Below are 56,492 nucleotides of genomic sequence, written 5' to 3'. Positions count from 1 at the left end.
AGTCGTCAATGTGGCTGGCGCCATACTTCTCTCTGGCCGCCTCGGCGCAGGTGTATGCCTCGTATGGGTTAAATCCACAGGTAACCTTGCCGCAGTCAGGGCAGTTGCCGCGGGTGCGGCCTGTTGTCTGCCGCTTGCGTGGGCGCTTTGGCTTGCGGATCCCGGCAACGGTGATCATGCGGCGCTCGTTGACGTTGCGCGCCTGGAATGTGCGGCGACTGATGGACTTCACGTACTCAAGCGGGTAAAAGGCAACCTCATCGTTCCACAGAGCATGCCTTACCTCCTCTGCCGTCAGGATTAGCGCATCTGACAGGCAGACTGTCGAACCCTTCTGGGCCTTCCAGTAGACATCGTTACCGTCGAAATCACCGATGCAGCAGTGGATTACATACTGATCGCAGCCTGTTGCCAGACCGGCCTTGGTGTCATCCAGATACTGGTGGTCAACCCGCACGGTAGCGAGCTCATCGACCAACGCCTTGCTGAGCGGCACATCGGTGTGGCGCCCATTGAAGTGGCGCTGGGCCTCCTCCAGCGTGTAGACGTGGGCTTTGTCCAAGTTTGAGGTGTAGCCATTGCCATTAAGCGCCCAGAACATGCAGGTGCTGCCTACATTGGTTCTGGTGTCGCGCAGATAGAAGCCTGTCATGCCGCCTCCTTGTGCTGTTCTGGTTGCTGGCTGGCTGCGAACTGCTCTTCCCACAACTTCACCTTGAGCTCGCAGGCGTAGAGGATCTGGCCAACCAGCTTCTCGCCAAGCCCCTTCACCTTGTCCAGCTTGTTGCCCTGGTGGCTCATCACCTTGTAGAGGGTGTCGATCCCGGCATCCTCCAGCGGCTTGATGGTGCGCGGCGGCAGGCCACATTCGTGAATGCTGACCGTCTTGGCCCATTCTGCTCGCGGCTGCAGGTGCGGATGGCTCCGGGCCAGCGCTTCGAACATGAAGTTGAAAATATCCTGCGTCATGGCATCAGGGGCGCCGGCACCGAACGGGGTGGGATAGATGGGGTTCATCCACTGGCTCAACATGACCGAGCAGCCGGAGCCATCGGATTTCATGGCGTGCAGCTTCCAGTTGAGGTCATTGATGAGGTAGGTGAGGTTTGACTGCAGGCCGTGATCCACCAAGTAGACATTCCAGAGCGTGCCGTCCTCGCCCTTATAGGTCTTGGCCAGGTGCTTGAACCAGACCAGCTTGGCATCACGGCAGCTCTCGAGCTCCATGATGACGCCGTGGCGGCTTTCCAGCTCACGATCCTGCTCGTTGATGGCATCCAGCAGGTCTTTGATGCGGCGCTCGAGTTTCAGCACCTCGGCGCGGTAGGCAGCCTCATTGCTCTTGTGCTTGGCGATCGCGGTGCGCTGTTGCTCCAGCAGGTCGTTTTTCTCCTTGATGCGGCGCTTCATGCCTGCCGGATCCATGGCCTTGAGGTCGGCAAGTTGGCGATCGGTCTGGCGTGAGGTGAATTGCAGGGCACTGAATTTGGTTTCGATCTCATTCAGGGCGCGCTGCGCCTTGTAGAGTTCGTCTGCCTTGGCTTCCAGCTCATCTGCGCCTTCTTGCCGCGCTGCTGCGATGCGCTGCTCGGCTTCTGCCACCTGCTGGCGCAGCTGGCTGACCAGTGCGATCTGCTCATTCAGCTCACCATCCCGGGCTTCCAGCTGGTCGATGAGCCCGTTGAACTCGTCGATATGGGCGTTGGCAGCCTCGCTGATCATGGTCAAGTTGGCGGTGAGCAGGGTTTCAAAGCTGCCGATGGCGGCCTTGGCCGGGCCGTCAGGCATCTGGATGATGGCTCGGATCTGGGTTGTGAGGGTGTTCAGGGCAAGGCTGGTTGCCTCGCTGGGGTTCAGCGTGGTCATGGTTGGTCCTCTGGGAGTGCAAAAGCCCCGTTGGCGGCGGGGCGGGTGATCAGTAGTTGATGCTCAGGTGGTCGATCTTGTTGCTGGCGATGTGCTTGACGATGTTCACGGCGACATCCTCAGCGAGACCCAGCCCCATCAAGTCCATCACGATGGAGCTGTTGATCCGGCCGCGGTGCTCACGGTCGGCCAGGCGGCGGGAGTTCTCTTCATCCTTGAGGCGCTGTTCGTCGGCGATGCGTTGGCGCTCCTGCTCGGCGGCGGCCTTCGCTGCAAGCTCTGCTTCCATCTTTGCTTGGGCAGCAGCCTGCAGGCGGCGCTGTTCTGCCTGCTCCGCTTCGGCAATACGGCGGGCTTCTGCCTGCTGGCGGGCCAGCTCTGCGGCTTCTGCGTCGCGGATAGCCTGTTGCTCACGTTCCCGCGCTTCGCGTTCGCGGCGCTCGGCATCGAGGCGGGCCTGCTCTTGGCGCTGGGCTTCGGCTGCTGCAGCCTGCTCTGCGATGCGGCGCTCACGATCTTCCTGATCGCGGGCGGCAGCCTCTTGGCGCAGACGCTCCAGCTCGGCGGCTTGCGCTTCCCGCGCCTTGGCTTTCTCAATGGCGGTGCGCAGGTGGAGCACGGCAGCATCCTTGGCTACGCCTGCCTGGGCGGTCATCTCTTCCCAGCTGTCGTCGATGGCGATCGCTTCAATCTGCTGCAGGTAGTGCTCCAACTCGGTGCTCGGCAGCTCGGCGGAGGTCTGCTTGGCTATGGAGAAGGCCAGCATACGTTCTTGCAGTACGGCTACGCGGGCTGCTTCTTCCGCTTCGTACTGGGTGAGCGGGGCACGCACTTCCTCTTTCAGGGCGTCGAGGGTGTCGCGGATCACCTTGCGGTTGGCGTCAATGCGCTTGGGGATCTCCTTGTACTGGTCGGTCAGCTCCTTGCCGAAGCCTTCCAGATAGGTTTTGGTCTTGGCAACGGCATAGGCGATGCTGGCGATCTCCTTGCGACCTTTGGCGGTGGTCACGTCAGGCACCAGGCTGGATGCCTTCTGGCGGATATCGGCCAACAGCTCAGTCACCCCTTGGCCCTCGGTAAACAGGGCAACGGCGGTGGTCGGTTCGATGACAACCAGCTGAGTTTGGGCGGTGTCGGTCTTGGCTTGTTCGGTCATGTCGGGGTCCTTGTGGCGGTGATCCATAAAAAAGCCCGCTGGTTGGCGGGCTGGACTGGTTAAAGTGGTTGGTTACGCTTGCTGCTGGTCGAGTTGGCGCTTGCGCTCGCCAGCGACCTGCTTGATGCCTTTGACTATCTGCGGGTCGCCGGTGCCGTTGGCCCACTCCCACGCGGCGGTGTAGGCTCTTTGCCACTCCTCGCCGGAGGATGCGCCCTCGATGGCGGCGCTGTGGTCAGCGTAGGCGCTGGCGTGGTCAACCTGCTCGACCGTTTCGATGTGCGGTTCAACATGTTGCTGCGGCTCAGCTTCGAGCGTCACCGGTTGATCCATGCTGCCTTTCATGGCGGCAAGCGTGCGGTTTGGTGCTTTCTGTTGCTGCACTTGGGCGCCCGGGATCTCGTTGATGATGATCTCCTTGCCTTCCATCTCTTCGGCTGTGGGCTCGCTGCCGATCTCAGGCCATGCCTTACGCAGCGCTTGCGCCTCGGTACACTTGGCCAGCTGGGCATATGGGCGCTTGCGCCACATGGCGTTGGGGCACTCAGTCTTGCCGCTCTGGGTGGCGTAGTTCTCCTTCCAGCGCTCAAGGGCATGGAAGGCCACCCGCTGGCCGTCAATCATCTTGTAGACGGTGTATTTGCACCACTGCGGGTAGGTGACCTTGATCTTGTTTTGCTGGTTGTAGGGGTCTTGGAACTCCTCGGTCACATCAGGGCCAAACACAGGCTCATCAGCACCGGCGTAGTTGCCGGAGCGGTCTGCTTGAATGCGGTACATGCCGATACCGGGCATTGGTACATCGCGCCACACCTTATCCTTGGTGCGAGCGTCAGTGACCTGCATGGGCACCAAATGTACCGGCTTGAGCAGGATGTCCAGCCCGCGCGCCTTGCAGTAGTCAATCGCCATCACCACAGAGTCAGGGTTAGCGCCTGGGTAGATGGTGTTACACAGGGCGTTCCAGGTTGGCTCATCGATACCGCGCTGGGCCAAGATGGGGAACTCGGCGGCGAAATTCTCCGCCGCCTGCTGCTTGATGATTGCGATGTTGCTCACGCTGCTCTCCTTGCCCATGCCGGGCGGGTAAGTGGTATCAGGTCGTGCCAGTCGTTATTGACGCGGCACTCGTGGAATTTGCGCAGGTCGCGGCGGTAGAGGTCTTTGCCTTCCTCTTTCCACTCCTGCTCCAGCGGGCGAACCCGCACTGGATAGCGGCCGCACTCAATGGATGAGCTGACCGCGATAAAGATGAAGTCCGGGATCTCGCCGTAGATCTCCCGATAGCCATCGGAGTACATGGCGTCCTGAACGTGGTAGCGGAACTCTTCGACGTGGCGCCGTAAGCGACTCATGTCGTCCACCTTCTTCACGTCGGCCAGAATGGGGTGGCCGGTCAGCATCCTGTCTGGCCGGCAGCGGCATAGTTCCTCGGTCTCGCGGTCAGTCCAGTAGAGCGACCCCTCACAGATTCCGTCCTGCTCCAACAGCCAGCGGGCGTCAGGGTGGGCGAACACGCTTTCGCGCATCAGTTGCAGCTTTCGCCCATCCTCTGCGGTCATGATGGTCTTGCCCAGCTCGGAGCAGTTGGCCAGAAACTCCTTCTCTTCATCCTTGCCAGCGTTGGTACGGCGGTTGAACTCAGGGGCGATGATGAAGCGATCCTTGAACTCTTCCGGCTCCAGCAGCAGGCAGTGCAGGGCGGTACCCATGTCCAGCGCCTTGAGCTTTTCCTCATCGACCGGCGCGCTTTTGCGCCAGATGTAGGTGGCAGGGCTCTCGGCGATGTCGTCGAGCTGGGATTTGCTGATGCCGGGGCCAGAGTGGTACTGCTCGTTGGAGAGGCCCAGCACCAGCCCCTGCGGCAGGGCTAGGCTGGTATCTACGGCGGCGTTCATATGGCCTCCTTTATTGCCTTCATCACGCCATGAAACAGGCCATGGTGTATTCGGTCCATTTGCGGCCTTAGCTCAATAGCAAGATTGGTTTTGCACTCAACCCATGCGTAATGAGCATCGACAGGTGAATCAAACAGACCTAGGTGGATGCTTTTTCTGGTAATTGGGTTTCTGCATCTTGACTCGAATGTATTTGGCTCTTTATGCAGGCGAACACCTATAGGCCACTTACCACGAAGCGCAGCCCTGTCAGTGTTGAAGCTATTTAGCCATGAAGGAACATAGATGCAGTTATCTGGCGAGTAGATTTTCGAGTTACCAAGAAGGTCTTTATCAAGCTGCCAGCCATCTACGTGATGTTTAATCCACCACTCCCTAAATCCCATAAAAGAGTGCCAGACAGAGCCAACTGTAACGCCAATATAAGTTGGGTTTTTGATGTGACTCGTCTCGCTGTACGTCCTATACAGCATGTGGCTCCAAGTCTCATAAGCAGGGCAAGTGACCTGTTTTCCACCAACCCTTGGTTTTGTTAGGTAGTCAGCATCATTGACACCTATCCCATGCAACTTCTTGCGAAAAGCCATTGCGCGACTGTTGATTGGGTAGTTGGATCTAAGCCACTCAGAAAGTTCAACGCCTTTCATGCTGCGCTCCTCTGAAGATACCTTTCAAACTGCTCCTCGCTCATGGCGTTGTGCAGGGCGGCCACATGGTCGCTCCAGGCGGCCTTGGCCAACTCGGCAAGCCCAGTGTCAACTACCTGCTGGATGAACTGCTTCAGTTGCGCATCATCGCCGCCGAGCATGCGACAGATGGCTAGGTTGTATTGGCGGTGCTGGTCGCTGCCGAGCTCGCCCAGCAGGGTTGCTGGGTCTGTTTTAAGCAGGCCGGCCAGCAGCAGGGGGTGGTTGGCGCTACACCACTCGGCGACCCACTCGGCCTTGGCGTTGGCCTCGGCTTCGCGGCTCTCCAGCAGGGCGAGCAGGGTGGTTTCGTTGATCATGGTCGGGGGTCCTTGGTTGGTAAAAACAAAAACCCCAGCGCGAGGGCTGGGGTTGTTGGTTGAAACTGGACGCTGGTTAGCGTGGCTTCATCAGCGATTGGGTGCGCCGAGTGACGGAAGCTAAGGTCAGCTTCATCAGATCGGTCAGGTCGTCATTACTCATCAGGTCGAGCATGCGCTGCATGTCGCGCGGGTCGGTTGGGTCAATGACGTGGGCGCAGTCAGCAACCGGCCAGAGAGTGAGGCAGTCACCGCCGTGGCGGCCGCTCATGCTGCCACTGTCTGGCTCGATACTGAGCATATAACGGGTGGCGCCCAGCTTGTGGCAGAGCGCCTTGGCCAGCTGCTGCCCGCTGCATTTGTACAGTTCGCTGGCTACGGGCGGGAAGGGGATGTCGTTTTCAGTCAGCTCGGCAAGCTGGCGGTGCAGTGCCTCGCTTTCGCTGCGGCGGGCGGCTTGAGCGGCAGCGTACACCTCGACTTCAAAAGCTGGCTCAATCCAGCCTGCATATTTCATGGCGACCAACTCGACCGCCCACACTCCTGGCCTGTTGCCACCCCTCACCGTTTTCAAAGCGGGAAATCCCGCTTTGGCCTCTACCGCTGCGATGTAGGCGCCATTGAAGCGCTTGAACTCGCTGGGCTTGTGCGATGCGGTAGCTTTACCTTGGGCGATGGCAGCTTTATGCAGGTCGTTGAGGTTGTACATACCATCGGCTGCAATGGTGATGGAGTGGTTGGCAATGGTGAGCTGAGTGTTCATGGCGTTTTCCTTTGGGCTAACAAAGTAAGCGTCACCATAGAGGTCTCAATCTCGAACTGGTGACGAGCTGAACAGGGTTGAGACTACCGGCACCCAAAGAAACCGGCCAGCCTTGCGGCTGCCCTGCCCAGCCCGTCATAACACGGGTACAGCTGGGCCGCACAAAAAAACACGCATGGCGCGTGTTGTGCGCTTTGGGTTGATCGGGGTCTCAATCCCGGCAACGGATTTTGCCGTTGCTTTTATAGTATCTAGAAACATTGGCATGGTTGTCAATCCATGAAAAAGCCCAGCGGATGCTGGGCTTGGTTTGGTGGTCGTTGTAGCGACTATTTTGGTTGGTATTTCTCGAAGTAGCTGGCGGCCAGTTCTTGGCCTTTGGCTAGTTGATCTGGGGTGAGTCGCTTCGCGGCATTATCACGCGCATCGTGGGAGCTCCGCTCGCCATTTGCTGCAGCAACAGAATACCAAGCGTATGACTTCACATAATCCTGCGGTACCCCTTCACCTCGCGCATATCCTGCACCTAAGTTGTATTGTGCATCTGGTAAACCTTGCTCTGCGGCTTTTCGATACCAAGAGAAAGCCTTTTTGAAGTCTTGCCGCACACCTCGCCCTTGGTAGTGTATCACCCCAAGATTGTACTGCGCTTCGGCAACACCTTGCTCGGCGGCCTTGCTGTACCATATCAAGGCTTTGCTAAAATCCTGTTTTACTCCCTGGCCCTGATCGTACATTACGCCAATGTTGTATTGCGCTGAAGGAAAACCTTGCTGGGCCGCCTTGTTGTACCAGTCGAACGCCAGTTTTTTATCCTGCACCACAGTGGTGCCGCTGGCATACATCCAACCAAGCTGGTTTTGTGCGGCAATCAAACCAAGGTCGGCTGCTTTTTTGAACCAGAATACGGCGGTTTTGTTATTCTGCGGAACGCCTCGGCCATCTTCATACATGCCGCCTAAAAAGAACTGTGAAGTTGCATGGTTTTGTTCGGCTGCTTTTTGGTACCAAAATACTGCTTGCTTATCATCCTGAGGTACACCGTCACCAATGTCATAGCTAAACCCAAGGCGATATTGGTCGTCCCTGCTGCCAGCCTCGGCCAGCTTCATAATCTTGGCCATGTCAGTATTATCTGGCTCTGCGTGTGCCACTGGTATCACCAGCAATGACAACCCTAGCAACACCGTTCCGATCCAACCCCCTACTCGATTCATATCCCCTCCTTGTTTCGAAGGAAGCATTATGGATCTGTTTGGGGCAACTGTCAGCCTGCAACCCCCTGATGCAAGGGGCTCCAGGCTGGCCACTGTTGCCAGTGGCTAGCTGTCACCTTCCAGCGCCATGTTCCGGTTTGACGGGTTAATGGCGATCTGCCGGGCCAGCAGATTGCGAGCGGTGACTGCCCAATCCGGATTGTTAAAGAGCGGTGCAATCCTGAATTCAGGCTGCAAGAAGCCAAGACACACTCGCGGTGTCTATTAAATGCGTCTTGGCTTGAGCCCTATGCGTGGGAGGGCTCGACCCTGTTATCAAACTGCGGAGCGGTGGAACTGCATGCGCCAGTGGAGGAGGGCGCTGTGCCTAGTGAAACCTGTATTGCGAAGCTGGGCGGCTCGAGCTGCCACAATTCGGTGCTGCTCTGAGGCCAGCATTGCCACATGAAGGCGCTGACGGATGGCGCGGCGGCGGGCGGCGTTGCCGTTCAGGCGGTCGGCGATGGCGGCAACGATCTGGTCTGCGCGATGCGCGGCTCTGGAAAAAAGGCGTCTGGTCATGGTACATTTACTCCTGTTGGCGAGTTGGTCCTCGCTAATTCCCACCGGGTCAACTGGTTGGGGTCCTGATTGCCGGGGTTGGTCCCTCGGCTTTCTCTGACTGGGGGTGGTACCCTAGTCCTTCAAAGCCCGCCCTGTGCGGGCTTTGTCGTTCTTACGCGCTGGTCAGGCGCTTTTCACTTCTGCCCTGGTTAGGGGCTTGGTCCTGATTGCTGGGTGGCACTGAATTCTGTTTTTGCCATCCACCGTCACCGCTTGGTTTTATTTGGTTAGGCAAAACTTACTGAATGCATGATAGGCAGGAATAACTAACAAGGCAATACCTTGGTAAGTTTTTTTTAACTTTGTGTGCGAATGCCGCTCACGCCGCTAGTTTTCTGGTAAGAAAAAACCCGCCGATGGGCGGGTTTGTGGGGGACACTAAACAGTCAGGAGCGGCGCAGCTCTACCATCTTCCCTAGAATCGTGGCTTCGCTGGATTTGAGATAACCGAAGTGGGGATCATCGACAACTAGGTTCATACCATCGATCGCATTTTTGGCTCTCAACAACAGGATCTTGTCTCCGTGTTTAACCAGTGCCACATCGCCATTCTCCAGCTTTAGCTGCTGCAAGCTCATATCAATGACGATCACATCTCCCTTGTGAATGCCGCTACCAACCAGATCATCGTTTTCAGCAACCACGGCACACAGGTGCCCGCCATCCTCTACAACCAAGTGCTTTCCGGTGTCAATCAGCGGGATAGCATCTATCGGCTGACCTACCATATCCATCATCTCCCAGATCGGCACCTTGGATACGGCCGTACTTGATGCGTACTCAGCACTACTCTTGCCGACAAATAGCCATATAGGGTCGCAACCAAGGATCCTGGAGATGCTTAGGACGCTGCTAATTCTGGGGTCACTGGTGTTGCCGTGGATGATGGCGCTCAGCGTTGGCTTGGATAGGCCAGTTTTCCGCGCCAGATCTGCAGCGGTCAAACCTCGCTCATCCATTAGCTGCTGGAGTCTTTCGTTAAAGGAAGACATTGATTTCACCATATCGTTAGATTCAACAAACATCATCCATTATGCCTCGCCCGGTGTAAGGTTTGTTTTATGTTGACCGGTTAGTTTGTTCTTACTAATATTGGCTGGTACACACAAGAGGACCAACCATGCACATCGACGAGCCCATCAAGTTTTTTGGCAGTGCGGCAAAGGCCGCCAACGCCATCGGTTACAACCGAGTTTGTTTCAATGACTGGAGAAAAAAGAACGGAGGAATCGTGTCCCCGAAAGCTGCTGCATTGTTTGTCAGTGCGAGCAACGGTGAGCTCGATTTCGGGTTTGGCGATTACACCAACCCCGAGAAGGATGCAAAAGCTGCCGCCTGACCAGCGGTGAGTGACTGAAACCAAATACCAACAGGACTCCATATGACCAATTTGAGCATCATCACCAGCACCGAGATGACTATGGGCACCCGCGAGATTGCGGAGCTGCTTGGTAAGCAACATAGCAACATTAAAATTTCCGCCCAGCGCCTCGCTGTATCTGGCGTTATCGGAACCCTTGCAACGCAAGAGTTCTCCCACAACGGCAACGTCTACGAGGAATACCGCCTCAATAAGCGCGACTCGCTGATCCTGGTGGCTCAGAACTGCCCAGAGTTTACCGCCCAGATTGTGGACCGGTGGCAGGAGCTGGAATCCCAGCAAAGACCGCAGATCCCGCAGACCTACGCAGCGGCCTTGCTTGAAGCTGGCCGCCTCGCACTGGAAGTGGAGGAGAAAACCAAGCAACTTGAGTACGCCAACAACGTGATCTCCATCAATGCGCCCAAGGCCGATTTCTTCGACCACTACGCCTACTGTGGCGGATCCCTTGGTTTTCGTGAGGTAGCCAAGCTGCTCAAGGCAAAAGAGCATGAGTTTCGCGCCTTCCTGTGTGCCAAGCGTTACATGTACCAACTCAGTGGTCAGTGGATGGCATACGCCCAGCATCTTGACGCCGGTCGCTTTGAGGTGAAAACGGGAACTGCTGAACGAAATAACTACGCATTTGCCAAGACCGTGTTTACCCCGAAAGGTGTGCAGTGGATCGCGGGTGAGTGGGGCAAGTACCAGGCTGAGAAAGCTTTGGCCTCCTGATGGAGTTGACCCGTGAAGAAACGTACCCGTCATGCCACCTCCTTGATGACGATGAAAAGGGTCTGTCTATTGTGCAGACCCTTGGCGGAAGCCAAGAGGGGGTACGCAGATTGTGCGTACCCTTCCCCGTTGAAATGACGGGGAAGGTCAGACTGATTACTGCAAGAACGATTTAACGAGGACCAACACCATGGGAAGACCAGCACTGTCTGATCACGAAAAAATGGACACCCTGTCACCCTTGCGGGTGCGCGGCACTGTCGGCCACCGATCCGTGTGGCAGGAAGTCGGTGCCGAAGTCGGCATGACTGAAACCGCATTTGCCCGCACCTCGCTGCTGATGCTGCTCAATTCCATATCAAAGCATGAGCCCCAGATCCTGGCGAGAGCCGTCAAACGGGCCAATCGGAGCCTGATCGAGCAGGGTTACCCGCCCGTCACTGTCGAGGAGATCCTGAAAGGGGATGGCCTGCCAGAGCGCGGCCTGCTGACATTCTCGCCGCAAGATGAGGCCATCTATGACGAGGAGCGCCCCAAGAAGCCGGTGCAAAAGCTCATCGGCCTGATCAATTTCGTTTTAGGGAGATAACTGCAATGACTATCAACGCCAGACCGCCACGCCCCGCAGCCCAGCACGTCAGTGAACGGGAAAACATCATTCTGAAATCCGTTATCCATGAGTTGTCGCTCGAGCTGGACACCTCGCTGATCCCTACTGCGCATGCGGCCGGCACCGACAAGACAGCCGTTCGACTCTCCCGCGAGCTGATGGCCCGCAAGATCGAGCGCGCCGAGAAGCAGCCAAGCGCATAACCATTATCAATCAGGCCCGCCTCACCACCGGGCTTAATCAGGACCTCAAAAATGACCATGAACCCAACGGCCCCACTGGGCCAACCCCTTTGTGCCGATCTGGATCACTGCCCTATGTGTGGCAGCGAACTGCGCACCGGTACCGATGACCGCTCATTTGAATGCCCGGGGTGTGACTACACCGAGCAGGAGGTGGCGGCATGAAAGCAATCGACCTTTTCGCTGGACTTGGTGGCTGGTCTACCGGCGCCGTGATGGCTGGCTGCGAAGTGCTTTGGGCTGCCAACCACTGGCAGGAAGCTGTGCACTGGCATAGCGAGAACCACCCTGATACCCAGCACATCTGCCAAGACCTGCATCAAGCCGACTGGACGCAGGTGCCGAGTCATGACCTGTTACTCGCCTCACCATGCTGCCAGGGGCACAGTAAAGCTCGTGGCAAGGCAAACGGAAACCCGCAGCACGATGCCAGCCGCTCCACTGCATGGGCCGTGGTGTCTGCTCTCGAGTTTCACCGGCCGCAAGCCGCCATCGTCGAGAACGTTCCTGAGTTCCTTGATTGGTCGCTGTATCCGGCATGGGCGGCAGCCATGCAGGCGCTGGGTTATTCCTTGGCGCCGCATGTGGTCAATTGCGCCGATCTCGGGGTGCCACAAGAGCGGATCCGCATGTTTATCGTCTGCACCCGCTCAGCAAACCCATTAATCCTGAACCTGCCGAAGATGGAGCATGTCCCGGCGTCGCAGTTCATTGACTTCAACGCTGGGCGCTGGTCACCAATAGCCAAGCCGGGGCGGGCGGAAGCAACGCTGGAGCGGGTTGCTAACGGTAGAGCCGTCCACGGCGACCGGTTCGTGATGAGCTACTACGGCAACACCCGCACCGGGCGAAGCATTGAGCGCCCGATCGGCACTATCACCACCCGCGATCGCTGGGCTGTTGTGGACGGCGACAGGATGCGGATGCTCACGGCAGAAGAAAACCTGCTGGCAATGAGCTTCCCGCGCGATATCAAGCGCCCAGACAACCACCGGCTGACCGTTCACATGGCTGGCAATGCAGTTCCGCCACTGGCTGGCAAGCGGATCATTCAGGCACTGGTGGAGGCAGCATGAACACCGTTATCAAATTCCCGGGGGCAGGCGCCCCCATTTCCAAACCTATCAGCAGAGGTAGCAACGTGAGCGAAAATGCCCGCAATGGCTTCCGCCTCGCTTACTCGTCGATGCTGAATGCCCCCTGGTACAAGGATGTAGCCAAGAAGTCCGTGTGGCTGCATTTGCTGCTGGATGCGGCCTACGAGAGCCGTGAAGTCACCTTCAATGGCAACCGCCTCACCATTCATCGTGGTCAGCTGGCTTGCTCTGCTCGTTCGCTCGGGAAAGCGTGTGGCGTATCTGAGGATCAGGCTCGTCGGGCGCTGGACTATTTCGAGGAGGAGGGGGCGATCGGCAGGACGACAAAGCAGGGCAAGAGTGGTTACACCATCGTCAGCCTGCTGAATTTCGACGCTTATCAGCGCGGAGTTTCGCAACACTTTAGCGCGGAGTATGGCGCGGAGTTTGAGGGCGCGCCAGATATGGGGTTAGAGGGTGATCGCCAACTCAGCGGCGCGGAGTTAGGTGCGGAGTATCATGCCGAAGATCTTATCATTAATAACAATATAAACTCTGAAGATAATAAACAGATCTCTTGTTCTGTTTCTGACGAAACAAAACCGGCTAAAAAAACGGCAGAGCCATCAGCCGATTCTCTGGCTGTGCTGAACCACCTCAACGCCGCATGCAATCGCCGCTATCAGGCCAAGCCAACCACCCTGCAAAACATCAACGCCAGACTGGCGGAGGGCTACTCTGTGGCCGATCTGCAACTGGTGATCGACTTCAAGCGCGAGCACTGGTCCGCAAACCTGAAAATGGCCGAATACCTGCGGCCAATGACCCTGTTTGCGCTGCAGAAGTTCGCCGGGTACCTGGCTGGCGCCCAGCGCTGGGTTCAGATCGGTCGCCCGCGCTGCCTGAACGGCGAGTGGGAGGGCTTCGAGGGTAAGCGCAAGCCGATGTCCAACATTGCCGCCGCCCAGCAGCAGGCGCGCAGTCTCATCGAATCGGGAGCTGTCAGCTATGACGACGACACTCCCCTCTAACGTGACCGCTCTGCCAGCCAACCAGGATGCGCCAGCCATGAGCGCCCGCATGGCCGCATTCATCGCTGAGGAGCTGCTGCCGCTGATGGCCGGTAGCTGGCCTGCCAGTGCCAACCAGCTGGATGCCAATGCCCGCGGTGTAGCGCTGGCTTGGGGTGGCGTGCTGCGCGGGTTCACTCCAGCCCAGATCCGGGAGGTGGTGCAGGACATGGCGGCCGATGTGGAGCGCCAGTTCGCCCCGCGTCCGGCAGAAGTGCGGGCAGAGATACTGCGCCGGCAGCCAGCCACGGCCGCACCAACCCGGGCGCCGCGGCTGGAGATCTCCATCAGGGCATGCGAGATGGAGGCGACCGTGATCGTGCTGCAGCGTGACGGCGACGTGACGAGCGAGGCGGTGCAGGTTGAGCTGGACAGGATACTCACCGAACGCCGCCAGCGCGGTTTTACCATCACAGGGAGGATTTAGGGATGTTCAACCAAGACGTGATCGCCGCGGTCAAGGCCGCGAAATTCTGCCGGGTGGTGATCTATCCGCCCGTTCGGGGTTGGTGCGGGGAGCGGGTGCTGCTCGAGGTGGCAGACGAAATCGCCGTGCTTGGACACACAGATTGCCAGCGCGGGGCAGGGCATTGGCTGGTACTCGACACGACGCCTGAGCAAGTGGCAGAGGAGGTCGAACGGCTGAGAGGCGCGCCAGTGCTGGTGTTGAGAGGTGGTGTTGCAAATGGAGCTGTGGATAACTCTGGAGGCGCGGCCCTTGCCAACCAGTGACAAGGGGTATAACGCGCCGTACTATGACTGAGCACGAAAGCCGGACTTAGACCACCCGGCTGATTGACCTAAAGGACCCCTGACCATGACAGCAAAATCGAATACCAGAGATCTATCCGTTGCGACCCAATTGGGCCGAGTGATTGCCATCATGCGCGACGGAAAAGCCCGCACCCTGCGTGACATCGAGCGCGAGTGCTGGAGCCGCTTCGGTCATGCTGACACCCAAGCCGCCATCAGCGCCCGCCTTCGCGAAGTGTGCTGCCATGGCTGGGTAAAACACTCCGGCAACCAGAACATCAACGGCAAGCAGGTGTGGCATTACCGCATCGAGCTGTCTCCCACCACCGAGGCCGTAGCGGCCAAGGCGGTGGCAGCATGATCCCATCAAAAGCCGTAATCCACTCCAATCATATCCGAGAAAAATATCCTGCGAACAGGCGTTCCATTGCCTACCGTAAGCGCGTGCATGGTGTTGGGGTTAATGACGCAGACTACGTAACAAAACCTCTCGTTGATGGAGAAAGGGAGTTCTGCATCGCCTACAGAACATGGGCAAATATGATGGATCGGGCTTATGGTCACAAGCTTCACGCTAGAAAGCCAACCTATGCTGGCGTAATTGTGTGCGATGAATGGCATAGCTTCATGTCATTTCGAGACTGGTTCATACGCCATCACAGTGACGATTGTGAGCTAGACAAGGATCTCTTAGTCCCAGGTGGAAAAATATACGGACCTTCAACCTGTGTGTTCATCCCGATTTGGCTGAATAACTTTTGCAATGACTGCAGTAGCAGTCGTGGCCCGTATATGAGGGGCGTCAGCTTTTCAAAAGAACGGTTGAAGTTTGTTGCTCGTTGCTCTGACGGATCTGGTCGCCCAGTTAACCTGGGTAGATTCGATTCAGAAAGTCACGCCCATGGAGCATGGAAGTCTTACAAGATGCGACTGGCGGAAGACCGCAAAGAAGAAATGGACGCCATAGATGAACGCCTCTTTGCTGGTGTAATCCATCTCATTAAGGGGGCTGCATGAGTTACCCCAAGTATTTCCTCCGCAGCCCCGACATCCGCACCCGGGCCAGCCAACTGGTCGCCAGCCTGCCGGTTGACCAGAACAAGCCGCTGGTCCTCGAAATCAAGGAGATGACCCGCAGCCTGGCCCAGAACGCTCTGTTTTGGGCTGTCATGACCGACATCGCCGAGCAGGTGAACTGGCACGGCCGCAAGCTCTCCAAAGAGGACTGGAAACACGTCCTCTCCGCCGCCCTGTACCAGCAGGACGTAGTTCCGAATATCGACGGTAACGGGTTCGTGGTGCTGGGCAAGTCCACCTCCAAGATGACCGTGCGCGAGATGCGCGATCTCATTGAGCTGGCGCAATCCTTCGGCGCCCAGCAGGGCGTGAAGTTCGGGGATGAATCCCGCCGCGGCTTCGACTGGGTGGCGGCATACGGGAGGGCGGCAGCATGAGCAAGACCAAGGATGACCAGCAGCACCTATCCGACGTTGCCTCCCTGGGTTGCATTGCCTGCCGCAATGCCGGGCATGGCGCCACGCCAGCGGAAATCCATCATGTTCGCTCTGGGTCTGGCATGGCCCAGCGCGCAGCTCACAACCGGGTGCTGCCACTGTGCCCACGGCACCACCGCGCTTGCTACGCCACAGGATTTCACGCTGCACCGCGCACTTGGCAACAGGAGCACGGTAGCGAGGAGGATCTGCTGGAGCAGGTAGCCCGGGAAGTGGCCAAGCTGCGCAAGAACACCATCGGGAGGGCGGCATGATCCACCTTTCCGCTCTCGACGCGGCCCGCCTGCTCGGCAAGCACCCGAAAGCCAAATCGGTAGTGAACCAAGCCAAGAAGGCGAAGCAGGTCGATGAGTTGCACAGCAAGGTGCTGGCCCAGCTTGTCGGCTTCCCTGACCCCACCACCGAGCTGGTATTCCACCCCAAGCGAAAATGGCGACTCGATTTTGCCTGGCCGACCCGCATGATCGCCGTCGAGATCCACGGCGGCATTCACTCCGGTGGCCGCCACACTCGCGGCAAGGGGTTCGTGGAGGACCGCGCCAAGATGAATGAGGCCGCCCTGCTCGGGTGGACCGTGCTGGAAGTCACCCCGGAACACGTCAAATCCGGACAGCTGCGCGCCTGGCTGCTCACCGCTTTCAATCAGGACCAAGACCAAAAGAGGACCAACCCATGAGCAATTCACTGGAAATGGCACTGCGCCTGTTCTCACCAAAGGGGGCGCTACATGAGCCAACCTCCAGCAACTTCAATGCCCTTGGGCGCGACGACTTTATCGGCGCCCTGCAGGTGGCCGCCAAAAACAACCCGCAGGGGCTCCAGTTCCTGATGGCCGATCACCAGCTCGATGCCGCCGCCATCTCTGAGCTGGCAGCGCATTTCGAGGGGGCGATAGGTAATGCCGAGGCCGGTGGCATGGCGCTGGCTATCCTGTTGCGCCGCCCGCTGCCTGAGCAGCTGGACAGACTGGTGCTGTCTCACCCCCATTACGACAAGGAGCGCCGCCGAGCCGCCGTGGTGATGGAGAAGGCAAAACGCGCCCACCGTGCCGGAAATGACCACGAATATCAGCGCCTGCTGGCTGAGCGTAACGGGATCTTGTCTCTCGCCCACGACCACTGTGTCGCCGAGATGCTGCAATCCGGCCGCTGCCCTCACTGCAAGGGCACCGGGATCCGCCCCCGCAAGGGTGACGAGTGCCCCAAGTGTCACGGTACCGGGCGAGTCGTGCCACATGCTGATATGGTGGCACGCCGGTTCGGCCAGGAGATTCGCCAGCGCGTAGAGCAACTGGTTGATGAAGTGATCCACCAGGCTTCAGACCTGTCCAAGATCATGGACCGGCAGGTGCGCCAGATGCGGGCTGCATAAGGGGAGGCGGAGATGGATAATGGCAAGCTGGAGTTTACAAAGGAGCAGGTCGAGCTGTTCAGAGAATGGTTTGATGCAGTCCAAGACCTCAATCCTGCCTATCTCAATAAGGGCGATTATGCCCTCGGCAAGGAGCTGTACGAACGCCTTGGTCTAAGGGTTCCAAATAGCATATCGACCAACGCTGGAGGTAGAGGGAAAAGGATGAACGGCATTATCAAAAAGCTCACCCCCTTGCTCACTGCTGGACTTTTACGATGAGTGCTCTGGATCTTGCACACAAGCCACTGTTTCTTCTCGGGGTGTCGTGTTTGTCGATGGTAAGCACGTTGTTAGCAGTGATGAGATGCGAAAGATACGAGAGCAAGCTCGCCTTTTCGTAATCGCCAGAAAGAGAAGCTGATGGCTGTTGCTTGAATCCCCACCGCCCCAGCGTTAGTATCTATCAAAGATGGCCAGATTCCCCCGGGACTCTGGCCTTTTTCATTTCCGGCCCGCCATCGTGCGGGCTTTGTCGTTTCTGGAGCGCGTATGGACGCAAGCGGTGGTGATCAGTTGCACCAGGCTGGCAGTTGGATCACCCGCATGGTCGGACCTAACGGCGGGTATCTGTGGATGGTTGCCCTTGCCATATGGGGTGGGACCGTCAGCTACCTGTCGAGATTGAAGCAGAGTCCAGCCCTATCGTTCTCTCTGGCTGAGTTGGCGGGTGAATGGGCTATCTCGGGGTTTGCAGGGCTGCTTATGGCCTACCTCTGCACCGAGATGAATATGAGTTGGTACATGACCGCAGTCGCCACCGGTATCACCGGGCATATGGGCGGGCGCGGTCTTTTCATGATCGAGCTGTGGATCAAGCGTCGGCTCGGAATGTCAGATGAGGGGAGACCGCAATGACACAGCGTTGGGTAGAAGAGGCACGCCGACATATCGGGCTGATTGAAATCAAGGGGCCGAAGCACAACCCGGAAATCGTGGCGATGTGGAAAGCAATCAAGCGGGGCGGCATCCGTGATGATGAAACCCCTTGGTGTGCCGCCTTTGTCGGGGCATGCCTGGAGCGGGTCGGCATTCAGTCAACCCGGTTCGAAGGGGCTCGCTCCTATGCCTCTTGGGGGGAGAAGCTGGAAGCGCCGGTTGCAGGCTGTGTGGTTGTGTTCAGCCGTGACGGTGGCGGTCATGTTGGTTTCGTCGTGGGGCAGGACAAGGCTGGCAATCTGCTGGTGCTCGGCGGCAATCAGGATGACGCCGTGAATGTGAAGTCATTCAAGCGCCACCGGGCAACCGCATACCGCTGGCCTGCTGGTGAGCCCCTGCCGGTGGGTGAGCTTCCTGTGATGGCTGCCGCCGAGTTCTCGAAGTCAGAGGCGTAGGCGTCAGCCTTGCCGATATCGCCGGGTAACCGGTAACAGCAGAGGAGAGTGCGATGGAACACATCGTTGAGGTGGTCATCAACTGGATTGTCATCCTGATGGCTGTAGTGGGCGGCGCGTCCATGGTGGTGCAGGGGCTGGCTAAGATCGCGGCCGTCACCCCGTCCACCCGGGACGATGAGGTGATCGGGAAGGTGCAGGCCTTCTTGGTTGGCCTGACCAAGGTGCTGGATAAGCTGGCTATGAACCTGCCGGCTGAGAAAGCCAGGAAGCAATAACATGAACAGCTTGCTCCAACTGCTCGACATTCTAACGGCCCTTCTGGGCCGTTGGCTTAAGCGGGAGAGGGCAAGGGAGGTGCAGGAAAGCCATGACAAGAATCATGCGGACCCACAGGGGCGTTTTGCTGAGCGTTTCGGTGCTGCTTCTGGCCAGTTGTCAGACAGCTCCAAGCCACACAGCGAACTGCCCGCCACCCACACCCAGGCTGACATGGAACCCCGCCGCTAATGGCGGGGTTTGTCTTTCTGGGGAATCCACAGCCGACTTACTGGACTATCTCGATGGACTGGAGCGATGCGGTGGTTAATGGCGTGACCGTGACCGGGGTTGTTACTCACGTGAGGGAGTATGACGGGAGTCAGGCCCTGGTCACCCTGAATACTGGCGTCTCCGTCGTAGTACCGGCTACCCATCAGCCCGTACCCGGCGACACCCTTGTTGAAGGCGAGCTATCTCTCTAAATGGCCAAGACCGACTGGGCACAGCTCAATGCAGAGTTCCTGCAGGAGCATGAAGCGACCGGCATCAGTGCGAAAGACTGGTGTGACAGCCGCGGCCTGAACTACAACTCGGCGCGTCGCTATTTGAAATCTCGGGGGCAATCCCCTGCGCAACCTGACAAATCTCGCGTAGCTGCGCAATCTGCGCATTCCGAAGTGCGCAAAACTGCGCAATCTGCGCAAAGTGCGCAACCCAAGGGGAATGAAGGCAAGGCCAAGAGGAGGGAGGGAAGAGGGGAGAAGTCCTCCGCATCCACTCGCACCCCGGCAGACTCAGCCCAGAACCCGAAAACAAACGGCCGGGATAGCAGCGGCCGCTTCACCGAGGGCAACCCTGGCAACCCCAACCCAGTCACGAAGTGGAAGCCCGGCGACCGCCCGGCGCTGACCCATGGCGGTTATGCCAAGTTCCTCGATGCCGAGGAGCTGTTCGACCAGGCCCGCGAGCTGCAACTGCGCGACGAGCTGGACTTCACCCGGGCTCGCGTCATCTCCGTCACCAAGCTGCTCAAGGGGCTGCAGCAGGACCTGGTCACCGCCAGCGAGATGACCGACCGGATCGGGCTCTACGACAAGATCCTGAAAGCAGAGCAGGCCCTCGACCGCAACATCCAGCGGATTGAGTCCATTGAGCGGACCCTGAGCGCCCTTCGCATCGACGAGGTGAGCGTGCCCAAGATTGAGGAGGATACTCGGCGCATCCGGGCTGCTGCCCGCAAGCTGACGGCCGAAGCCGATCGGCTCGAGAAGGATGGCGGCAGCGAGGCCACTCCGGTCAGCGAGATGGTGACCGAGCTCCAGGGAATGGGGACTGGCGGGTTGATGAACAGGTGAACTAGATATACTGTGTCTTTTTGTCATCGAATGGAGCTTGGTATGAGCGATGATGTAGACGTTAGCAATAGCCAGAATGAGCAAGCTGTTCAACACGATGGTTTTGTAATAGATGGGCACTTAGCAAACTTAGTTGGACTGTTTAACAAGAATCCAGGCGTGGGTTTCGGCATCACGCTCACTGTTGGAGGGACGTTAGTATCTGGGCAGCTCATTTCTGGTAAGGAGTATTTTGACCATCTCGCAGATTTACTGCATCAAGATGATCAAGTAGAGGGCTCCGTCTCAAATACTCTTTCAAGAGAGATGAAGTGGATGTCTGAGAATATCTACAGTGATCCTGATAGCAACAAGACTGTTTACATTCATCTCAAGGATGCTCAGCATTACTCCGGTGTTACACCATTACCGACTAATGGTGGATATTGGCGCGGTAGGCTGTGCGACGTTTCTGGGTTCACGCTTGGGTCAATGTCAGTAAGTCAGAGTTAGCAAGCTTGATAACCTATATCTAAACCCGCTTCGGCGGGTTTTTTATTGCCTGAGGATCCACCAATGACCGAACTCGACACCTCCGCCATGACTGAGCAGGAGCAGATGGCCTACATCCGCTCGAAGCTCAGCGATAAGTGGTGGCGAATGAACAACCTCTACATGATCGAGAACGAGCAGGGCCAGTTGGTGCGCTTCCGGTTGCGCCCGGCGCAGGAGCTTCTGTTCCGGACCATGTGGTGGTTGAACATCATCCTCAAGGCGCGCCAGCTCGGATTCTCCACGGCCATCGACATCTATCTGCTGGACGAGGCGCTGTTCAACAAGAACCTCAAGTGCGGGATCATCGCCCAGGACCTGACGGCCGCCGGCGAGATCTACCGCACCAAGATTGAAGTGCCCTTTGATAACCTGCCGGGCTGGCTCAAGGCTCAGTTCAAAGTGGTGACCCGGCGCGGCGGGGCGAATGGCGGGCACATCCTGTTCCGGCATGGCTCCAGCATCCAGGTGGCCACCTCGTTCCGCTCCGGTACCGTCCAGCGCCTGCATGTATCCGAGCACGGGAAGATCTGCGCCAAATACCCGGAGAAGGCCAAGGAGGTGCGAACCGGGACGCTGCAGGCGATCCACCCGGGCGCTGTGGCCTTCATCGAGAGCACCGCCGAAGGGGTAGGGGGCGACTTCCACGCCATGAGCATGAAATCCCTCGAGCTGGCCAGGGCATCCGGTGAACTCAGTCAGCTCGACTGGAAGTTCCACTTCTTCGCCTGGTGGCAGGATCCCAAGTATCGCGCCGACGTCCCCGCTTCCGGTGTGGTGATGAGCAAGACCCAGGCGGAGTATTTCGCCGCGGTCGAGAAGGCGATGGATTGCACCATTACCGACGAGCAGCGGCAATGGTACGTGCTGAAAGAGTCCACCTTGGGCGCCGAGATGAAGCAGGAGTTCCCCAGCACGCCACTGGAGGCCTTCCTGACCTCTGGGCGCCGGGTGTTCGACCCCATCCATACCATGGATGCCGAGGGCGATTGCATGGCCCCGCTCATCGTCTACGACATCGACCCGGTGACCGGCAAGCGGGAGAAGGCTCGCAAGCCTGAGAAGCTGGACGAGCGTGGCCAGCGCTCCCTCGAGAACATGCTGCTGGTCTGGGAGCTGCCAGACCCCGACGAGGATTACGCCATCGGCGCCGACGTGGCGGAAGGGCTGGAGCACGGCGACCGCTCAAGCCTCGACGTGACAGCCAAGAGTGACGGCCGGCAGGTGGCACACTGGTTCGGGCATCTGGATCCCGGGCTGTTTGCCCAACTGCTGGCCCACGTTGGAAGGTTCTACGGCAGCGCAGAGCATGGCCCGGCCTACATCGGGCCAGAGCGCAACAACCACGGCCACGCCGTGCTGCTCAAGCTCCGTGAAATCTACCCGACCCGACGCATCTACACCCAGGAGCACATCGACCGGGACCGCGACGACGAGACGCCACGCCTTGGCTGGCTCACCACCCGGCAGTCCAAGCCGATCCTGGTTGATGGCCTCAAGGCCCTGCTGCGTGCCGGGCAGTCCGGGATCCGCTGGATAGGCACCATTTCCGAAGCCACCACCTACGTCTACGACAAATCCGGCAGCATGAACGCCCAGGACGGCTGCTACGACGACCAGCTGATGAGCTACATGATTGCCCAAGAGATGCGCGCTCGCATGCCTGCCCGCATCGTCAAACCCGAATCCACCCGTAAACCCAAGCATTGGATGGCCAACTGATGATCAACTCACAACCCAAAGCCCCCGAGAAGGGCGGCCTCGATACGCAGAAGCTGCTCGCGCTGATGAGCGATATCAATGGCCAGCCGGATTGGCGAAGCCTTGCCAACCGATCCTGTGCCTACTACGACGGCGACCAGTTGCCGCCAGAGGTGGTTAAGGTGCTCAAAGAGCGGGGGCAGCCCATCACCATCCACAACCTTATTGCCCCGCCTATCGACGGCGTGCTGGGGATGGAGGCCAAGAGTCGTACCGACCTGATGGTTATCGCTGACGACCACGATGATGAGCTCGAGCAGCTGGCCGAAGCTGTAAACGCCGAATATTCAGACATGTGCCGCCTTGGCGGGCTGGATCGCGCCCGGGGCGAGGCATATGGCGGCCAGATCAAGACCGGCTTGGGCTGGGTTGAGGTGAGCCGTCGTGGCGATCCGTTCGGCCCGCGCTACAAGTTCAGCAACGTACACCGGGACGAAGTGTATTGGGATTGGCACAGCCGGGAGCCCGACTTGAGCGATTGCCGCTGGCTGATGCGCCGCCGCTGGGTTGATCTGGATGAAGCCAAGACCATGTTCCCGAGCAAGGCCACGGCGCTGGAATGGGGCGTCAACGATTGGGAGGGAATGGTTAGTCTCACTTCTATCGAGGGGCTTGATCCCAACCTTGTCAGCGCATACGACGAATGGAGCCAGTTCAGCGGAAAAGAAGTGGAATGGTGCAGCCGGGAGCGGGATCGCGTCCTGCTGCAGGTGGTCTACTACCGCACATACACCATGCGCCAGGTATTGATGCTCGACTCTGGCCGAGCGCTGGAGTTTGACAAGAGCAACCAGCTGCACCGCGCCGCCATTGCCAGCGGTCGCGCCAGGCTGGAACGCTGTCCGGTAGCCGTGATCCGCGAGTCGTGGTTCGTCGGCCCCCATCATCTGGTCGATCGCCCCTGCACCGCCCCGCACAACATGTATCCGCTGGTGCCGTTCTGGGGATACCGCAAAGACAGCTCTGGTGAACCTTATGGCCTGATTGCCCGCGCCATGCCAGCACAGGATGAGGTGAACCTGCGCCGCATCAAGCTCACCTTCTTGCTGCAGGCCAAGCGCGTCATCATGGATAAGGACGCCACCAACATGAGCCGGGATCAGGTGCTGGAGCAGGTAGAGCGCCCGGATGGCTATATTGAGCTCAATCCTGACCGCGCCAACAAGACCAGCGTGAGTGACGCCTTCAAGGTGGAGCAGGATTTCAACGTGGCGGCCCAGCAGTTCCAGGTGATGCAGGACTCGGTGAAGCTCATCCAGGACACCATGGGCGTCTACGCAGCATTCCTGGGGCAGGGCTCGACCGGCCAATCTGGTGTTGCCATCAGCAACCTGGTGGAGCAGGGTGCGACCACCCTCTCTGAGATCAACGACAACTACCGGATGGGCTGCCAGCAGGTTGGGCAACTGGCACTGGCCTATCTGCTTGAGGATATGGCCAGCAAGCGCAACTACAAGGTGACCGTGAACCGGGATGACCCCCGCCGCCGCAAGGCCGTAGTGGTCAACGTGGAGCAGGAGGATGGCAAACTCACCAATGATGTGACCCGGCTGCGGGCACATATCGCACTGGCGCCGATCCAGCAGACTGCCGCCTACAAGCAACAACTGGCCGAGCGGATGACCCAGGCTATGTCCCAACTTCCGCCCGCGGCGGCAGGTGCTTGCTTTGACCTGCTGGTCGAGCTGATGGACGTACCGCGCAAGGCCGAGTTTGTGGAGCGGATCCGCAATGCCCTGAACATCCCGAAAGACCCGGACGAGATGAACGAGGAGGAGCGCGCAGCCGCCGAGCAGCAAGCCCAGCAGGCCCAGATGCAGCAGGAGCTTGCCATGCGCGAGATGCAGGCCAAGCTGGCAGAGTTGGAGGGCAAGGCCGCCAAGTGGCAGGCAGAGGCTCAGCGCATCGCCAAGCTGACCGACTCTATCCGGTTCGAGGATGCCCTCAAGCAGGCCCAGACCGGCAAGACGCTGCAGGAGATGGAGCAGTTGGCAGCCCAGCAGCAGGCGATGCAGACCGAGCAGGCAGCCCTGCAGGCGCAGCTGCTGGACAGCATCCAACAGCAGATCGACGCCATCGCGCTCTGATAGTTGCTTTCCTGACCTGCCAGCGTTACGATTTCTCCAACATGGCCCAGTCTCTCGAGATTGGGCCTTTTTCATTTCCAGACCCGGCCATTGTGCCGGGTTTTTTATTTGGAACGAGTCATGACCGACCAGCAACACCTTGATGCCGAGATGGAGCGAGATATTCAGACGCTCGAACTGACCGCCCCACGCGTCACCCCTGAGCAGATCGATGCTCTGATGCGTGGCGTTCGCTATGAGGTGCAGGTTGTGCCTGGCACCACAACCACGCTGGCCACCGCCATTGCTGCCAACGGCTTCACCCTTGCCATCGGCATGACCGCCTGCGCCGACCCGGCCAACTTCAATGCAGATCTTGGCGCCAAGTACGCCATCAAGGATGCCGAAGCCAAGGCCCGCCAAGAGCTGTGGAAGCTGGAAGGCTGGCGGCTCAAGTGCCACCTTGAAGAAATGAGCGGGCCGCGAGTCGGTGGCGCAACACCACCGATTATCTCAACAAGGATTGCAGTTGCAGAGGGCGAGATAGTGGTTTGCTCTGTTGGCGAGAATGAACAGCAGCACCAGGTCGCTGTCGAGAGCGCAAAGAAACAGTACCTCTCTAGACGAGAGGCGCGACCCTCCGAGAGATTTTGAGTTGAAGTGAATCCCTAGCGATAGACGACAGACCTTGCCCGCCTTGTGCGGGCTTTTTTGTGCCCAGCTCCGGCCGGGGAGGGCTTTCACCGAGAGCCTTCCCCCGCTTGGGCAGCGATACCACCCACTGAAAACCCACGAGGACAACCATGGATAAGAACATCGACAACCTGACCGGGACTGAGAGCCTGGACGAACTGGAAGCCATGCTGGAGGCGATCGAGCGTGAGCCCGATGCCGAGCTGGATGATGGCACTGCTACCGAGCAAACGGACGTAGACCCCGCGCCGTCGGCGGGTGAGGTGGCAGCCGGTAACGAACAAGCCAACACCGAGCAGGGCGATGAAGGGGCCACGGAGCCTGAGAAGGTGATCCTGGCCAAGAGCGGTCAACACACCATCCCGTATGAAGTGCTGGAGCAGTCGCGCAATGAGGTCAAGGTGCTGCGTGAGCAGTTGGCCGCATCGCAGCAGGCCCAAGCCGAGCGGGACAAGCTGCAGGCGCTGATGGAGAAGCACGGGATCAACCCCGACGTGGACCCCGACGACATCAGCCAGGAGGAGCTCGAGCAGTTGGCGCAGGACTACCCGGATCTCGGCAAGTCCATCGCCGCCATTGCCCGCAAGCTCCAAAAGCTGGAGCCCCAGGTCGCCCCGCAGCAGGTTCAACCCACCCTCAACCCGGTACAGGCCGCACTGCAGGCGGTACCTGATCTGGTGAGCTGGCGGGAAAAGGACCAGGACCGTTTCGACTTCGCCATCATCGTCGATGAGAAGCTCCAGGCTGATCCCGCGTGGAAAGGCAAGTCGCTGGATGAGCGATTCGCAGAGGCGGCGCGCCGCACCAAGCTGGCCTTTGGTGATGAGGTCATCCCTCCCGCCAAGGTACCCGGCAAGGAGGCGGATAAGCCTGCCGATTTCATCCCGTCCAGCCCTTCGGCACTCGGCCAGACCCATCATGCCGCCCCCACTGGAGTGGAGCGCTTTGGCGCCATGTCTCAGACCGAGCTTATCGGCGAGATGGGCGCCATGACGGACGCCCAAATGGAGGCGCTGCTGGAGCAGGCCGGGTACTAACCCACCACCCATTTCAATAAGCCAACCCCGACCACTGTGTCGGGGTTTTTGTTTTCATGTAGGAGAGGACCATGACCCAAGTCACCTCGGCGCAAGCCAACAAGATTTTGCAGGCCGCACTGTTCACGGCGGCCAACCGTTCCCAATCGCTGGTGAACATGCTGACCGAAGAGGCGCCGAAGGGCGTGAAAATTAATGACGGTAAGCAGACCCACCATGGCGCCCCCGTTGTCCGCATTACCGATCTCGCCAAGGGGGCTGGCGATGAAGTGGATATGCAGCTGTTCCACCAACTGTCTGGCCGTCCGACTATGGGCGACAAGAAGCTGGCAGGGCGCCTCGAGAGCATGTCCTTCGCGGACTTCTCTCTCAAGATCAGCCAGATTCGCCACGGCGTGGATGCGGGCGGCAAGATGAGCCAGAAGCGCACCAAACACGACCTGATCAAGACCGCTCGTGCCCTGCTGGCAGACGGCTACTACGGTCGTCTGGTAGATCAGCGAGGCTTTGCTCAGTTGGCCGGTGCTCGCGGTGATTACTCGGCCACCGATATCATCTTGCCGCTGGCGGATGATCCCGAGTTTGCTGAGATCATGATCAACCCGCTGACGGCACCAACCTACGAGCGCCACTTCTTCGGCGGGGATGCGACCTCCTTCGAAGCCATCGACGCTGCAGATCGCTTCAACCTCGGCTGCGTGGACAACATGTCGTTGTTCCTGGCCGAGATGGCCAACCCCATCCAGCCGATCCGCATGGTGGCGGACCCGTCCGGTGGTGAGCCGCTCTATGTGCTCTACGTGACCCCGCGCCAGTGGCACGACTTCTACACCTCCAGCTCCGGCAAGGACTGGCAGGCAATGTTGGCTTCCGCGATGGAGCGTAGCAAGGGCTGGAATCACCCCATCTTCCGCGGGGAAGGTGCAATGTGGCGCGGCATCCTGGTCAAGCAATACAAGGGCATGCCGATTCGCTTCAACCAGGGCAGCACCGTCAAAGTGTGTGCCGCCAACTCCACGACCGGGGCGGAAGTGGACAAGGTTGCCGGTACCTTGATCGACCGCGCCGTGCTGCTGGGTGGCCAGGCGCTGGCCAACGCCTTCGGTTCCGGTGAGCAGGGGGGCTCCTTTGGCATGCACCAAGAGCCGGCCGACCATGGCAACTCGAACGAGATCTCGATCCGTTGGGTCTCCGGCCTGCAAAAGATCCGCTTCAAGCAGCGCAACGGCAACATTCAGGACCATGGTTGCATGGTGCTGGATACCGCGGTGAGTGCCATCGGCCGCTAAGCCGCTGACCCATGGGGCTTCACGGCCCCATTCCAACACTATCTGACCAGACAAGGAGCCATATCATGGCCAAGACTACTCTGATTGCCAAAGCGTACCGCTGGTTTGTCGGCGCGTTCGGCAACCTCTCTATCTCCCCGACCCTGGTGGCCAAGCTGGCTGCCGTACCCGCTGGCGATGTTGTCGCATACGGCGACAAGGTGGAGCCCAACCTGAAAGTGGTGGGTGTGACGATGTTCAGCACTGGGCTGGGCGCGAGTACCACCATCACGGCCAAGATCGGCACGACCACCATCATCAACGCCGAGAGCACGGTGGGGGCGGTGGCAAAGTATTACCCGGTTGATGACCTGATGACCGAGCCTGACCAGGAGATCACCCTCACGGTTGGCGGCGGCGCTGCGACGGGCACAGTCAAGCTCAAGCTGCATTACGAGGTAGTCGGCAACCTGTAAGGCTGCCGATCACTGTCCGCCCGGCCCTGTGCCGGGCTTTTTCGTTTCTGAATAGGAGTCATCGCCATGAGCGACAAGATTGCCGTGGTTTATATCGGCGACAAGCCGAGCAAGAAAGACACCGTCACCGGCTCCCGCCTGGTGTTCCCGCGCCACACCGCTGTTGATGTGGAGAGCCACATCGCCATGCAGCTGCTGGAGTTCCCCTCTGTCTGGATCCGCCATGAGGCACTGGCAGGTGAGCTGGAGCGGCAGGAGTCTATTTCCCAGGCGGCAGCCGAGGAGCTGGAGCGCCTTGCTGCAGAGCAGGCCCGCCTGGCGGAAGAGCAGAGCATGGTGGTCGGTGATCGCGATCTGGCCAAGATGACCTCTGCCCAACTGGCCACCCTGGTGGAAGGGGAAGATCTGGATATCGAGCCGCAGGGCCCGCAAGAGAAGGTGCCCGAATACCGGGTGCGCGTGCGTGATGCCCTGAAGGCCAAGCTGGCAGAGCAGGGGGAATAGCATGCAGATGGTGTCGCGTGAGCAGTTCCTGCCCACCATCAGGCTGCACATCACCGGCCCGCTCGAAGTCATGCTGGGTGAGGCCGTCACCGAGGCGGCCATCACGTTCTGCCGGGAGTCGGCCTTGCTGACCCTTGACCGACTATTGCCAAGCGCGTCAGCCGGCAGCCTGGTGGAGGTCTGCAACATCAGCGGGATGACATCGTGCAATGTGCTGCACCTGACCGGTGAAGGGGGCGCGCCATTTGTCAGTGGGCGTGACTACTTCGCCATGTCGGCCAATGAGCTGAGCATCCTGACTGATCTCAGCGATGCGCGGATCTGGTATGTGGCTGCCCCGGTCAAAGGTGCCACCGACCTCCCAGCCCAGCTCTACCACGATCATGCCGATGCCATTGCCCATGGCGTCGCAGCCTTGCTCTATGCCCAGCCAGACCGCCCTTGGTCTGACCCTAAGCGGGCAGGATACCACCGGACTGAGTTTGTCGAAGGTTGGCGCCGAGCTGGCCGGTTCCGCAAAGAGCACAGCGCCCCGACCCAGGTCGAATTCCACAACCCGCCCCGCAAACACACTTTTTTCTAAAGGACTCCACACATGGCAACCGTTACCGTTGACTCGATCTTGAAGCGGGTAAATACCCTGCTCAACGATCGCACCTGGGTTCGCTGGCCCAAGCAGGAGCTGTTGGACTACTACAACGATGCCGCTAAGGCGATCGTGTTGATGCGTCCTGACGCCCACACCAAGAACGTTCAGTTCAACTGCGTCTCTGGTACCAAGCAGACTCTGCCAGCAGATGCTTTGCGGCTGATCGAGGTGCTGCGCAACGCCGACGGCAAAGTGATTCGCTTCGTGCCGCGGCGCGCCCTCGATGACAGTTACCCTGACTGGCATGCAGGTAAGGATGGCACCAGTGTGGCCGCCTACACCTATGACGATCGGGACCCCAAGAACTTCTATCTCTACCCGGGCCCCGCCGCCGCAGTGAAGGTGGATGTGATCTACTCCGTAGCGCCGCAATCCAAGGTGCTGACGGACGTGGAAAACGTGGGCACGCCGGCGCTGGCCGATCTGGATGATATCTACATCAATCCGTTGATAGATTTCATCATGTACCGGGCCTTCTCGAAGGACTCTGAGTACAGCGCCAACTCCAATCGGGCTGTCGGCCACTACAACGCCTACCTGCAGCAGCTGGGTGAAAAGACCCAGGTTGATACCAATATGGAGCAGCGCAAGACCGAAGGCTTCTCCCGCGTGACCGGGCAGTAAGGGGGCAGCATGGCTGGAGTGTGGAAGCGTGACGGCACGGTGGCCGTCACCAATGGTAACAAGAAGGTGACCGGTACCGGGACAACCTTCGCAGACACCAAGAACGGGGTGGCCAAGGGCCACCTTTTTTGTATCACCAGTGGCACCTCGGTGGATTTCTACGAGGTGGACTACGTGGTGTCCAACACGGAGCTGTATCTGGTGCAGTCATACCGTGGCACCACTGCCACGGGCAAAGCCTACGAGATCATCACGACCTTTTCGGATTCCATCCCGGAGTTTGCCCGCCGACTGAACGCCACTCTGGGGGCATATCAGCAGCAGAGTGATGCTTTCCAAGCACTGTTGACCAGTGATGCGGCAACCATCGAGGTAACTGCACCGGATGGAACCAAGCACACCATGATCCCGTGGAAGCGTGTGACCAGCGAGGGCGAGGGGCAGACGGCCCGCGCCAAGGTCGAAGCCAACCGGGCAAAGACCGAAGCGGATCGCGCCGCTGCGGCCGCCAATGCCACGGCCGAAGCCGGGACCGGCTCGCTGATGCGCGTGGGCGGCCCCGCAATCCTTGACTCGGAGCGTTACTCTCTGGAGCGGGCAACCGGCGGCAGCCAGACCATCATTCGCGACAGCGCTGGCAACGCCAATGCTATGTTCGTGCTGCCGCGCTTCAGCTACGCCGACCTGGGCATGACTGCCGATATGGGCACTGGCGATGCGACGGCGTTCGATTTTGGCAGCGGCAGCATCAAGAGCGAGATATTCATCGGCGCCTATCTTGCGTCCGGCTCCGGCTCTGTCAGCGCGCCGCGGCAAGACCCGCGAGCATCACTAGATCATACCGCAGCCCGCGCCGCTTGTGCAGCGAAGGGGGCGGGGTGGCACTTGATGACCGCTCACGAGTGGGCGGCCATTGCACTCTGGTGCATGGCCAACGGCTACGAGCCAATCGGAAACACCAACTGGGGGCGCAGTCATGCCAAAACCTGGATTGTTGGCGACCGGGCCGACAACCGGGCACCTGGCGATGGCGCCGGTACGGGGCGGACGCAAACGGGCTCGATGGGCGCGGAGGCGACACATAACCGCACGCCCATCGGCATCGCCGATCTGGTAGGCAACATATGGGAGTGGCAGGACGGGTTCCTGCTGCAAGACGGCCGCTTCAAGCTGTCTGCCTTTAACGCCCAGGCAGAGGCCGACTGGGCCTTTACCGATGCCTACCTCGATGCCTCATCCCCCACGGGGGGTAGCCCAATCCTCTCCAATGCCATCACCAATCGGCTCGGCGCCATCGGCGATAATGCCAACGCGGGCAACTCCGCAAACAGCGACTGGCGGATCATGGCCAAGGCGGGGGGCTATGTGTCCAATCAGGCGATGAAGCTGCTGCTGCTGGAGCCAGCCAATGCATTGCCACAGGGCCGCATTTATATGCGTAACTTCGGCGAGCGGCTCCCGTATCGCGGCGGCGGTTGGAACAACGGTGCCAGTGCCGGCCTCGCCGCTGTGGCTCTGAGCGATTCCCGCGCGTACGCGGACGCGCGCATTGGGTTTCGCCCCGCCTTTGCTTGAGCTTTGGGCCTTGAGTTTTGACGGCGCCGCGATAGCGGCGCTTAGGTAAATCAGGATTGATATGGATAAACAGCCTCTCGTTATTGAGCAGCGCATCCGCGACATGATGCAGTACGGGCACATCGCCCTGCGCCAGTTTCCGAAGTCAGAGAAGCATGTGTTGGCGGCCGAGATCAGGACCAGCATGTTGACACTGCTGCGGTTGGTCATCACGGCGGCCAAGCGTTACCACAAAAAGACCACACTCACGGATCTCGATGTTGAGTTAGCCGTGTTGCAAAATCAGGTCAGGCTCGCGAAAGACTTGGCCTACCTGCCAATTAACAAATACCAACACTGGAGCGGTCTCAATCTCGAGATCGGCAGAATGATCGGCGGCTGGCTCAAATACGAGCGAGCCGCCTAATCATGGGCTCCGACATCAAGCGACTCCCGTATCGCGGCGGCAATTGGAACAACGGTGCCAATGCCGGCCTCGCCGCTGTGAATCTGAACAATTCCCGCGCGAACACGAACACGAACATTGGGTTTCGCCCCGCCTTTGGCAGCAGCCAGAAGGCAACACCTCACGGGGCGTTGTCCAGTGCATTATCAAAGGGATTTCGATGCCTCGGCTATCGCCGAAAAACTGAACAGGCGGCACCGGTGCGCCGGGCCGCCGACTTTAAGGCCCTCATGTACGACCAAATCATATCGTTTGACAATCTGCACCAGGCTGCCCTGCGCTGCCTGTGCGGAAAACGCACCTCGCCCGCCGCCCTGCGCTACATGCAGCGCCTGGAAGAGCACCTGCACGACACCCACAATCATCTGCTGCACGACAGCTATCAGCCCGGCGGATACGAGGAGTTTTATGTTTTTGAGCCGAAACAGCGCCTGATCTCGGCACCCCGCTTCGTGGATCGAGTTGTCCACCGGGCGATCATGAATGTACTGGAGCCAACGCTTGCCCCGCGCTTTATATTCGATAGCTACGCCTGCCGCAAAGGCAAGGGGGTACATGCCGGGGCAAACAGGGCACAGTGCTGGATGCGGGCGATCAGGCAAGCTCACGGCCCACTATTCTGCCTGAAGGCGGACATCAGCAAGTATTTCGCCAGCGTCGATCACGCCCGCCTCAAGGCGATCTTGCGCCGCCACATCCACTGCGATCGCACGCTCAGGCTGCTCGATGCCATTATCGACTCGAGCCCAGGGCGGCCGGGTGTCGGGATCCCGCTCGGCAACCTGACAAGTCAGCTGTTTGCCAATCTCTATCTCAACGAGTTGGATCGCTACGCAAAGCACGATCTCGGCATCCGGTACTACATCCGCTACATGGATGATTTTGTGGTGTTGCATCACGACAAGGCGCAGCTGCACACATGGCGCGCGCGGATCGAGGCGTATCTGTGGAACAGCCTGCGCCTGACAACCAACAGCAAGACCCAGGTATTCCCTGTCGGCCCGGAGGGGCGAGCGCTCGACTTCCTGGGCTACCGCATCTACCCCACCCACCGCCTGTTGCGCAAAAACAGCATCAAGCGTATCCGCTACAAGCTGCGCCGCTTCAAACGGGCGATAGCGGCAGGCAGGCTAACGGCAGGCGACTGCCGACCATGCATCCAATCGTGGTGTGCGCACGCCGCGCATGCAAACACCTGGCGGCTGCGCTGCAGCCTGTTTAACATTTCGAGCGGGGCAAATAGATGAGCTACTTATATGACGGCGAAACACACGACAACTACGATCCGGCCTTTATGGCGGAGCTGGGCATGAGTGAGGAGGTCATAGCCTCCGTGCTCGACCAGCACAACTATGAGCTGACAGAGGGGCAACTGGCGCGCCGCCAGCGCGCCTACGTGGCGGAGCCCGACCCCCTTTTCTTGGAGTGGCAATACGACAAGACAGCAGCGGCCGAGCAGGCATGGCGCGACAAGGTGGCGGAGATCAAGCTGCGCTACCCGGTGGCCCGTGGGGCGGAAGAGTGATCGTCCGTCTCGAGCCCATCACGGCGAGCGTGGTCGCCGTGATGGGCTGGGCGTGGAATACCGCCACGGCCGCGCCCCTGCGCCGAGGTGCTGCAGCCAGCCAAGTGAGCCTTGCCTCCTGGCGCTGTCAGCGTTAGGATTTACCCATCATGGCCCTGCTCTCCCGAGCGGGGCTTTTTCGTTTCTGCCTCTCTGAGATCCCCATGCCTGTACTCGATATCGTCACCATGCGAGGGACTATGCCGCGCGTGGAGCCCCATCTTTTGTCTGATGAGGTCGCGGTGATTGCTCGCGACTGCCATTTTGACCATGGCGTCATCTCGCCTCTTGAGGATGACTCCAGCACAGGTATGGAATTGCCCACCGTACCTATCACCCTTTTTCGCTATGGCCAGCACTGGTTTGCCTGGAACAAGGTGGTGGAGGCCATTCGCTCCCCGATTGCCCAAGACCAGTATGGCCGGGTTTACTACACGGATGGTGAGTATCCCAAGGTGACCCATGCCCAGATAGCCACAGGCGGCAGCAACAGGCCGACGGCATGGTATCGACTAGGTATTCCAGCCCCAGGTGTTCCGGTCGGGGTTGGCACCATCACCCCACCTGTTGGTGGTGTGGATGATGACCTGACAGATGACGAAACCCGCTTCTACGTGGATACCTTCGTTACTGCGATGGGTGAGGAGGGGTCCCCGGGCCCTGTCAGCGGAAAGGTGAATATCGGGATCCCGGGATCATCTGTTGCTTTGATGCTCAGCCCGCCGAACGCCCAGAACAGCAACATCACCAAGCGGCGGATTTACCGGTCGGTGTCCGGTGGTGGCCTTGCTGATTACCTGTTGGTCGTTGAGCTGCCCATTGCTCAGGCATCGTTTGTCGATACCCGGGCAGATGGGGAGCTGGGCGCCGTGCTGGAGACCTACGACTACACCATGCCGCCCGATGGCATGCGGGGTATTTGCCAAATGGCAAACGGCATGTGCGCTGGCTTTGCTGGAAACTCCCTCTACCTGTGCGAACCCTACCTGCCCTACGCCTGGCCGGAGAAATACCGGCTGACCACAGAGCACGACATCGTTGCGATTGCCGCCATCGACACCACATTGGTGATCGGGACCAAAGGCTACCCCTATCTGGCGCAGGGTGTAAGCCCGGCATCCGTGACCACCCAGAAGCTGAGCCAACTGCCGCAAGCCTGCATCAGCGGGCGCTCCATGGTCGCCATGGATGGGGTGGTGCTCTATGCCTCACCAGATGGGCTGGTCGGCATTGGCGCCAGCGGCGGGCAGGTGGTGACCGAGGGGATCATCACCCGAAGCCAGTGGCGGGCAATGCAACCTGACACCATGCGGGCATGGCACCACGAGGGCAAATATGTGGCCATTACGGACACCCACGGTTTCATCTTCGACCCCAAGAGTGGCGACCTTCGCGAACTGACGAACCGCTGGGATGCGGCCGTCTCTGACATGGAAAGCGATTCGCTGTTCGTGGCCAAGGGCCGCAGCTTGCAGGTATGGCGGGGCGGGAGCGCTAGCAATGGCCAATTCATCTGGCGGTCGAAGCTCTTCATGGTGCCAGAGGGAACGTCTTTCAATTGCTGCCGGGTGTTGGCTCAGGATGTTGGCTTGGTCGGGATCAAGTTGTTCGTTGACGGGGAGCAGGTGATGGAGCTGTCCCCTGGCAACCTGGTGCCCGGGGCGTTCAGGTTGCCCCCTGTGCGTGGCCGGTTCTGGCAGATAGAGGTCTTCGGTACCTCGGTGGTGAGCCGCATCACTCTGGCGAGCAGCATGGCGGAGATGGTGATCTGATGGCCAAGAAACCCGCATATCGAGCAGGCCGAGACCAGGCGGCTACAGTAGAAAACGTAGAGCTGCTCACTGGGCAGCGTGGCGATCGCCTTGATAAGGCCGTCACGTTCAGGGAGCTGGCGGCGTTGGGGTTGTCTACGCTGCGCCCTGGTGCTGGCGGCGTTTATGTCCCCGGCAAAAACCCAGACCTTTTCCCTCCGGGCCAGATGGAGTTTCCCCACGCCCCGGTCAATGTGATCGCCAATGGCGCATTTCACACGGTCCTGGTGGAGTGGGATCCGCCGCAGTACCGGGGGCATGCTCACGCCGAGATATGGCGAGCTGAGAGTGACAACCAAGCCGAGGCCACCCTGGTGGGCACTTCGTCTGCAAACCTCTTCTCTGACGCCATAGGCAAGGGCGCCAAATTTTACTACTGGGTGCGCTTTGTCAACGGCAAGGATGACAAGGGGCCCTTCCAGGGCGTGCAGGGCGTTGAGGCTGAAACCAGTCGGGATGTGCAGGACATTCTGGACGAGTTGCAGGGCAAGATTGAGAAGAGCCATCTTGTGCAGGAGCTGCTCAGACCAATAGAGGATGTCTCACAGCTTCAGATGGAAGTCTCGCTCCTGATACCGAAAATCGATGAAATCGAGATCAGGATCCCCGGCATCGAAGAGGAACTGGCCGGGCTGGATGAGCGACAGAAGGCTGCGCAAGATCTGTTGGATGATGCCCAGCAGCAGTTGGGGATGTCGAGCATCGAGATCGGGCTGGTTCAAGATCGCCTCAATGCCAAACTCGACAAGTACAAAGGGGATTTCGACTCGTTCCGGGATGCAGTGTTTGTCGTCGATCCTGAAAACGGCAGCATCACGATGGATGCCGTCAATGCGGTACGAGATGAGCTTCATACCTCCATTACCGAAGTGCACCAGGAGCTCGATGCCGTAGCCGGCCAGATCGACAGCAAGGCTGACAATGTCACAGTGGACAGTCAGGGATCGCGGATTACTGAGGCTGAGCAACGCATCAACGGCTTGGACGCCAGCCTGAGCCAGACCGTCACCCGAGGGGAGTTCTCTGGCGAACAGCAGCGGGTCACCCAGATCGGGCAGGAACTCGACGCAACAAAAGGGGAGCTGACCCAGAAAGCCACCAAGCAGGAGGTTGATGCCCAGGGCGAACGGTTGGCCAATGCTGAAAGCAAGCTGACGGCGCATACCGATGAGCTGAGTTCGCAGGCGCAGCGCCTTGATGGGCTGGCGGCCCAGGTCACCCAGGGTGATGAGACTCTTCAGGCCAACATCACTGAGCTGGCGCGGGTCTCGGCGGAAAGCGATCAGGTGACAGCACAGCGGGTCAGCGGGCTCGAAGTGAGGGCGAGTACTTCCGAAGCCAAAATCCAGGCGCTTGAGGAAATCATCGAAGATGACGGTGGCATCACTGCTGGCCGCTTCGACGCGATCACCGCGGAGCTGGATCTGCAGCGGGAGCAGGATGATGACAACGCATCGGCTGCTATCGATGGCGCCCTGGCCGTGGATGAGCGCGACCAGGAGACGCGTAAGGCATTCGGGGCGATTCGTACAGAGCAGAGGGTGATCCTGACGGAGCAGCAGGCACAGGCTCAGCGCACAACAGACATGGAAGTGAAGTTTGAGGCGAAGGATGCTGCTACCCAGGCTAGGATCTCGTCGGTTGAGAAGGTGACTTCTGATGCTGATTCGGCACTGGCACAACGCATTGATAACGTCACTGCGGAGTTCAAGGCGGTGGATACTGCATTGGCCGTATCGCTCGCCGAGTCAAGCAAGGCCTTGGCCGATGCAGACCAAGCACTTGGTGAGCGGATCAGCACAATTGATGTGACGGTCGGAGAGAACACGGCCAGCATCACCGAGCTCCGGCAGGCCGTGGTGAGCAATGAGGAGTCGCTCAGCCAACGGCAGGACAAGATGGAGTCGGAGATCGGTATCGGTGCCGTCAGCCAGGTTGAAGGTGCCCTGGCCAGGGATGAGCGTGACCGAGAGAACCGGAAAGCTCGCGGTGTCATTCTCCAGCAGCAGAGCACGCTTGCGAACCAGCAGGAGGCGCAGGCCAGGACAGTCGAGCAACTGACAGCTGAGTTTGATGCTGAGAATGCGGAGATCAGGGCGCAGATCACCAATGAGCAGTTGGTTCGATCAACGGCAGATGAAGCCCTGGCACAGAAGACATCTGTGCTTGAGGCGCAAATCGAGGGGGTGGATCAGTCCCTCTCAGCCAGTATTGCCGAGGTGGCCAGGGTCAGCGCTGATGCGATGCAAGCCCTTGGCAGCCAGATAAATACTGTGTCTGCCGTCGCTGGCAGCAAGAATAAAACGTTCTTCCAAGCCACTGCCCCCGGGTCTGGTATGGGCTCCGGCGACCTGTGGTTTGATACCGCCAGCAATAACCGGCCATACCGTTACAGCGGGACTGCCTGGATAGCCACCGACGACCCACGGATCGCCGCCAATGCAGCAGCCGTGCAGCTCCAGAGTCAGGCTATTGCCGACCTGCAAAGTGGGGCCCAGGCAATGTGGGCGGCTAAAGCCAGCGCGGGCCAGATCACCGCCGGGATCGGCCTGGTTGCCAATTCGGACGGCACCAGCCAGGTGGCAATCTCTGCAAGTCAGGTTTTTGTATTCGACCCGAACAGCTCAACACCGATGGCACCACTATTCGCTATCGACAATGGCCAGGCCGTGATTGCAGAGGCCATCATCCGCAAGGCCACCATCCAGATCCTGAACGCTGAGAAGATCACTGCTGACTATGTGAAGGCCGGGGTCAGCATCAGCTCACCGTTGATCAACGGCGGCCAGATCGATATGGGCAATGCCTTTATGGCTGGCGGAGCAGCAGGATTTGGCAAGGGCGGGCCATACGGAGGGTGGGGGTGGGGGTGGCACACCATCATCTATGCAGATGGCGGGATCTATACCAACCGACTCCATGCCGAGGGCGGCTACGTCAGAAACATGACTATCGGCAACTGCACCATTGAGCAGGACTGTGTGGTCAGAGGGACTATCTACGCCGAGAGGATCGTGGGCGATATTGTAAGAACATACGCCTTGAATCTTGCTTCTCCAGTCTGGTTACCCGCTATGCCATTCACGAGAAAATGCACATTCATGCTTACGGTGTCTAGTGGGTCTTCAACTACAACAGCCACTGTCTATGTCAATGGGGTGGCGATTGGTTCGCTAACCGCACGTGATTATGCGATGGGTCAGGGTACAACCATGAATCACAATTTCGAGTTCTTACTTGCTGCTAACCAGGGGTACACGATTAGCTATGACAGGGACAACAAGGGCTATCCGTATGCATCAAGCTCTTGCCTTTCAATCGTGTGCCTAGCGTGAGCGATATGAGGTGTCCACATCTATACCGTATCGCCAGCGATACCGGCAACCCAAGGCTATCCGCCGAACTGCAAGACGCCATCCGAAACCGGGTGGCGTTTTTGTTTGTGCGTGGCGATGACGGCTTCGTGCTGAAGCCGGTCAGCGAGCAGGGCGAAACCGGCGTGCTGGTATGGGTCGGCTGGGGTGATGGCGGGGCGCCAGAGCGCCACCTGCCGGAGGTGAAGCGGCTGGCTCGCATGATAGGTGCCCGCTGGTTGCGCTTTCACTCTGCGCGCAGAGGGTGGCTCAGGGTAGCGCCAAGAATGGGGTGGGTGCGTCAGCCAGATGATGCTGACGGGCTCTTTGTGTTTCAGATCAACTTGTGAGGTGAGCGATGGGGAAGGGCGGTTCGAACGAAATCAAGGAGACCGAGGCTCAGAAGGCTGCGGCCGGTGTAGCGATGGAGCAGTGGAACCTCTACAACTCCGACCTGAAGCGGTATGAGGACATCTTTATGGATAAGGTTGATGACCTCAACAGCGAGCGCGAGTACGACAAGCTGGCAGGCACTGCTGCACTTGGGACGGCCAAGACGTTTGGCGATGCGCGCGCCGGGATGGCAGACTCAATGGCGGCTGGCGGCATTGACCCTACCAGCGGCAAGTATCAAACAGCCATGTCCAATCTGGAGACAGATCAGGCATTGAGTCAGACAGACACCACCAACCGAGCGCAGTCCAGCCAGCAAGATAGGCATGTGGCTGGCCTCAAGGATGTGGTGAGCATTGGCGCTGGGCAGAAAGCGGAGTCCCTGGCTGGCATGGGGGATGTGGCCACGACCAGCCTGCGCAAGGCCACCAGTGACGCCCAGAGTTCATTCCAGAGCCAGCAGGCAACCGCTGGTCTGGTTGGTACGGTGGCAGGGGCAGGCTCGGCCTATGGCCTTCAATCACTAAGGGATGCCAAGGTGAAGATGGAGAAGGACTTCAATACCCAGGCTGATGGATATGAGAAGCGTGGAGCATTCACCGGCTCATCCACGCTCGGCATGCTAGGGAGATAATCAATGGGATACGCCGCAGATACATTTGCACAGATCACTCGCGAGAGCTACCAGGACTGGAAAAATCGCTTCTACCCGAAGCAGAAGGAGCTGATGGAACTGGCCACCAACGGCAAGTTGCTGCAGGAGCAGCTCGGCCGGGTGGATGAGAACAACGCCAACGCCCTGCGTTCGGCCCAGCAGGCTACGGCAAACCGCAATGCCCGCATGGGGGTGAGCAGCAACGCCAACGACAACAGCCAGGGGTTGCGGGCTGCCCTGATGACGGCAGGTACTGAAAACGGTCTGCGCGAGCAGGAGCAGGCGCGCCAGATGGGGATCTTGACCGGCGCCGATGCTGGCCTGCGTGAGGCAATCAAAACTGGTGGAGGTATGTGATGGGGTACGGACTGCTTGATATTGGCGCCCAGACACGCCAGCAGGGGATGATGGGGCTGCGTGATGCGGCCAATCGGGAGGAGGAGTTGGAAGCTGCCAACAAAAACCTCAAGACTGCCCGCAAAGGGCAGACCCTGAGCACTATCGGCACTGGTGCATCGATGGGTGCCATGCTCGGAATGGCTGGATCGTTAGGTGGACCACTAGGCGGGCTTGTTGGTGCTGGCGTCGGCTTTCTGGCGGACAGCCTGTTTTAAAGGGGGTGAGTGATGGGCGTATCAGGATTGGCAGAAGGTTTTCTGGCTGGCTTCAACACCATGGACCGCTATCAGCGTGGCCAGAAAGAAGATGAGCGAATGGAAAAGGCCATGAGCCTGCGTGACGCCATGTGGCAGAACGAGCAGGATCGGCAAAAGGTGGCAGATGCTCGCTACCAGAGCGAGCTTGATTACAGTCTCGGCCGCGACAAGGTTGCCGACGATCGGGCTGATCGCCAGTTCGCGCTTACCGAGCGCCAGGTGAAATCTGCCGAGGCGCGAGCCAATGCAGCTGAGCGCCGCGCCACGGCTCAGGAGTCGCGCCAGCAACAGGAATATGAGTGGCAGGTGAAGGAGCGGGATAAGCAGGCGTACCAACAGGAGAACCTGCCCATCATCCAGTCTGGCTGGCAAGCTGTGGCAGAAGGCAAAGACCCGGGCCAGCAGTTCTGGAATGTGGTGAGGGATCCGCGGGCTGGCACCTTCAACCCGGAGCGCTACCTGCAGCCGGATTATGCCGAGGCAGGTAAGACCTTTGTCACCCATGCTGGCAATCTGATGCGCCAGGCTCAGGAAGGAAAGCTTGACCCGACCACACCGGAGGGGCATGCAGCCGTGAACAACCCGCAGTTTATCAAGGCTGCCGGCACACTCTATCAGGACGAGATCGGCAAGGGAGTGGGCGATATCGACCCGGATAGCGGCAAGACCATCACCGGCAAGCAGCTGAACAACATCATGATCACCCCTGACGGGCGCGGCGTGGTGCTGGGGGTGGAGGTGACCTACGACGACGGCAGCAAGGCAGTCCGACCGGTCACCAATAACCGGACCTCTGCGCCGGATGACACTCCCAAGGTGATCCCCATCAATGACTTCCTGAAACCGGCCTATCAGCGGGCGGCGCTGGCCAAGCACATGATCGGTAACGCCGACCAGCTGCGCACCTCCCTTGGCCTGACAGTAGGCCCGGATCAGGCAGGTTACAAGAAGGCGGTTGCTGACCTTGAGAAGCAGCACGGCCAGAACCGCGCCCGGATCTCCTCCAGTAATGCGGAGGATAAAGACCTGCAGCTCGATGCGCTGGATGCCCAACTTGAACAGAGCAAGGCGGCACTGGCTGATACCTACGGCCTGACCACCAAAACGGATGAGCCAAAGCAGGAGGCGCCACTCAAGGTGTGGACCGGGGGCGATCCCGAGCGCCTGCAGTTTATCAAGGAGGCCAACCAGCACGGCAAGCTGAGCAGCCTGATGGATAACCCGGCACGGATGAACACGGCGTTCGAGCTGTGGCGCCAGCAGGCAGCCAAGCAGAAGAAAGAGGAGCAAGCCACCGTGACAGCCGGCAGGCTGCGTGATGCGGAGGCTGGTGCCTATCAGGCCATCAGTCTGGCGCAAGCGCGCCGCTAGTTGCCTTTCCAACCCCCCAGCGTTAGCATCTCTCCATAGTCGGCCAGTCTGCTTATTGGCCAGCACTCCCCATATCAAGCCCTGATCGGTTCGCCGATCGGGGCTTTTCTTTTGCACAAAAAGCCGAGGACACCATGGACAAGCCTGGACTGCGCGACGCCTTGCCACAACCGAAACTATCCGACACCCGCACAGACCCGTTCTGGAGCAATCTCGATAGCAGCCTGTCTGCAGCTGCTGCCCCGTCCGCCGCCCAAATCCCACAGCGCGACCTCGATGTTGGCCTGGGGGATGTGGCGCGCGGCGTGGGCGCTGGCGCACTGGAACTGGTTGGCGGGATTGGTGAGTTGGCCCGGCAGGCAAGCCAGTTTGGCAAGGAGAATGCTGGCAAGCAGGGCGGTGATTACCTGGAGCAGGCTCGCGCCAATATGGCCAGCAAGCTGAGCCCGGTGCTTGATGTGGTGGCTGGCGCTGGCGATCTGGCAAAGTCAGGCGCCGAGTCGCTGACCGAGGGGATGAGCGGCGATGCCAAAGAGGCGATCGGCCGCAGCCTGATTGATGAGACGCCAGAGGGGCGCCTCACCATGGGGGATGGCGCTGGGGATCTCGACGTATGGGCCATGAAGATGGCACAGGGCGTGGGCTCCATGGTGCCGACCCTGCTGGCTGGCGGTGTGACAGGTGCCGCCGCCAAGGCCAGTATCGGGCGCGCCGTCACCACCTCCATGCTCAAGCGGGGGGCTACTCAGGAGGTGGCCGAGGCTGTCGCGGCCAAGACGGTGGCCAAGCTGGCGACCGGCGCAGCCGTCACCACTGGCGCGACCGGTTCGGTGGGTAGCGCTGGGGTGAATGCTCGCGAGTCAGTGCTGGGCATGAGCTTTGATGAGCTGTCCCAGAGCGATACCTTCAGCCAGGCATTCACTCGCATCGACCAGGATCAGCAGACGCAACACCTCTCTGATGAGGAAAAGCTGTCGCTGGCCCGGAAGGAGACTGCCAACGTTGCCAGCCGAGCCACCATGAGCGACGCCAAAGTGTGGGGCGCTGCCGCCATGGGCTCTGTGATGGGTGATGCCATGCTGTTCAAGATGCTGGCTGGCAAGGCGGCGACCGGCGGCGTGCTCAAGGGGGCGGCCAAGGGGGCAGTAGGTGAGGGGATCGGCGAAACCCTCGAGGAGGGGGTGCAGCAATACACCATCAACGAATCCCTTAACGAGGTGGCCGCTGCCGATATCGACCCGATGAAAGGAGTGGTGTCCAGTGCGCTGGAAGGCGGCTTGATTGGCATGGGTACCGGTGGCGCCCTGGGTGGCGCTGGCGGGCTGCGTGGCAGCAAGTCACAGCCAGAAAGCGAAGGGGGCGCACAGGTAGATCCCGCCACTGTGAAGGATGTCGCACCTGTTGAGCAGGGTGATCCGATGCAGGAGAGCCCCGCTGCCGCACCGGCAGATCCAGACTTGGCACCTGCCGCTGACACCATGGCCGATCCGGTGGTTGCGTCCTCTGGCGAACAATCCCCGCTCGGACCTAGCGCCAGCCAGTTTGACGAGCTGCGTGATGTGCCTGCCTACCTGCGCCGCGACGATACCGCAGAGCGGTTCAAGGGCATGGCTGCCGATAGCGAGGTGCAGCGCGCCCTGGCTGGTGAGTTTGGCCAGTCAGTGCAGGAGCTGGTTGCCTCCCAGATGCAGGCTGGCGATCAGGGCAAGAGCTTTTATGAGCGAGTTCAGGCTGGCGAGCTCGGGCTTGACCCGTTCGCAGGCAACAAGAGCGCCCAGCAGGTAGCCATGGAGAACCAGCGTCCAGCCCTGCCGCTCAAGGATGTGATCTTTGCCGGTGACGCCAATGCCGCCCGGGGGGTGACCAAGGAGGGCCACTTTGACGACAAGCAGGCTGGCACCGGCCCCCAGTTCCGCGGCGCAGAGCGTACTCGCTGGCAGAGTGGGCAGGAGGGGGATGTGTTGCCGCCAGGGGCATCTTCCACCAAGCCAGCTGGCGAGCTGCCTGGCGCGGTGATTGAGGGTGAGGCCCGCGAGGTCGGTACCGAGTTGCCGCACCGCGATGTGGTCTATGGCGCAGATCAGCGACAGCCTGACGCCAAGCCGATGCGCGGCAGTGCCACCGAATCGGCAGTTGGCCCGCTCCAGACACTCCGCATCACCCGCAAAGGCAAGCCGTTCGCAACCGAGAAAGAGGCTGCCATGGCCAGCCGCAAGGGCAAGGAGATGCCGGTGCCGCTCAATGGTGGCGGCTTCGGGGTGGCCGAGATCGCCGAAGTTGAGCAGGTGCAGGCCGCCAACAACCCCAATGCAATCAATGGCCCGCAGGGCAATAACCAACCCCAAGTAGAGGTGAGCAATGAGCCAGTTACCCCGATACCTGCAATCAGCAGTGAAGGACAAGGCGATCACCCTGGCGCAGGCGAACCGGCTGCAGCAGGCGCTGGACCAGCCATTGCCAGACTCACCGACCGAGCTGGATCCGGAAATCCGGCAGACAACACTCCTGCTTCACCTGTACCTGATGGACAGCAGCAAGATGACCAAACACTGACAGCCCCGGCCACAGATGCCGGGGCTGCTGTTTCTGGCCGTATTGGCGAGGACGAGCTGCGAGATCGCGACCTGCTAAAAGAGCATGGCGGGCACTGGAAGTATCGTTCTGCAGTAGGCGCAGGTTGGTTTACTGCCAACACCAAGGAGGCCGCCATTGAGCGTGCCGAGGAGGCATACCGCAAGGCAGTATCCAAAGGAGAGCCAGTCCCCACCAGGGATGAGCGGTTCGCACAGGCAGACGCAGAGCTGTTTAGTGAAATGGTTCGCCGCTACGGAAAGATGTCAACTCCCGAGCTTGAAGCAGAGTACCAGCGACTTGGTGGCGAGGTTGGCGATCTGCAAAAATCAGGCTCTGGCGAGTTCAACGGCAATGGCGGCCGCCGCACTGGGGCTGCTGTATCCAATGAAGGTGCTCGTCAGGTTGGTGAGGAACGCTTGCGCCTTGGCGTTTACATGAAGATGCGCCGCGACCGCGATACCGTGGAGTCGGGAGCCAAGTCGCAGCAGATCAAGCAAGCCAACGACTGGAGCGGCGCCAAGAGCGCAGCTGATTACCACGCCGCGAAGCGTCGCCTGTTCTCTGGCGAGATGGAGTTTTCTGAATTTCAGGCGATGAGCCGTTCCGCCCTGGATAACGCCCTCTCCCTGCGGGCTGAGCTGGAAAAGAAAACCAAGCAGGATTTGCTTGATCAGTTGAGCCGCTTCAATGCTGCCCGCTACAAAAATGACAAAAAGGCCGTCGTGGTCGAGGCCGCATACAACCAGCTGATCGGCGATCTGCGTTGGGCTGCCAATGGTGATGGCAATACCATCAGCGAGACCTATGCCATCGGCGGCGCCAGACAGAGTATCGAAGAGCGAGTTGCCAAGGCGCTGGATGGTCTCACCCCGGAGCGGTATCAGCTGTTTCGTGATAAGCAGCTGTCCGACGTTGCCGAGATGCAGCGGCGCCGGGAAGAGCTCAAGCAATCTCTCACCGACCCGCAAACCTTGGATGACTTTAAGGCATTCATAGAGCGGAGAGGGATTGACAAGCTGACCCAGGAGCAGCGTGCCCGCTATGAGGATATGGTTGCTGCTCGCAACCTAGATCGCAGGGAGCAGGAGCGCAGCGCCAAGGGAAATGAGACTGCCCCCTCTACCACTTCCAGCGACATCATCAAGACCAAGCACACCAAGACCGGCGATGATCTGTTTGTTGTGCAGATGGGGGATCGTGTTGAGCGAGATGCTTACAATCGTATCAATGCTCACGCCAAGACCATGGGTGGCTGGTATTCGTCATTCCGCGGCAAGGGTGCGGTTCCTGGCTTCCAGTTCAAGAGCGAAGAGAAAGCGACCGAGTTCCGCGCCTGGCTGGGTGGTGAGGTTGGCGGGGCTAGCCCGGAGGTTGCACCTGATCAGTCTACTGATAGCGAGGCGCAGCCGGCTGGCAAGTCCAAGCAGGTGGAGGCGCTGCGCAATCGCGCTGCGTCAGCGAGAGCCAAAGCGGAGGCGGTGTTTAATGCCGATCGCAAGGAGAATACCGCACGCCGCGCAAGCATGGCGGCCAACGCTAGAGCCAGCGCCGAGCGAGACCTGCGCTTTGCTGGCTTGCTCGAGGCTATCGCCACCGGCATCGAGAGCGGGGAGATCACCTACCTGCGCAACCTTGCCAACGGCGCGCAACTTGAAGAGTTGCAGTCGGCGCTCAATCGCGGGCTTTGGTCGCTGCCAGCCACCAAGATTGATGCGCTGGTGAGCGATGGGGTGATCAATCGCGATGACAGCAGCCGTTATTCCTGGAGCGACAAGGCAACCCCTGAGCAGATGGTGGAGGGGGTATCAATGCCGGGCATGGATTACCACACCGATCGGCTTCGTGAGGTGGCCCTAAAGATGCAGGGGGCGAGCGGTTTTAAGCAGGCTGGCGCCAAGGTAATGAGCCTGGTCAAGGCTGCGGCAAGCCGGGATAACAAGACTACAACCCTGAGCGATCCGGAGCTGATTGCCAAACTCAAGGCGTATGTCACTGGTAGTGATGACTACAGCATCAGCACCATCAAGGATCAGATCGCCGGGTATGGTCGCCTGGAGCGCATGGGCATTACCAATCACACCGAACTGCGCGCGGCATTGCGTGAGCTGGTCAGACTGCAGCGCGGGCTGAATGAGACGGCACCGCAGCGGGAGCCGGTGACAGAAAAAACCAACGCATTGAAGCGCCGGTTGCTGAACAACCGCAACGCCTTTATCGACTTCTTCCCCACTCCGGAAGAGTACGCCGCCGACCTGGTGGACCGCCTTGGTATTGAGCCTGGCATGGTGGTGCTCGAGCCATCTGCCGGTCACGGTATGCTGGCAGAGGCCGCCCGGGATGCCGGGGCAACGGTGGAGGCCGTGGAGCTGGCTAGCGACCTGCGCGACATCCTGCAGGAAAAGGGGTTCTCTCTGGTCGGTAATGACTTTATGGAGACAACACCATCCCAGCGCTATGACGCTGTGATCATGAACCCGCCATTCTCCAACGACATGGATATTGACCATGTGCGCCATGCCTTTGCCCACCTCAAACCGGGCGGGCGGTTGGCTGCCATCGTATCCAGCATGGCTGGCCAGCGCAGCAACAAGAAAAACAAAGCGTTCCGCGAGTGGCTTGACGACCTTGGCGCCAGCGAGGAGATGATGCCGGAGGGGGCATTCAAGGATTCGCTCAACCCAACCAGCGTGCGAACCAAGATCATCACCATTGAAAAACCTGTTGATGCGGTGAAAGGACCTGAGCTTAAGGCTGGCACTCGCGCCACCTTGCACACCCCGAAGGGTAAGCCAGTGGAAGTGCAATATCGCCTGATGGAGTCTGGAGACCTGGTTGCATCGCATGAGTTTGACGGGACCATAAACAGGCATTATCCGCAGGAGCTGCAGCCGAGAGACCGCAGCAAGAGCACATACCAGGTGCAGGTGAGGCAGATTGCCAACAACCCAGAGGGGCGGCGACTAGGAGCCAGCCCAGAAACAGATCGTGGCGCACCAATCGTGCGTGACGGCATTGTAGAAAGTGGCAACGGCCGCACAATAGGCTTGCAGCAGGCTTATCGCCAGGGCAGCGCTGACGCATATCGCGAGTGGCTTATGGAGCATGCAGAGGACTTTGGTATTAGTCCTGACGAGGTGGCCGCAATGAGTCAGCCGGTACTGGTGCGCGAGCGCCTTACCGAAATGAGCGAGGCTGAGCGCCGTGACTTTGTTGTTGACTCAAACACTGACGCAAAGATGGCAAATTCAGCCAGCGAGGACGCCAATGCCGATGCTGGAAAACTTGATGACAAGCTAATGGGCATGCTCAACATTCCAGAGGGTGGAGACTTGCTAGCCATGAGCAACGAGCCATTCCTTAACGCATTTGCCAGGGCGATCGGTGAAAACACACTCAACCAATATAAGGATGATCGAGGTCGCTGGAATGATGCCTATCGACGCAGGGTATCTGCGGCAATCTTTGCGTATGGGTATGACAACGCATCATTACTAAAGGCTGCCACCGGTGATAGCGATCAGGTTGGTAAAAACCTGATTGGGGCGCTAATGAACAACGCCGGTAAAATGGCAGAGCTGAGAAGTGCAATGCCTGAGCATGCTGCCGATCTGTCAAACATCATGGCCGAAGGCGTTACGGTGATGAGCGACGCAAGACGCAATCACCAGGCAATATCTGAGATTGTTAATCAAGGCGACATGGTTAGCGGTGGTGTAAGCCGGGCAGGTGGCGCTATGGCTGAAATGCTGGCCGACGCCAGCAGAAGTGCCAAGCGCATGACTGAGACGATTGGAGCCATTCTTGATATGCTCAATCATGCAGCCAAACATGCTGGTCAGCCAGATCTACTAACCGGAAAGCCATCCGACCCTATTAGCACAGAGGAGGCTATCAATGCCCAAGAAAGAGAGTTCCGCACAAGAAAAGAGCGAGAGCAGTCAGCATTACGACCCAGCCAAGATTTTTTTGGGGTCTCGGGACCACGGAATGACCACGGAAAGAACACAGGCGTTTCTGGATCTGCTGGGGAAGGCCAAGCAAAAGACGCAGGCAAACTAACCTCTGCAGTGGTAGAGGTTGGCGGGGTAAGGATTCGCATCCCAGCCATCGACGAGGAGCAGCAGCGCCTCTACAACCAAGCCACTCATCGCGGCCATGGCGTGAACTTTGCCAGCGGCATCAGCGCAGGAGTGGGGCGGATTCTCAATGACCTGAAGGACTCTAGTCTGCTGGATACCGCAGAGCAAAGGGCTGCAGCCGAGGACGAAGTACAAGCGTGGGCAAATAATGAGGCAGTCAACGCCCGCAATATGATGCAATACGGCATCAAAAACCCGAGCTGGGTGATCACCGGACGGTCTGGCCGCAAGGCGCAATCCAGCGCCACCACGGAGAGAGAGAATAACCGACAAACCCAGCACTACAAGGATCAGGATGCCCGCATCAAGGCGTTGCGCGACGAACTGAAGAAGCTGCGCTCGAAGGAGGTGATCGGTAGGGAGTCATTCAATTACGCTTGGGGCAAGGCCAAGGGGATGATAGCAGAATACGCCAGCGCTCTGAGCGGCGGACAGCCTAACCTGCTGGCAAGCCTGCGAAAAAGCATGAACTCAGAGCTGGCTCGCTACCTGCAGGCAATGGGAAAAATCGACGCGCAGGGCTTCATCAAGACCCTGAGTGAACAGGATAATCGCCTGAAAGCTGCCGGGTATGATGGCCTGGTAGCCATCGTCGGTGCTCGTTCAAACCCTGGCAAGATTATCAGCGATGCCATTAATGGACGGATCCGTTTCTCCAAACAGGCCATGGCGCAGGGCGAGAAACCAGCCAAGCACCTGACCCGCAAAGAGGCGGAGCTGGTAACAAAGGAGTGGTTCAAGCAGTACCGGGGCGCCAGTGGCATTGATGTGCAGATCCACGCCACCCAGGCAGAGTTGGAGAAGGCGCTGGGTCTGGCGGCACAAGATGGCCTGATCCGCCGCGCCGCTTTTGATGATGACAGCGGCACCCTGCATGTGGCCGCGGATACCATCGCCAACCCCAAGCGAATGCGCGAGATCCTGCGCCATGAAGTGCTGGCCCACTATGGACTTGCCAACGTGCTGGGCGATGGCGAGTACACCAAGCTGATCAGCCGCATAATCAAATCGAAGAACGCCCCCAGCATGAAGGCGGTGTGGGATTGGGTTGATACCCATTACGCTGGCGAGGATGTCGGGGTGCAGGCCGAGGAGGTGATTGCCCACCTGGCCGAGCTGGAGCAGAGTGCATGGCGCCGCGGCTGGGATCAGGTGGTGGCGTGGGTTACCAAGGCGCTGCGCACTGTCGGCTTTGTGCCTGGTGGCATTACCGCAGCTGAAACCAGAGCGCTGATTGAGGGGCTGGGCAAGAAGATGAAGCGCGGCGGCCCTGACAATGGTGGCCCGGATGGTGGTCATAAGTTCAGTCAGGAGTCTGAACAGCCAGCAAAGAAGGGCGGGATCAAGATGAGCCAAGCCAACACGGCCGCAGACAAGGCCATGGAAAAGCTCAATCTCGGCCCCAAGCCTGACATCATCGACAAAACCAAGGCCAATCTGGACAAGCTGCGCAAGGTTGATCGTGGTGTGGTTGAGTCATGGGTGGACCGCTTTATCAAGAAAGCCAACACCGAAGTGCTCGATGCGCTGGCCCCCATCAAGTACGCAGAGGATGCGGCAGGCATTACCGATGCAGCCGACTCAGGCTATGTTGCGGCGCGGATGGCGACCAGGGCGGCCTCCACCATGCAGGCGACCATGCTCTATGGTCTGCCGGAGTGGAAGGACGGGGTGATCCAGCGCAAGGCGGGCACCGGCGAGAAGGATGCGCTGCTGGGAATCTTTGCCGACCTGGGAGCTGACCTGCACAACTGGCTGGGCTGGATGGCCGGCCACCGGGCCGAGCTGTTGCTGGCCCAAGGGCGTGAGAACCTGCTCGATGCCAATGACATTGCGGCGCTCAAGGGGCAAGGCAAGGGCAAGGAGGCCAAATTCCTTGATGCCAAAGCCCGCTGGAACCGCCTCAATGCCGCAACCCTGGACCTGGCACAAGAAGCTGGGCTCTTCACCAAAGAGGCGCGGGCCGAGTTTGAAAGCGAATGGTACATCCCGTTCTTCCGTGAATCAGATGACGGCGACGTGATCGCCCCCTTCAAGACGAAGGGCATTGCCAACCAGAACTCCGGCATCAAGAAGCTCAAGGGCGGGGAGGCCAACACCAACGACCTGCTCGAGAACATCTTCACCTCCACCTCCAAGCTGATCGACGCGTCCATGAAGAACATGGCGGCCCAGAAGACGGTTTGGAACCTGGCGGATACCGGCATCATCGAGGTCATTCCGAAGCCAAACAAGATGGATTACCAGGCCCTTGCCAATGGCAAAGACAGGATCATGGTCAAGCTGGAGGGGGAGGACTACATGATCCGGGTTGAGGATCCGGACCTCTATCGCGCTATGACCTTCTTCGACCGCCAGCCATTCGGCACCATGATCAACATGGCATCAAAGGCCAAGCGCCTGCTGACGGCCGGGGTGACCGCATCCCCTGAGTTTATGCTGCGCAACTTCCTGCGCGACTCACTCTCCAGTTGGGCGATCAGCAAAGACGGCTTCAAGCCGGTGATCGACTCCATCAAGGGGGTGAAAAAGACCCTGGCGATGGACGGCAGTGCCATTGATGTGATGATCAGCGGCGCCAGCTTCTTGGGTGGCTATGTAAACGGTAACGACCCGACCGCCATGGCCGACACCGTGCGCAAGTCACTGCGCCGTAAGGGGATGACTCCGGAGCAGATTGCCCGCTACGAAAAGAGCATTATCCGCAACGCCGCTCAGGCAAAGGGCGTGGTTGCCAATGTGTGGGAGAAGTACAACCGCTATGGCGAGGCTTTCGAGAATGCCAACCGCGAGGCGGTCTATGCCGCTGCCATCAAGGCGGGCAAGAGCCACGCACAGGCGGCGTTCGAGTCAAAAGACCTGATGGACTTCTCCATGATGGGGGCGGCCCGCTTTATTCAGGGGGCGTCCATGGTGTTGCCGTTCTTCAATGCTCGCCTGCAGGGTCTGGGCAAACTGAGCCGGGAACTGCGCGACAACCCCCGCGAAATCGCCAAGCGGGCTGGCATGATCACCGCCATGTCGCTCGGCCTGCTGGCCGCCAACTGGGACGATGAGCGATACGAAGAGCTGCCGGATTGGGACAAGGACGCCAACTGGCACTTCTTTGTTGGCGATCAGCACTTCCGGATCCCCAAGCCGTTCGAGATTGGTGTGATGTTCGGCACCATCCCGGAGCGCATGGTGCGCGCCATGGGCGACAAGGACACCGGCGCCCAGTTCGGCAAGGCGGTAGCGCGGGCGATCGGCGATACCTTTGCCCTCAACCCGACCCCACAGATCGTCAAGCCGATGGTGGAGGCGGCCTTCAACTATGACACCTTCCGTGGCGGCCCAATCGACAGCCCGCAGGATCTGGCTGTCAAGGCCGAGGCTCGCTACAACGAGCAGACCAGCCTGCTGATGCGCGAGCTTGGCGAGCTGTCTGGCTTCTCACCCAAGCAGCTTGAGCACTTGGTGATTGGCTATACCGGCACCATGGGCAGCTATGTCATGGCCGCCGCAGATGGCCTGATCCGGGCAGCCAGACCCGGCGAGTCGGCAAGCTGGCGGGCAGACGAAATTCCGCTGGTGAAAGCCGTGTACCGCGGCACCGGTCCGGCTAAGTCCACCCAGCACATGGAGGAGTTCTACCGGATGCTCAACGAGGTGAATCAGCTCAAGCGCACCGTTGACCAGTATCGCAGCGAGGGGTTGACCGACAAGGCGAACGAGCTACTGGATGAGCAAGGCGGGATCTTGAAGGCGCGCCGCAGCCTGAGCCGCACCCAGCAGCAGGTAAGGGTAGTGCGTAACAAGATTGAACTGATCCAACGTGACCGAACCATGAACGCAGAGGAGAAGCGCAAGCGCATTGATGAGCTACTATCCCGCCGCAACGACCTGGTGTATCAGGCGGTAAACAAGAACAGGGAGAATTGGGAGTAAGGGAGAATAGCGGCCCTGGCTGAGCCCATGCGAAGGGGGTAAGCTAGGGCCTTAATATGTGAGGACCCTGACCATGTGGATACTGTTTGCGTTGATAATGATGGTGGTGGCGCTCAAGGCGTTCAGCTTTAGCTTTACCATGGCGCTGATACCCTTTGCCGCAGGGTGTTGGTGTTTTAGCAAATCCAGCCGGAGCGATCTGGATGACTTTATGGCATTCAGCTTTTTCTTTGTCCTGGTTGGATTTGCTGTTATGGCAATTGCTCAGCTGATTTAATAGCAGCCATACTCATTGCAAGTGGTTGAAAATGAATCGCCTTCGCTATCAGTTCCGTTGATTATGGTGGTGCTGCCCATCTTTGTGGCTGTGCTATTCCATGAGTTCCCATCAGCATCTTGCCCTGTAGTGTAAGTGCTATTGCCAAGCTTCTGGCTTTGCTGGCTCCATGTCGATCCAGTTCTGGCGTTCTGGCCATCTACATATGTTGAATTGCCAAACTTTTGCACTGTATAAGTATTGCCGTTATCGTCATAGCAGGTTTTTAGGCTGCCAGACCCGATACATTCTGCTGATGCAGCGCTGGAAAAGATAAGTAGTGACGTTGCGATTGCAATGATTGAGCGCATCAAAAAATTCCTTGTGTTATCTGCGAAGCACTAATTCTGTCTCGTTTGCTTCCACTCATCAATGACACAGATCACGATGCTGGCAAGGTGTTTTTGTTTGTTAGTGTCTATTGACGAGATGTGGTAGGTAGGCGTAATGTGCACGGGCATCGAATGATGCCGCTCGGATGAGTGTTTTTTTAAAACCATAACCTGGAGATTGCCTTTTTTGGTTGTGGTGAGCAGTACCTAATTTACTTAATTATGACGCCACCTGTGCGCCAGACGTGAACCATAACCTTTAAACAACTGCCTGCAAGTGGCCTATCCACGCGCGGCGGTAATTTGTGTTATGGAGTTTTCACGATGACCATTCTTGCCAACATCTACTCCCTCGAAGATATGCTTCTTCATCTCGACCTGTCGCAGACTGAGCGCCGGCTTGCCGATGATTTGCTTGCTGCAATTCGCAGCGAAGCTATCCAACTCGCACACCAAGAATCTCAGCGTAGCAGTTCAGCATCGATGCCAGATGCGGCTTCGGTAGTCGCGCTGCGCGGTTGATTAACCCCATATGTTCATCATCTGACACGCTCCAATCCGGGTCCGCCAGAATTGCCTGGACGGAGAGCCCCATCGCCGTTGAGACCATGACAGCCTCGGCCAGCCCCATGAAGTCGTCGTGGTGTGGCGATAGCCATCTACTGAGGCTGGATCGGGGGATGGTGGTCAGCCTGCTGATCTTGGTCTGGCTGAGTTTTCGCTCGACCATCAGCGAGCGCACCTTCTTTTTGGTGCGATGAACATACTCGAGGCTGGAGCTGGTCAGATACCGCTTCATAGGCATTCCTTATCCGTGGTGGCCAACCGTGCTCTGGATCATGTTTTTGTCTTTGTCCCATATCTGGGACGCACATAGTGCAATTGCTCAGTAATGGCACATGCGGGTCATGTAAATTGTAGGTGAATAATAACGAGTAGAACGCACAACGAGATCACCGCGCATCACCTGTAATGACGGAGTGTAGCGGTTGTATGACGAGCAATAGAGTACGGGGTTTGTTTTCTGAACTGATATGGGTGGGAGTGGTGAGCAAAGATAGTGCTCCACTCGGTCTTCAAAAAGTGGTAAATTCGCTTTGGTACTGTATGGGTATACAGTATTTCACAGTCGAGAGACTGAGAGCAGATAAGCGGGGACCAGACCGGATGGATTCATTAACTGAGCTAGAACACGTTCTTGAGACTTTTGACCTGACAAGGGTGGAGGAAGAGAAAATCGCGCGCATTCTTGAAAGACTTCGCGATGAGCTGAACGCTGCTTCATAAGTGATGCAGCCGGTTCGGATTGGCCCGCCATTGAGCGGGCTTTTCTATGCCTGCGATTTGGTCGAGTGGTTGGGCTGCATTCTTGGGGCAATTTTGGGGCAAATCGAGAGGGGTTTTGCGGGTAAATGAGGTGGTGTTGAGTGGTGGCGTGATGGAAAAAACGAGGAAAAACACAGGAGTGGCGCGGCTTTCGCGGGATGCAGCTTAATTGATAGTGTTATTGCTGCTTAACAAGATAAGTGTCCCGGTTGGTCTGTCAAATGGCGCGCATTATGGCACAGATCCCCAAAAAGTTTTAGCAAGAACTGTGATCTGGATCGGTCAGATGCGTATTTGGCTGTAGAGGGATCCACCATGAAAAAAGCCGGCACGAGGCCGGCTTGCGTGTGTCATCCCATCATCAGTGGGAGGTGGCGCCAGAGGCACCCAGCCCGGTTTGTGAACGAACGAACTGCGGCAGGAACTTGGCATGCTCATCAGCGGCGTTCTGGGAGCTGTCGGTGATGGAGAAGAACCAGATCCCGGCGAAGGCCAAGCCCATGGAGAAGAGGGCCGGGTATTCGTAGGGGAAGATAGCCTGGGCATGGCCCAGCACTTTCACCCACACGGTCGGGCCCAGAATCATCAGGGTCACCGCGCTCACCAGTCCCAGCCAGCCACCGTAGACGGCGCCACGAGTGGTCAGGCGTGACCAGAACATGGAGAGGAACAGCACCGGGAAGTTGCAGCTGGCGGCGATGGAGAAGGCCAGACCCACCATGAAGGCGATGTTCTGCTTCTCGAACAGGATCCCCAGACCAATGGCCACCACACCCAATACTACAGTGGTGTACTTGGAGACGCGCAGTTCATCGGTCTCGTTGGCCTTGCCCTTCTTCAGCACGCTGGCATAGAGGTCATGGGAAACCGCAGAGGCACCCGCCAGGGTCAGCCCGGCAACCACCGCCAGAATGGTGGCAAACGCCACGGCAGAGATGAAGCCGAGGAACAGGCTGCCACCCACTGCATTGGCCAAGTGGATCGCTGCCATGTTGGTGCCGCCCAGCAGCGCGCCAGTAGCATCCTTGAAGGCCGGATTGGTACTGACCAGCAGGATAGCGCCAAAGCCGATGATGAAGGTGAGGATGTAGAAGTAACCGATAAAGCCGGTGGCGAAGAAGACGCTCTTGCGCGCTTCCTTGGCGTCACTCACGGTGAAGAAACGCATCAGGATATGGGGCAAGCCGGCGGTACCGAACATCAATGCCAGACCGAGCGAGATGGCGGAGATGGGGTCAGCAACCAGACCACCCGGACTCATGATGGCGATCCCTTTCTCGTGCACCTTGACCGCTTCGCTAAACAGGGCGCCGATATCGAAGTTGACCGATTTCATGACCATGATGGCCATGAAGCTGGCACCGGAGAGCAGCATCACCGCCTTGATGATCTGTACCCAGGTGGTGGCCAGCATGCCGCCAAACAGCACGTAGAGCACCATCAGGATACCGACCAGCACCACGGCAACGTGATATTGCAGGCCGAACAACAGCTCGATCAGTTTGCCGGCACCGACCATCTGGGCGATCAGGTAGAGGGCGACCACCACCAGCGAACCGCAGGCGGAGAGGGTGCGCACTTCAGTCTGCTTGAGGCGATAGGAGGCGACATCGGCGAAGGTGTATTTGCCGAGGTTACGCAGCCGCTCTGCGATCAGGAACAGAATGATGGGCCAGCCCACCAGAAAACCGATGGAGTAAATCAGACCATCGTAGCCGGAGGTGTAGACCAGCGCGGAGATCCCGAGGAAAGAGGCGGCGGACATATAGTCACCGGCGATGGCCAGACCGTTCTGGAAGCCGGTGATACGACCACCGGCCGCATAGTAATCCGAGGCCGAGCGGTTGCGCTTGGAAGCCCAATAGGTGATGAACAGGGTCGCGGCCACAAAGACCACAAACATCACGATGGCCGACACATTGAGGGGTTGGCGTTGTACCTCGCCACTTATCGCATCGGCGGCCAACAGGGGTGAAGAAGCCAGTGAGGCCAACAGCAGCAAGTTGCCTTTCATGCTTTTTGCGCTCATGACTGCACTCCCTTGAGGATCTTCTGATTCAGCTCGTCAAACTCGCCGTTGGCCCGAAACACATAGATGCCGGTCAACACGAAGGAGGAGAGGATCAGTCCCACCCCGACCGGAATGCCACGGGTGACGGTGGTGCTGTCACTGAGCGGGGTGCCGAGCCAACCGGGGGCAAAGGCGATGAGCAGAAT

General features: G+C 59.0%; 59 protein-coding genes (2 of these 59 only partly in view). 45 read left to right on the top strand and 14 right to left on the bottom strand.

Annotated elements, in window-relative coordinates:
- From PG888_RS05510 to PG888_RS05470, 9 genes are all read right to left on the bottom strand, one after another.
- Positions 1–652, bottom strand: the 5' portion of a protein-coding gene (locus PG888_RS05510; protein WP_182939505.1) for a hypothetical protein. Its footprint begins 47 nt before the window's first position; the window shows 652 of its 699 coding nt (coding positions 1–652); its start codon is at positions 650–652; its stop codon lies off the left edge, out of view.
- Positions 649–1,866 (bottom strand): hypothetical protein, encoded by a 1,218-nt coding sequence (locus tag PG888_RS05505; RefSeq protein WP_182939825.1) that lies wholly within the window; start codon positions 1,864–1,866, stop codon positions 649–651. The genes PG888_RS05510 and PG888_RS05505 overlap by 4 nt, the downstream gene beginning before the upstream one ends.
- A gap of 49 nt (positions 1,867–1,915) precedes the next feature.
- Positions 1,916–3,022, bottom strand: a complete 1,107-nt coding sequence (locus tag PG888_RS05500; protein WP_182939506.1) for a hypothetical protein — start codon at positions 3,020–3,022, stop codon at positions 1,916–1,918.
- Between the two features lie 72 nt (positions 3,023–3,094).
- Positions 3,095–4,081, bottom strand: a complete 987-nt coding sequence (gene bet, locus PG888_RS05495) for a phage recombination protein Bet (RefSeq protein WP_197970794.1) — start codon at positions 4,079–4,081, stop codon at positions 3,095–3,097.
- Positions 4,078–4,920, bottom strand: a complete 843-nt coding sequence (locus tag PG888_RS05490) for a PD-(D/E)XK nuclease-like domain-containing protein (protein ID WP_270692860.1) — start codon at positions 4,918–4,920, stop codon at positions 4,078–4,080. The genes bet and PG888_RS05490 overlap by 4 nt, the downstream gene beginning before the upstream one ends.
- Entirely contained in the window at positions 4,917–5,567 is a 651-nt protein-coding gene (locus PG888_RS05485) for a hypothetical protein (RefSeq protein ID WP_259586857.1), read from the bottom strand. The genes PG888_RS05490 and PG888_RS05485 overlap by 4 nt, the downstream gene beginning before the upstream one ends.
- Entirely contained in the window at positions 5,564–5,926 is a 363-nt protein-coding gene (locus PG888_RS05480; protein WP_270692863.1) for a hypothetical protein, read from the bottom strand. The genes PG888_RS05485 and PG888_RS05480 overlap by 4 nt, the downstream gene beginning before the upstream one ends.
- A 76-nt stretch (positions 5,927–6,002) precedes the next feature.
- Positions 6,003–6,689, bottom strand: a complete 687-nt coding sequence (locus PG888_RS05475; RefSeq protein WP_270692865.1) for a KilA-N domain-containing protein — start codon at positions 6,687–6,689, stop codon at positions 6,003–6,005.
- A gap of 329 nt (positions 6,690–7,018) precedes the next feature.
- Positions 7,019–7,906: a tetratricopeptide repeat protein gene (locus tag PG888_RS05470; RefSeq protein WP_270692866.1), complete on the bottom strand. Its 888-nt coding sequence runs from the start codon at positions 7,904–7,906 to the stop codon at positions 7,019–7,021.
- Positions 7,907–8,350: 444 nt separating this feature from the next.
- Here PG888_RS05470 and PG888_RS05465 point away from each other — a divergent pair, with 444 nt between their 5' ends.
- A complete protein-coding gene (locus PG888_RS05465) occupies positions 8,351–8,536 on the top strand; it encodes a hypothetical protein (protein ID WP_270692868.1) in 186 nt (61 codons plus the stop codon).
- 359 nt (positions 8,537–8,895) lie between these two features.
- Here PG888_RS05465 and PG888_RS05460 read toward each other — a convergent pair whose 3' ends face one another.
- Entirely contained in the window at positions 8,896–9,537 is a 642-nt protein-coding gene (locus tag PG888_RS05460; RefSeq protein WP_162516169.1) for a helix-turn-helix domain-containing protein, read from the bottom strand.
- 92 nt (positions 9,538–9,629) lie between these two features.
- Here PG888_RS05460 and PG888_RS05455 point away from each other — a divergent pair, with 92 nt between their 5' ends.
- The 44 genes from PG888_RS05455 to PG888_RS05240 all read left to right on the top strand — a co-directional run bounded on the left by PG888_RS05455 (position 9,630) and on the right by PG888_RS05240 (position 52,578).
- Positions 9,630–9,848, top strand: coding sequence for a hypothetical protein (locus PG888_RS05455; protein ID WP_139731231.1), 219 nt, complete (start codon positions 9,630–9,632; stop codon positions 9,846–9,848).
- 42 nt (positions 9,849–9,890) lie between these two features.
- Entirely contained in the window at positions 9,891–10,604 is a 714-nt protein-coding gene (locus tag PG888_RS05450; RefSeq protein WP_270692870.1) for a phage antirepressor KilAC domain-containing protein, read from the top strand.
- 190 nt (positions 10,605–10,794) lie between these two features.
- Positions 10,795–11,193, top strand: a complete 399-nt coding sequence (locus PG888_RS05445; protein WP_270692871.1) for a hypothetical protein — start codon at positions 10,795–10,797, stop codon at positions 11,191–11,193.
- Positions 11,194–11,198: 5 nt separating this feature from the next.
- Entirely contained in the window at positions 11,199–11,417 is a 219-nt protein-coding gene (locus PG888_RS05440; RefSeq protein WP_270692872.1) for a hypothetical protein, read from the top strand.
- A 51-nt stretch (positions 11,418–11,468) separates the two neighbouring features.
- Complete coding sequence (locus PG888_RS05435; protein WP_162850482.1) at positions 11,469–11,621, top strand: hypothetical protein; 153 nt, start codon at positions 11,469–11,471, stop codon at positions 11,619–11,621.
- The gene (locus PG888_RS05430; protein WP_064339875.1) at positions 11,618–12,532 is read left to right on the top strand and encodes a DNA cytosine methyltransferase; all 915 of its coding nucleotides are present in this window, start codon (positions 11,618–11,620) and stop codon (positions 12,530–12,532) included. Before PG888_RS05435 ends, PG888_RS05430 begins: the two co-directional genes overlap by 4 nt.
- Positions 12,529–13,563 carry a conserved phage C-terminal domain-containing protein gene (locus PG888_RS05425; RefSeq protein WP_270692875.1) on the top strand — a complete coding sequence of 345 codons (1,035 nt, stop codon included), beginning with the start codon at positions 12,529–12,531 and terminating at the stop codon, positions 13,561–13,563. Before PG888_RS05430 ends, PG888_RS05425 begins: the two co-directional genes overlap by 4 nt.
- Before the next feature lie 37 nt (positions 13,564–13,600).
- Positions 13,601–14,029, top strand: a complete 429-nt coding sequence (locus PG888_RS05420) for a hypothetical protein (RefSeq protein WP_182927985.1) — start codon at positions 13,601–13,603, stop codon at positions 14,027–14,029.
- Positions 14,030–14,031: 2 nt separating this feature from the next.
- Complete coding sequence (locus PG888_RS05415; RefSeq protein WP_270692876.1) at positions 14,032–14,334, top strand: hypothetical protein; 303 nt, start codon at positions 14,032–14,034, stop codon at positions 14,332–14,334.
- Between the two features lie 151 nt (positions 14,335–14,485).
- Positions 14,486–14,716: a hypothetical protein gene (locus tag PG888_RS05410; protein WP_270692878.1), complete on the top strand. Its 231-nt coding sequence runs from the start codon at positions 14,486–14,488 to the stop codon at positions 14,714–14,716.
- A complete protein-coding gene (locus tag PG888_RS05405; RefSeq protein WP_223954929.1) occupies positions 14,713–15,372 on the top strand; it encodes a hypothetical protein in 660 nt (219 codons plus the stop codon). The genes PG888_RS05410 and PG888_RS05405 overlap by 4 nt, the downstream gene beginning before the upstream one ends.
- Positions 15,369–15,809, top strand: a complete 441-nt coding sequence (locus PG888_RS05400; RefSeq protein WP_270692879.1) for a recombination protein NinB — start codon at positions 15,369–15,371, stop codon at positions 15,807–15,809. Before PG888_RS05405 ends, PG888_RS05400 begins: the two co-directional genes overlap by 4 nt.
- Positions 15,806–16,123, top strand: a complete 318-nt coding sequence (locus PG888_RS05395) for a Ref family recombination enhancement nuclease (RefSeq protein WP_270692881.1) — start codon at positions 15,806–15,808, stop codon at positions 16,121–16,123. The genes PG888_RS05400 and PG888_RS05395 overlap by 4 nt, the downstream gene beginning before the upstream one ends.
- Entirely contained in the window at positions 16,120–16,545 is a 426-nt protein-coding gene (locus tag PG888_RS05390; RefSeq protein WP_270692883.1) for a hypothetical protein, read from the top strand. Before PG888_RS05395 ends, PG888_RS05390 begins: the two co-directional genes overlap by 4 nt.
- Complete coding sequence (locus PG888_RS05385; RefSeq protein WP_270692884.1) at positions 16,542–17,240, top strand: TIGR02642 family protein; 699 nt, start codon at positions 16,542–16,544, stop codon at positions 17,238–17,240. Before PG888_RS05390 ends, PG888_RS05385 begins: the two co-directional genes overlap by 4 nt.
- A 12-nt stretch (positions 17,241–17,252) precedes the next feature.
- Positions 17,253–17,501 (top strand): hypothetical protein, encoded by a 249-nt coding sequence (locus tag PG888_RS05380; protein ID WP_270692886.1) that lies wholly within the window; start codon positions 17,253–17,255, stop codon positions 17,499–17,501.
- Positions 17,502–17,771: 270 nt separating this feature from the next.
- A complete protein-coding gene (locus PG888_RS05375; protein ID WP_205125029.1) occupies positions 17,772–18,137 on the top strand; it encodes a phage holin family protein in 366 nt (121 codons plus the stop codon).
- Positions 18,134–18,613, top strand: coding sequence for a TIGR02594 family protein (locus tag PG888_RS05370; protein ID WP_270692888.1), 480 nt, complete (start codon positions 18,134–18,136; stop codon positions 18,611–18,613). The genes PG888_RS05375 and PG888_RS05370 overlap by 4 nt, the downstream gene beginning before the upstream one ends.
- Positions 18,614–18,666: 53 nt before the next feature.
- Positions 18,667–18,891, top strand: coding sequence for a hypothetical protein (locus tag PG888_RS05365; RefSeq protein ID WP_042880547.1), 225 nt, complete (start codon positions 18,667–18,669; stop codon positions 18,889–18,891).
- Position 18,892: 1 nt separating this feature from the next.
- The gene (locus tag PG888_RS05360) at positions 18,893–19,123 is read left to right on the top strand and encodes a hypothetical protein (protein WP_113736141.1); all 231 of its coding nucleotides are present in this window, start codon (positions 18,893–18,895) and stop codon (positions 19,121–19,123) included.
- Positions 19,124–19,356: 233 nt separating this feature from the next.
- Positions 19,357–20,229 carry a terminase gene (locus PG888_RS05355; RefSeq protein WP_182939523.1) on the top strand — a complete coding sequence of 291 codons (873 nt, stop codon included), beginning with the start codon at positions 19,357–19,359 and terminating at the stop codon, positions 20,227–20,229.
- Positions 20,230–20,271: 42 nt separating this feature from the next.
- Positions 20,272–20,721, top strand: coding sequence for a gas vesicle accessory protein GvpU (gene gvpU / locus PG888_RS05350; RefSeq protein ID WP_159392321.1), 450 nt, complete (start codon positions 20,272–20,274; stop codon positions 20,719–20,721).
- A gap of 63 nt (positions 20,722–20,784) precedes the next feature.
- Positions 20,785–22,482: a terminase gene (locus tag PG888_RS05345; RefSeq protein WP_182939524.1), complete on the top strand. Its 1,698-nt coding sequence runs from the start codon at positions 20,785–20,787 to the stop codon at positions 22,480–22,482.
- Positions 22,482–24,608, top strand: a complete 2,127-nt coding sequence (locus PG888_RS05340) for a portal protein (RefSeq protein ID WP_270692890.1) — start codon at positions 22,482–22,484, stop codon at positions 24,606–24,608. The genes PG888_RS05345 and PG888_RS05340 overlap by 1 nt, the downstream gene beginning before the upstream one ends.
- Positions 24,609–24,728: 120 nt before the next feature.
- Positions 24,729–25,241, top strand: coding sequence for a Gp49 family protein (locus tag PG888_RS05335; RefSeq protein WP_182939526.1), 513 nt, complete (start codon positions 24,729–24,731; stop codon positions 25,239–25,241).
- Between the two features lie 149 nt (positions 25,242–25,390).
- The gene (locus tag PG888_RS05330; RefSeq protein ID WP_182939527.1) at positions 25,391–26,317 is read left to right on the top strand and encodes a hypothetical protein; all 927 of its coding nucleotides are present in this window, start codon (positions 25,391–25,393) and stop codon (positions 26,315–26,317) included.
- Between the two features lie 71 nt (positions 26,318–26,388).
- Complete coding sequence (locus tag PG888_RS05325) at positions 26,389–27,606, top strand: phage capsid family protein (protein ID WP_270692891.1); 1,218 nt, start codon at positions 26,389–26,391, stop codon at positions 27,604–27,606.
- 65 nt (positions 27,607–27,671) lie between these two features.
- Positions 27,672–28,061 (top strand): hypothetical protein, encoded by a 390-nt coding sequence (locus tag PG888_RS05320; RefSeq protein WP_043162873.1) that lies wholly within the window; start codon positions 27,672–27,674, stop codon positions 28,059–28,061.
- A 66-nt stretch (positions 28,062–28,127) separates the two neighbouring features.
- Positions 28,128–28,565: a hypothetical protein gene (locus PG888_RS05315; protein ID WP_043162871.1), complete on the top strand. Its 438-nt coding sequence runs from the start codon at positions 28,128–28,130 to the stop codon at positions 28,563–28,565.
- Position 28,566: 1 nt separating this feature from the next.
- Positions 28,567–29,148 carry a hypothetical protein gene (locus PG888_RS05310; protein WP_043162870.1) on the top strand — a complete coding sequence of 194 codons (582 nt, stop codon included), beginning with the start codon at positions 28,567–28,569 and terminating at the stop codon, positions 29,146–29,148.
- Between the two features lie 12 nt (positions 29,149–29,160).
- Entirely contained in the window at positions 29,161–29,838 is a 678-nt protein-coding gene (locus PG888_RS05305) for a phage adaptor protein (RefSeq protein WP_043162868.1), read from the top strand.
- A 9-nt stretch (positions 29,839–29,847) separates the two neighbouring features.
- Positions 29,848–31,413, top strand: coding sequence for a hypothetical protein (locus tag PG888_RS05300; RefSeq protein WP_270692893.1), 1,566 nt, complete (start codon positions 29,848–29,850; stop codon positions 31,411–31,413).
- 61 nt (positions 31,414–31,474) lie between these two features.
- Positions 31,475–31,819 (top strand): diversity-generating retroelement protein Avd, encoded by a 345-nt coding sequence (gene avd, locus PG888_RS05295; RefSeq protein ID WP_182939530.1) that lies wholly within the window; start codon positions 31,475–31,477, stop codon positions 31,817–31,819.
- A gap of 2 nt (positions 31,820–31,821) precedes the next feature.
- Complete coding sequence (locus PG888_RS05290) at positions 31,822–33,105, top strand: reverse transcriptase/maturase family protein (protein ID WP_270692894.1); 1,284 nt, start codon at positions 31,822–31,824, stop codon at positions 33,103–33,105.
- Complete coding sequence (locus PG888_RS05285) at positions 33,102–33,383, top strand: hypothetical protein (protein ID WP_182939532.1); 282 nt, start codon at positions 33,102–33,104, stop codon at positions 33,381–33,383. Before PG888_RS05290 ends, PG888_RS05285 begins: the two co-directional genes overlap by 4 nt.
- A gap of 263 nt (positions 33,384–33,646) precedes the next feature.
- Positions 33,647–35,194, top strand: coding sequence for a hypothetical protein (locus PG888_RS05280; protein WP_232093636.1), 1,548 nt, complete (start codon positions 33,647–33,649; stop codon positions 35,192–35,194).
- Positions 35,194–38,568: a phage tail tip fiber protein gene (locus PG888_RS05275; RefSeq protein WP_182939534.1), complete on the top strand. Its 3,375-nt coding sequence runs from the start codon at positions 35,194–35,196 to the stop codon at positions 38,566–38,568. The genes PG888_RS05280 and PG888_RS05275 overlap by 1 nt, the downstream gene beginning before the upstream one ends.
- A gap of 5 nt (positions 38,569–38,573) precedes the next feature.
- Positions 38,574–38,936 carry a hypothetical protein gene (locus tag PG888_RS05270; RefSeq protein ID WP_182939535.1) on the top strand — a complete coding sequence of 121 codons (363 nt, stop codon included), beginning with the start codon at positions 38,574–38,576 and terminating at the stop codon, positions 38,934–38,936.
- Between the two features lie 8 nt (positions 38,937–38,944).
- Positions 38,945–39,613, top strand: a complete 669-nt coding sequence (locus PG888_RS05265) for a hypothetical protein (protein WP_182939536.1) — start codon at positions 38,945–38,947, stop codon at positions 39,611–39,613.
- A gap of 3 nt (positions 39,614–39,616) precedes the next feature.
- Positions 39,617–39,991 carry a hypothetical protein gene (locus tag PG888_RS05260; RefSeq protein WP_182939537.1) on the top strand — a complete coding sequence of 125 codons (375 nt, stop codon included), beginning with the start codon at positions 39,617–39,619 and terminating at the stop codon, positions 39,989–39,991.
- Entirely contained in the window at positions 39,991–40,248 is a 258-nt protein-coding gene (locus PG888_RS05255; protein WP_182939538.1) for a bacteriocin, read from the top strand. Before PG888_RS05260 ends, PG888_RS05255 begins: the two co-directional genes overlap by 1 nt.
- A gap of 12 nt (positions 40,249–40,260) precedes the next feature.
- Positions 40,261–41,661: a hypothetical protein gene (locus PG888_RS05250; RefSeq protein ID WP_182939539.1), complete on the top strand. Its 1,401-nt coding sequence runs from the start codon at positions 40,261–40,263 to the stop codon at positions 41,659–41,661.
- 134 nt (positions 41,662–41,795) lie between these two features.
- Positions 41,796–52,301 (top strand): LPD38 domain-containing protein, encoded by a 10,506-nt coding sequence (locus PG888_RS05245; protein WP_270692895.1) that lies wholly within the window; start codon positions 41,796–41,798, stop codon positions 52,299–52,301.
- Between the two features lie 73 nt (positions 52,302–52,374).
- On the top strand, positions 52,375–52,578 hold the full coding sequence (locus PG888_RS05240; RefSeq protein WP_182939540.1) for a hypothetical protein: 204 nt from the start codon (positions 52,375–52,377) through the stop codon (positions 52,576–52,578).
- Here the strand turns inward: PG888_RS05240 and PG888_RS05235 are convergent.
- The 4 genes from PG888_RS05235 to PG888_RS05220 all read right to left on the bottom strand — a co-directional run.
- Positions 52,575–52,928, bottom strand: coding sequence for a hypothetical protein (locus PG888_RS05235; RefSeq protein ID WP_182939541.1), 354 nt, complete (start codon positions 52,926–52,928; stop codon positions 52,575–52,577). The two genes, PG888_RS05240 and PG888_RS05235, sit on opposite strands and share 4 nt — an antisense overlap.
- 457 nt (positions 52,929–53,385) lie before the next feature.
- Positions 53,386–53,748 carry a helix-turn-helix domain-containing protein gene (locus tag PG888_RS05230; RefSeq protein ID WP_182939542.1) on the bottom strand — a complete coding sequence of 121 codons (363 nt, stop codon included), beginning with the start codon at positions 53,746–53,748 and terminating at the stop codon, positions 53,386–53,388.
- Positions 53,749–54,636: 888 nt separating this feature from the next.
- A complete protein-coding gene (locus PG888_RS05225) occupies positions 54,637–56,289 on the bottom strand; it encodes a cation acetate symporter (protein ID WP_182939735.1) in 1,653 nt (550 codons plus the stop codon).
- Between the two features lie 11 nt (positions 56,290–56,300).
- Positions 56,301–56,492, bottom strand: partial view of a DUF485 domain-containing protein gene (locus PG888_RS05220; protein WP_005336970.1) — the 3' portion only. It continues 120 nt past the right edge of the window; 192 of the gene's 312 nt are visible here — the last part of the coding sequence; the start codon falls outside the window, past its right edge — the gene reads right to left on this strand; it ends in the stop codon at positions 56,301–56,303.

Source organism: Aeromonas sp. QDB23 (genome assembly GCF_027707745.1).
Classification (GTDB): Bacteria; Pseudomonadota; Gammaproteobacteria; order Enterobacterales; family Aeromonadaceae; genus Aeromonas; species Aeromonas allosaccharophila.
This window is presented reverse-complemented; position numbering and strand designations above follow the sequence as displayed.

Bases quoted from the DNA above. Each gene is read 5' to 3' on its own strand.
- PG888_RS05400 (WP_270692879.1), top strand. From the start codon at position 15,369: ATGAGTTACCCCAAGTATTTCCTCCGCAGCCCCGACATCCGCACCCGG.
- PG888_RS05240 (WP_182939540.1), top strand. From the start codon at position 52,375: ATGTGGATACTGTTTGCGTTGATAATGATGGTGGTGGCGCTCAAGGCG.
- PG888_RS05305 (WP_043162868.1), top strand. From the start codon at position 29,161: ATGGCAACCGTTACCGTTGACTCGATCTTGAAGCGGGTAAATACCCTG.
- PG888_RS05470 (WP_270692866.1), bottom strand. From the start codon at position 7,906: ATGAATCGAGTAGGGGGTTGGATCGGAACGGTGTTGCTAGGGTTGTCA.
- PG888_RS05315 (WP_043162871.1), top strand. From the start codon at position 28,128: ATGAGCGACAAGATTGCCGTGGTTTATATCGGCGACAAGCCGAGCAAG.
- PG888_RS05330 (WP_182939527.1), top strand. From the start codon at position 25,391: ATGGATAAGAACATCGACAACCTGACCGGGACTGAGAGCCTGGACGAA.
- PG888_RS05395 (WP_270692881.1), top strand. From the start codon at position 15,806: ATGAGCAAGACCAAGGATGACCAGCAGCACCTATCCGACGTTGCCTCC.
- PG888_RS05485 (WP_259586857.1), bottom strand. From the start codon at position 5,567: ATGAAAGGCGTTGAACTTTCTGAGTGGCTTAGATCCAACTACCCAATC.
- PG888_RS05460 (WP_162516169.1), bottom strand. From the start codon at position 9,537: ATGATGTTTGTTGAATCTAACGATATGGTGAAATCAATGTCTTCCTTT.
- PG888_RS05310 (WP_043162870.1), top strand. From the start codon at position 28,567: ATGCAGATGGTGTCGCGTGAGCAGTTCCTGCCCACCATCAGGCTGCAC.
- PG888_RS05420 (WP_182927985.1), top strand. From the start codon at position 13,601: ATGAGCGCCCGCATGGCCGCATTCATCGCTGAGGAGCTGCTGCCGCTG.
- PG888_RS05455 (WP_139731231.1), top strand. From the start codon at position 9,630: ATGCACATCGACGAGCCCATCAAGTTTTTTGGCAGTGCGGCAAAGGCC.
- PG888_RS05505 (WP_182939825.1), bottom strand. From the start codon at position 1,866: ATGACCACGCTGAACCCCAGCGAGGCAACCAGCCTTGCCCTGAACACC.
- PG888_RS05285 (WP_182939532.1), top strand. From the start codon at position 33,102: ATGAGCTACTTATATGACGGCGAAACACACGACAACTACGATCCGGCC.
- PG888_RS05300 (WP_270692893.1), top strand. From the start codon at position 29,848: ATGGCTGGAGTGTGGAAGCGTGACGGCACGGTGGCCGTCACCAATGGT.
- PG888_RS05380 (WP_270692886.1), top strand. From the start codon at position 17,253: ATGGATAATGGCAAGCTGGAGTTTACAAAGGAGCAGGTCGAGCTGTTC.
- PG888_RS05450 (WP_270692870.1), top strand. From the start codon at position 9,891: ATGACCAATTTGAGCATCATCACCAGCACCGAGATGACTATGGGCACC.
- PG888_RS05425 (WP_270692875.1), top strand. From the start codon at position 12,529: ATGAACACCGTTATCAAATTCCCGGGGGCAGGCGCCCCCATTTCCAAA.
- PG888_RS05250 (WP_182939539.1), top strand. From the start codon at position 40,261: ATGGGCGTATCAGGATTGGCAGAAGGTTTTCTGGCTGGCTTCAACACC.
- PG888_RS05360 (WP_113736141.1), top strand. From the start codon at position 18,893: ATGAACAGCTTGCTCCAACTGCTCGACATTCTAACGGCCCTTCTGGGC.
- PG888_RS05415 (WP_270692876.1), top strand. From the start codon at position 14,032: ATGTTCAACCAAGACGTGATCGCCGCGGTCAAGGCCGCGAAATTCTGC.
- avd (WP_182939530.1), top strand. From the start codon at position 31,475: ATGGATAAACAGCCTCTCGTTATTGAGCAGCGCATCCGCGACATGATG.
- PG888_RS05225 (WP_182939735.1), bottom strand. From the start codon at position 56,289: ATGAAAGGCAACTTGCTGCTGTTGGCCTCACTGGCTTCTTCACCCCTG.
- PG888_RS05290 (WP_270692894.1), top strand. From the start codon at position 31,822: ATGGGCTCCGACATCAAGCGACTCCCGTATCGCGGCGGCAATTGGAAC.
- PG888_RS05270 (WP_182939535.1), top strand. From the start codon at position 38,574: ATGAGGTGTCCACATCTATACCGTATCGCCAGCGATACCGGCAACCCA.
- PG888_RS05435 (WP_162850482.1), top strand. From the start codon at position 11,469: ATGACCATGAACCCAACGGCCCCACTGGGCCAACCCCTTTGTGCCGAT.
- PG888_RS05370 (WP_270692888.1), top strand. From the start codon at position 18,134: ATGACACAGCGTTGGGTAGAAGAGGCACGCCGACATATCGGGCTGATT.
- PG888_RS05340 (WP_270692890.1), top strand. From the start codon at position 22,482: ATGATCAACTCACAACCCAAAGCCCCCGAGAAGGGCGGCCTCGATACG.
- PG888_RS05365 (WP_042880547.1), top strand. From the start codon at position 18,667: ATGGAACACATCGTTGAGGTGGTCATCAACTGGATTGTCATCCTGATG.
- PG888_RS05445 (WP_270692871.1), top strand. From the start codon at position 10,795: ATGGGAAGACCAGCACTGTCTGATCACGAAAAAATGGACACCCTGTCA.
- gvpU (WP_159392321.1), top strand. From the start codon at position 20,272: ATGAGCGATGATGTAGACGTTAGCAATAGCCAGAATGAGCAAGCTGTT.
- PG888_RS05325 (WP_270692891.1), top strand. From the start codon at position 26,389: ATGACCCAAGTCACCTCGGCGCAAGCCAACAAGATTTTGCAGGCCGCA.
- PG888_RS05235 (WP_182939541.1), bottom strand. From the start codon at position 52,928: ATGCGCTCAATCATTGCAATCGCAACGTCACTACTTATCTTTTCCAGC.
- PG888_RS05375 (WP_205125029.1), top strand. From the start codon at position 17,772: ATGGACGCAAGCGGTGGTGATCAGTTGCACCAGGCTGGCAGTTGGATC.
- PG888_RS05500 (WP_182939506.1), bottom strand. From the start codon at position 3,022: ATGACCGAACAAGCCAAGACCGACACCGCCCAAACTCAGCTGGTTGTC.
- PG888_RS05320 (WP_043162873.1), top strand. From the start codon at position 27,672: ATGGCCAAGACTACTCTGATTGCCAAAGCGTACCGCTGGTTTGTCGGC.
- PG888_RS05345 (WP_182939524.1), top strand. From the start codon at position 20,785: ATGACCGAACTCGACACCTCCGCCATGACTGAGCAGGAGCAGATGGCC.
- PG888_RS05230 (WP_182939542.1), bottom strand. From the start codon at position 53,748: ATGAAGCGGTATCTGACCAGCTCCAGCCTCGAGTATGTTCATCGCACC.
- PG888_RS05490 (WP_270692860.1), bottom strand. From the start codon at position 4,920: ATGAACGCCGCCGTAGATACCAGCCTAGCCCTGCCGCAGGGGCTGGTG.
- PG888_RS05430 (WP_064339875.1), top strand. From the start codon at position 11,618: ATGAAAGCAATCGACCTTTTCGCTGGACTTGGTGGCTGGTCTACCGGC.
- PG888_RS05410 (WP_270692878.1), top strand. From the start codon at position 14,486: ATGCGCGACGGAAAAGCCCGCACCCTGCGTGACATCGAGCGCGAGTGC.
- PG888_RS05355 (WP_182939523.1), top strand. From the start codon at position 19,357: ATGGCCAAGACCGACTGGGCACAGCTCAATGCAGAGTTCCTGCAGGAG.
- PG888_RS05465 (WP_270692868.1), top strand. From the start codon at position 8,351: ATGAAGGCGCTGACGGATGGCGCGGCGGCGGGCGGCGTTGCCGTTCAG.
- PG888_RS05480 (WP_270692863.1), bottom strand. From the start codon at position 5,926: ATGATCAACGAAACCACCCTGCTCGCCCTGCTGGAGAGCCGCGAAGCC.
- PG888_RS05335 (WP_182939526.1), top strand. From the start codon at position 24,729: ATGACCGACCAGCAACACCTTGATGCCGAGATGGAGCGAGATATTCAG.
- PG888_RS05405 (WP_223954929.1), top strand. From the start codon at position 14,713: ATGATCCCATCAAAAGCCGTAATCCACTCCAATCATATCCGAGAAAAA.
- PG888_RS05255 (WP_182939538.1), top strand. From the start codon at position 39,991: ATGGGGTACGGACTGCTTGATATTGGCGCCCAGACACGCCAGCAGGGG.
- PG888_RS05260 (WP_182939537.1), top strand. From the start codon at position 39,617: ATGGGATACGCCGCAGATACATTTGCACAGATCACTCGCGAGAGCTAC.
- PG888_RS05390 (WP_270692883.1), top strand. From the start codon at position 16,120: ATGATCCACCTTTCCGCTCTCGACGCGGCCCGCCTGCTCGGCAAGCAC.
- PG888_RS05475 (WP_270692865.1), bottom strand. From the start codon at position 6,689: ATGAACACTCAGCTCACCATTGCCAACCACTCCATCACCATTGCAGCC.
- PG888_RS05275 (WP_182939534.1), top strand. From the start codon at position 35,194: ATGGCCAAGAAACCCGCATATCGAGCAGGCCGAGACCAGGCGGCTACA.
- PG888_RS05265 (WP_182939536.1), top strand. From the start codon at position 38,945: ATGGGGAAGGGCGGTTCGAACGAAATCAAGGAGACCGAGGCTCAGAAG.
- PG888_RS05385 (WP_270692884.1), top strand. From the start codon at position 16,542: ATGAGCAATTCACTGGAAATGGCACTGCGCCTGTTCTCACCAAAGGGG.
- PG888_RS05440 (WP_270692872.1), top strand. From the start codon at position 11,199: ATGACTATCAACGCCAGACCGCCACGCCCCGCAGCCCAGCACGTCAGT.
- PG888_RS05245 (WP_270692895.1), top strand. From the start codon at position 41,796: ATGGACAAGCCTGGACTGCGCGACGCCTTGCCACAACCGAAACTATCC.